Source organism: uncultured Porticoccus sp. (assembly GCF_913061305.1).
GTDB lineage: Bacteria > Pseudomonadota > Gammaproteobacteria > Pseudomonadales > Porticoccaceae > Porticoccus.
This window is the reverse complement of sequence record NZ_CAJXST010000002.1, coordinates 1-57671: the sequence shown is the minus strand read 5'-3', so window position 1 is coordinate 57671 and position 57671 is coordinate 1. Positions and strand designations below refer to the sequence as shown.

Sequence of the window (57671 nt, the reverse complement as noted above, 5' to 3'; positions counted from 1 at the left end):
TCAGGGTTTCAATCAGGGCATCGGAACCGGCCACAAAAGCACCGAATGTGCCAAACGCCTTGCCCAGGGTTCCCATCAGCACCGGCACATCGGTGACACCGAGCCCGTAGTGCTCTGCCAGACCACCGCCGTTTTTTCCCAGCACACCAAAACCGTGAGCATCATCCACCATCAGCCAGCCACCCTGTTCGGCACAGGCCCGGGCCAACGCTGGCAGCGGCGCCAGATCCCCATCCATGCTGAACACACCATCGGTAACCACCAGTTTTCGGCCCTGTTCTGCCTTGCCAAGTCGCCGGGTGAGGTCGCCGACATCGGCATGTTGATAGCGCTGACAGGGGGCATTGCTGGCCAATCCGCCATCCAGCAGGGACGCGTGGTTAAGGCGATCCTGGTAGACGTGATCGCCCTTGTCTACCAAAGCCCGGATAGCACCCAGATTGGCCATGTAACCGGTGGAAAACAACAGCGCCCGGGGCCGACCGGTAAACGCAGCCAGTTCTTCCTCCAGGGCATGATGCTCCTGGGAATGGCCATAGACCAGGTGCGAGGCACCACTGCCGACCCCGTAGGTTTCGACACCACGGCGCATACTGTCGATCACAGCCGGGTGACTGGCCAGCCCCAGATAATCATTGCTGCAAAAGGCCACGCAGGTTTTGCCGTCCACCTGCACAATACTGTTTTGAGCCGACTGCAACAGGTGTCGACGGCGATACAGGTTGTCAATCTGGCGCTGATCCAGTCGCGCCTGTAACACCTGGTCCATGGATGATGTCATCTGACCCTTCCCTCCGGGTAAGCGAATCCACTGCCCCGGCGATGATCTGTGATAAAAATACTGCGGATGTAGAGAGCGTCGGTTAATTCACGGCGTTATAGAACAGGTGGTCTGTCTCCACCTCGGCTATTGCCCGCTGCAAAGCCCGCTCTTCCTCGAGGCTGTCCCGCTCAACCCGGTGTGTTTCAGGCTGGATACCGAGACGGCTGAGCAGCTGCATGTCACTGTTGGCCTTGGGGTTGGGGGTGGTGAGCAATTTTTCGCAGTAGAAAATGGAATTGGCGCCCGCCATAAAGGCCAGCGCCTGCATCTGGTCATTCATTTCCTCGCGGCCGGCGGACAGCCGCACGTGGGATTTCGGCATCAGGATACGGGCTACCGCTATCGTGCGAAGAAAATCGAAGGGGTCCAGGTCCTCCTGGCTGTCCAGGGGAGTGCCCGCCACTTTCACCAGCATATTGATCGGCACCGACTCCGGATGGTGGGGAAGATTGGCCAACTGCATCAACAGTCCCGCCCGGTCTTTTTCCCCCTCACCCATACCGACGATGCCGCCCGCACAGACTTTCATGCCCGCCTGGCGCACATTATCCAGGGTGTTCAGACGATCCTCATAGGTGCGCGTGGTGATGATTTCGCCGTAATACTCCGGGGATGTGTCGAGATTGTGGTTGTAGTAATCCAGGCCTGCATCGGCCAGTAACCGGGCCTGCTCTGCCTCCAGCATACCCAGGGTCATGCAGGTTTCCAGGCCGAGCGCCTTGACCTGGCGAACCATCTCGGCCACCACGGGCATATCCTTGTCCTTTGGCGACCGCCAGGCAGCCCCCATGCAGAAACGGGTGGCACCGCTCGCTCGGGCGGCTTTTGCCTCCTCGATCACCTGCTCTACAGCCAGCAGCTTCTCCTTCTCGAGGCCCGTATCGTAGCGGGCACTTTGCGGACAATATTTACAGTCCTCCGGGCAGGCACCCGTTTTGATCGAGAGCAATGTGCTGAGTTGCACTTCGTTGGGATTGAAATGCTGCCGGTGCACCACCTGCGCCTGAAACATCAGGTCATTAAAGGGCTGATTGAACAGCGCCAAAACCTCCTCGCGGTTCCAGTCGTGGCGGATATCAGTGGTGTGGCTGGCGGGCATCGGCAATCTCTCATATAGTGCAGTGACAGCTCGCTATGATAGGTGAGCCAAGGCCACTGTCAACCATAAATGGATTTTAGGTTAACAAGTGATGTTTCCATCAGTAAAAGTTGCATTTGACCGTATTCGATGGGCCCGGCTGCTGCATCGGACCAGCTATGGACTGCTGCCGGGACAATGTCTGCTGTGCGGCATCGCCTCCGGGCGGAGTCGGGATCTGTGTACCGATTGTCAGGCGTCACTGCCGTTTAATCGGCCAGCCTGCTCCCGCTGCGCCCTGCCCCTGACCACTCAGGCCGTTTGCGGCCGATGTCTGGTCAAGCCACCCGCTTTTAATCACTGCATTGCCCCTTTACGTTATGCGTATCCGGTGGATCGGCTGGTTAACAGTTTCAAACACCGGGGCCACTTCAACTGCGGCACCTTGCTGGCCGAGTTTCTGGTGGCCGCGATTGAGGCGCCTCAAAACAACGCTGGGGCCTCGTTGCCGGACTTGCTTGTACCGGTACCGTTGCACTGGCGACGGCAATTTACACGGGGCTTCAACCAGGCGGGCTGGCTGTCCCACTATTTGAGCAGGCGACTTGCCATTCCGGTTAATCAACGGCTACTGAGTCGCCACCGACACACGCCACACCAGCAGGGGCAATCCCGCAAAGAGCGACTGACCAACATCAGGGGTGCCTTTCAGCTCAATGCACCGGTGAACGGAAAGCACATTGCCCTGGTGGATGATGTGATGACCACCGGCACCACCGTCGGGGAACTGAGTGATTTGCTGATGGACGCGGGGGCCGCCAGGGTCGATGTTTGGTGTCTGGCGCGAACGCCGCTGGAAAATTAATCGGCCGACCTTGATAATGGCCCCACTGTTAAACATCAAGATTTCCGCTTATGAGTACAAGCCTTTGGCAAAAAATTCAGCAGGAAGCCACGGTGGTTGCCGGAGAAGAACCGGTACTGGCCAGTTTTCTGCAAGTCACCCTTCTGAAACACGACTCAATGCTGGCAGCTCTGGGTTTCCTGCTGGCGGAAAAACTGGGTTGTAGCGCCATGTCAGCGCTCACCCTGCACGAGGTATTCGAGGAGGCTTTTGCAGCAGATCCGGATATTGAGGACTGCATCAATTGCGATATTCTCGCCATCTATCAGCGTGATTCGGCCTGCCAGAATCTCTTCTCCACGTTTCTCTACTACAAGGGGTTTCACGCCCTGCAGGCGTGGCGTGCCGCGCATTGGCTCTGGCAGCGGGACAGAAAATCCCTGGCGCTGATCCTGCAAAACCGGATATCGGTGACCTTTGGCGTGGACATTCACCCCGCCGCCAGCATCGGTCGCGGCATCATGTTTGACCATGCCACCGGTATCGTCATCGGCGAAACGGCCATCGTCGAAGACTGCGTGTCCATCCTGCAATCAGTGACCCTCGGCGGCACCGGCAAGGAGTCCGGTAACCGTCATCCCAAAGTGCGACGCGGCGTGATGATTGGTCCGGGCGCAAAAATTCTCGGCAACATCGAAATTGGTGCCGGCTCCAAAATAACCGCCGCCAGCGTGGTATTGAACGATGTTCCCGCCCACTCTGTGGTTGCAGGCGTTCCGGCAACCGTTGTGGGCACGATTGATACTGACTCCCCTGCCGAACTGATGGACCAGGGGCTTACCGGCTGCTGCGACTGAACCAGGAAACTATCCATGTCCAAACTGAAACACGAGACCGAACTCCTCAAGGAAGCACTGCGGGTAGGCATGATCTATGCGGAAAAACGTGGTGCCGCAAAATTTGAAACCAGCGACTCAGCCAACGAAAAAATCGAATACATTTATAAACTTCTGGTGCACGACAAACTGATTCAGCCACTGGCCAATGAACAGCATGATATCGTCCACATGAAGCATAAACTGGCACTGTGGATGGCGCGGCAATTACCTGCCGGACACCGGTTACTGCAATGACAGTTGTCTCCTCTGGTTCAGCTGTCCCCCGACGGGTATTTCTGAATATGATCCGTCAGGCAAAGTGAACTCGTAACCCTTGAGACAATCAAACGTCTCAACCGGAAGATTTGCATACGACAATACCGCTCTCTTCCACAGGATGTCGTTCAGGTAATTCCTGTGCCGACGACAAAATAACAAAATGACTATCTCTGGAGTGTCCGTGAAATATATCAGCTTATTAATAGGTATTATCTTTTCGATCTCGGCGTTGGCAGAAACCCTCGAAGAGGGTTATGAAGCTGTCCGCAGTGGCAAGCTGGATGAAGGCTATGCCATTCTCTCCGAACTGGCTGCCACAGGTGATGCCGATGCACAATATGGTGTTGCGATTCTCTACAAAGAGGGCTGGGGGACGGACAAAGACATCAAAACAGCCTTTGACTACTACCAAAAAGCCGCCCTCCAAAACCACCCGGGAGCACTGTTCGAAATGGGCTGGTTTTATCAGGCTGGTGAGAACGTGGCTCAGGACTATGCCGAGGCCATAAAATGGTACGAGAAAGCCGCCAACGAAGGTCATCCCGTCGCGATGTACGCATTGGGTGGCCTGTACTATAACGGTATGGGTACGACAAAGAGTGAAGACAAGGGCATGGTATGGTTCAAAAAATCAGCCGATAAGGGCTATCCACCGGCGATCGAATTCATCAGTGAACCCTTGCGCTAGATTACAACGATTCGCACAGTACCGGATACCGTAAAGGCCAGGCTGGCTCTTCCGGTACTGCCTGCCCCGCCCCGATCCAACCGAACCCTGCTACGCCGAGCTCGTAGTAGTGAGTTAGTGTTTATCGATCACACCCGCGCAAAAAAGGCCTCCGCCTCACCAGCGGCCACGGGGCGACCAAAGTAATACCCCTGTAACTGATTCACACCGAGATCCGACAACAGGTCTGCCTGCGCCCGGGTTTCCACCCCCTCAGCCACAATACTCATCTCCAGCGATTTGGCCAGGGCGATAATTGTTTTCACCACAGACATGGAGGAATCGTTTTTCTCAAGGTTGATCACAAAGCTGCGATCAATTTTCAACGTGGCAACCGGCAATAAATGCAGATAGGACAAGCTGGAATAACCGGTACCAAAATCATCGATCAACAGTTCACAACCCAGACTTATCAGCTTGTGCAGTTTTTCCAGCATGTTATCGGTATTTGCCAGTAGGATTCGCTCGGTCAACTCCAGTTTCAGTTGACCCCGCCTTACCCTGTGGGATTCGGATGACATCTCAATACAGGTGGCAAACCGCTCATCACCGAATGAATCGGAGGCGATATTCACGCTGACATAGTAGTCGCTGTCGGGCTGACGGGCATTCCATCGACCGATCTGTTCACAGGCCGTTTCGATGCACCACAGGCCAATGTCTGCAATCAGGCCCGCCTCCTCTGCCAGCGGGATAAATTCTGCCGGAGAAACCCATTCGCCGTTCTCGCGCCGCCAGCGGGCCAACGATTCGAAGCCACGTAGCTGATGGTCGCGAGCAGAATATATCGGTTGATAGAACAGCTGTAATTTATGTTCGGCAATGGCCTTTTTCAGCTCCGATTGCAACTGCCGGCCACGCTTCATGGTGGCATCCATCTGCTGATCAAAAATCACCCAGGACGCACCGCCCTGACGCTTGGCGCGAATCAGGGCAACATCCGCATCGTGCAACACCTCATCCGGAGCACTGTGGTGACTGGCGTTCAGAACCACCATCCCCATGCTGGCTTTCATGTCAATTTTCTTGCCGTTAAAAATGTAGGGTTGCGCAAGGGTATTGATAATTCTTTCGGCAATGACTTCAATGTGATTGATGCTTTCCAGCTCCTCAAAAAGCATCACGAATTCATCGCCGCCCAGCCGTGCCACCGTATCGGATTTGCGCGTCAATGTTCGAATACGTTCGGCGGCGCTCATCAATAACTGATCCCCCTGCGTGTGGCCATAGGTGTCATTAATCAATTTGAAATTATCCAGATCCAGCAATACCAGCATGGACAGCACATCGCTCTCCGCCCGCCCCAAAACCGTCAAATGGTCACCGAGACGCGCCAGAAACAATGCGCGACTGGCCAGATCCGTGAGCTGGTCACTGTGTACCAGCCGGTGCACTTTTTGTTCGGCGTCCTTCTGGGCGCTGATATCAAAGGCACTGACCAGCAAGGTGGGCTGATAGGCAATCTCGGCCCGTGTAAAACTGAAGTACAGCCAACGCTGGTCACCCTGGGCTGTTTCTATTTCGAACGACTCATGAGATGCATGGCCGGGAAGTGATTCAGTATTGGCGACGCTCCCTGCATACTCGGCAAATTGCCGACCAAATAGGTCGTGCACACTGATCAGGGGAAGGGCCTCTTTATTGAGCCCGATAATTTTTTCCAGCGCTGGATTTGCATACGTGATCCGGTCACCCACAATAGTGAAAATAGCGGTCTTGGTTGTATCCGCCAATTGCCTGAAACGGTCCTCACTCTGCTTTAACAGTGTGGCCATGGTGCCGATTCGACGGCTCAGTGTTACAGCGATGCCCAGCAGGATCAGTGGGAGCCCCGCGATAGCAACCATACCTGCCAGCTGCCCCACAGACAGAGCCGATGGCTGCGAGTTGGTCAAAATGGTATCGGGGGCAAAATAACCGGCCAACATAGCGACAAAATACATGGCACTCACCGCCAGACCCAGCAACAGACTCAGCCCCAGCTGGGTCGCCACTGGCGACAGCTTGTATCGACCAGCCAAGGTCTTACCCCAGGACAAGCCGCCCCAGGCCAGCAGGTACAAAGCGCTACCGGCGACGATCACCGGACCCGTCGAATAATACATTTTCACCGGACTGACAATGGCCTCCATGCCGAGATAATGTGAGGCGCCAACACCGGCAGCCAGCGCCAGGGCCGAGAGGTGCAGAAACCAGCCAGTGAGCAATTCGGCCGAAAACAAAACAATCAGTACGCCGCAGGCTGCCATCATCGGAGTCACGGATAGCAGGGTCTGCTTGAGATCATATTGAAGGGGAAAGGGCAACTGGAAAGCCAGCAGGCTACCAATGAAGTGCATCGCTCCTATACCGGCACCCATGGCAGCACCACCGGCCAGCAACCAAAGATAACGGGAGGGTTGCCTGATCACCTTAAATCGGTCGCTGACGGGTAAAACCAGCGAGGTAGCAAAAACAGGCAGCATAAAGGCCAACAGGGCAATGAACTGATGATATTCACCAGTCATAAATGTTTCGGCGTGAATATCAGGATTTACAATTTGCCAAAAACCCACCTTGATTCCTTATTATTATTTTTATGAATGCCCACGCTTATTCTGACATTTTTTCTGCTTGATGAGCAGACCCTGTTTGCGATGCAGGAAATCACGGAAGCAATACTCCGCCCGCCACGGCTGTTATCGAGACTCCGGCTAGTGGCGGGTCATAATTCTGTCCAGCAAACCCATGGCAAACGCAGAAACCACAAAGGTCATATGTAACACGACGTACCAGAGAATCTTGTCGTTCGCTATTTCCGGGGCATTCATGAAAACTTTCAGCAAGTGAATCGACGAAATGGCCACAATGGACGCCGCCACCTTGTTTTTCAGTGAGCTGGTATCGAGCTTACCCAGCCAGACCAGTTTGTCGGTGGACTCGTCCAGATCCAGCTGTGAGACAAAATTCTCATAGCCGGCAAACATCACCATGACAATCAGGCCGCCCACCAGGGCAATATCCACCAGCGAAAGCACCACCAGAATCAGGTCCATTTCCGACATGGTCAGAATCATGGGTAAGGTGTGCGCCACCTCGACAAAAAACTTTACACCCAGCGCCAGCAACGCAAAGCTCAGCCCGAAATAGATCGGGGCAAGCAACCAGCGGGCGGCATACATGGTGTTCTCAAATATCTTTTCCATTTCGACTTCCTGTGTAAAAACGACTTGCCGGCAGATCCACTGACGGATCGCTTGGCTCGGGCCCGCCGGAGTGGCAGGGCTCTCCTGTTTTCCTGCCATTAACGCCAATGACAGGCCAGAAAAAAGGGCCATTTTTCAATGGCCCTGTTGTACTGCGCTGGACAGTTTATCCTACAAAGCACGCTCGTGAACATTTAAAGCAGCCGTTGACCTGCTGAAAATGTTTTTTCGCCTCCCTCATCGCCGCCTGGCAGGAGGGGAGATTACCCAGGGATTTCTGATCCACAGAGTCTGGCAAATCAGGACACCAGGTGCCCAGGTTGTGGATAATATGATTCCCATTTTCCTGTGGTTTTTTAGTCACAATATATCTAGCCATAGAACCCTTCATCATTTTATTGTTAGTCAATAGTCACCGCATTAACATGTGGTTAATACAGCATTAGCCGTGGATGAAAAAGAAGCCAGAATCAGCCACGGATCGACTAAAACTATCGATTTTTTAGCAGCTTAGCAACAGAATAATCGTACCACTCGATGGCATTTTTATGGCCCGAAGTCAGTTTTTTTGACCGGGAAAAATTTGACCTGCCCATCGATTTTTGGACAGCCCAAACCGGGCTGTTCTCTGCAAAGCACATTCATGTCGAACCGTTAGTGCAGCCAATCTGTTGCACCGACTCGTCGACAAGCTTTGGGATCTTCACCGGCTTAAAATATACTGGCCGGCCTTTCACAAGAATGACGTACTGGCAAGAAGGAGCCCCCCATGCCCGGCTTACTCCCCGATACCGACCCCAGCGGTTTACTGGAATACTCTGTGGTCTTCACCGACCGTTCACTGAATCACATGTCCAAACGTTTTCAGGCAGTGATGAATGACATCTCCAGCACATTGAAGCAGGTTTACCACGCCGAGGCCGTTGTGGTCGTCCCCGGCGGTGGCACCTACGGGATGGAAGCGGTAGCCCGCCAGTTCGCCACGGACAGGAAATGCCTGGTGATCCGCAACGGCTGGTTCAGCTACCGCTGGAGCCAGATTCTGGAAATGGGGAGAATCAGCGACGACATCACCGTGATGAAAGCACGGGCAGTGGACGATGACCCCGAACAACCGGCTCTGGCGCCCGCCCCCATCGATGAAGTCACTGCCTGGATTCATGCAGAAAAACCGGCGATGGTTTTTGCACCCCATGTGGAAACCGCCGCTGGCATGCTCCTGCCGGATCAATATATTCGAGCGGTGGCAGATGCCGTTCACGCAGTGGGTGGCCTGTTTGTGCTCGACTGCATTGCATCGGGCACACTCTGGGTGGATATGCAGGCCTGTGGCGTCGACATTCTGATCAGTGCACCGCAAAAAGGCTGGAGCGCGTCGCCCTGCAGTGCGCTGGTCATGCTGGGCAAAGAGGCGCGACAGCGCATTGACCAAACCACCAGCAGCAGCTTTGCCTGCGACCTGCGCAAATGGCTACAAATTATGGAAGCCTATGAAAATGGTGGCCACGCCTACCACGCCACCATGCCCACCGATGCCCTGCTGCAATTCCGTGACACCATGCAGGAAACCGAAAACTATGGTTTTGACAGGGTGAAACAGGAGCAACTCGAGTTGGGACAGCAGGTTCGCAAACTTCTCACCGAACGGGGTTTCAAGAGTGTTGCCGCCGAGGGCTTTCAGGCACCCGGCGTCGTGGTCTGCTATACCGAGGACCCGGATATCCACAATGGCAGGAAATTTCTGGAGCAGGGCCTGCAAATTGCCGCGGGGGTGCCCCTGCAATGCGATGAACCGGCCGGCTTCAGAACCTTCAGAATTGGGCTATTCGGGCTCGATAAACTGCACAACATAGAGCGCACGGTCGCCCATCTTCGTAGTGCACTGGAAAACATGTCAGGATAACGACGGTTAACAGCTGCGACGGGCCACCCTTTATTCGACAAGTTCAGTAATATAACCCGCTGCGGTTGAACACACTCCGCAAGAAGTACTCATACAACAGAACCGTTATCGGATAACACAGCAGACATGGGCGGATCAGCATGAAAAATGGAAACATGGGTATCAGCCGGGTTGCTTTCTGGCTCGGCATCAGTGTCCTGGGCCTGCTGATATTATTACTCATGGTCCAGATTGACCGGCAGTGGACCCGCATGAACGATATCACCCGGCTGATGCAGGAGCAGGCTCAGGATATTCGCTCTACCCGGGGCGTTTTACGCAACCTGGAACAGACCGTCCGCACTGCGCGCTTCAATACGACCGAAGTGGATGACCGCTCGAGTGACACCGCTGACCGGACAGATGCCTTTGAGCGGGCAAGGCTGGCTACGCAACAGGCCAATTACGCCCAGGGGGACTGGCTGATGCTGGCATTCGGCAGCGGCCTCACCACCCTGACACCACTGGTCTCGGGCGACGCCTACTCCTCGGAAGTGCAGCAATATGTTCTCGAGTCCCTGCTGGTCCGGGATCCGGACACACTGGAGTGGAGTGGGCTACTGGCAGAGGACTGGCAGATATCCGATGACGGACTCACCATCAACTTTACCCTGCGCCGCGATATCAGCTTCTCCGACGGGATAGCCATGACCGCCAAGGATGTGCAGTTCACGTTTGAATTCATCATGAACGAAGCCATTGCCGCACCGCGAAGCCGCGCCTATCTGTCACGGATTGAGCGGGTCACCGCGCTGGACAATTACCACGTGGAGTTTGTCTTCAAGGAGCCCTACTTCAACAGCCTGCAGCTGGCGGGCAGTTTGACGATCATCCCGGAACATTTCTATAAACGCTTCCTGGATGAGCCCCGCACCTTTAATGAGAGCCGCGGACTGTTGCTGGGTTCAGGCCCATATCGACTCAAGGACCCGGAAAACTGGACCCCCGACCAGGGCCGGGTTGAACTGGAGCGCAACCCCCGCTACTGGGGCCCGGTGGATGGCTCTTTCGACCGGATTGTGTGGCGTATTATCGAAAATGACAGCGCCCGCCTCACCACCTTCCGCAACGGGGATATCGATGTTTACGGGGCTCGCCCACGGGAATATCAGCGCCTGCTTGACGACCCGGGTATCAGCGAACGCAGCAAACATTTTGAGTACATGAGCCCTACAGCCGGCTACAGCTTCATTGCCTGGAACCAGCAACACGGCGACAAAAACAGTCTCTTCAGCGATACCCGGGTACGTTTGGCCATGTCGCTGTTGACCGACGTGGAGCGCATGCTCGAGGAAATTTTTCTCGGCTACGGTCAACCGGCGGTGAGCCCGTTTATGCCGGGATCCTCCCAACACAATCCGGAAAACCAGCCCTTGCCCCGCGATATGGAAAAGGCCAAACGGTTACTTGCCGAGGCGGGCTTTGTCGATCGCAACGGCGACGGCATTCTGCAGGCAGAGGATGGCACGAACTTCGAATTCGAGCTGACCTTCTTCCAGGATAACGACGATACCCGGCGGATGGTGTTGTTCCTCCGGGACCTCTATGCCCGCGCGGGCATTCTGATGAAACCGAAACCCACCGAGTGGTCGGTGATGGTAGAGGACCTGCGGCAAAAGAATTTTGATGCCATCACCCTCGGCTGGACCTCCGGTATCGAAATCGACATCTACCAGATGTTCCATTCCAGCCAGTCCATGGAAAACGGCGACAATTTCATTAACTACCGCAACCCGGAGCTGGACGCCACGATTGATGCGGCGCGCGGCGAAGTCGATGAAGAAAAGCGCATGAAGCTATGGCATGAGGCAGAGCGCATTCTGGTGGAAGACCAGCCCTACACGTTCCTGTTCCGCCGCAACACCCTGGCCTTTGTGGATGATCGAATCAGCAATCTGGAAAAAACCGGGCTGGGACTGAACCTGATGAGTGTACCGGTGGAGATCTACGTGCCGGCCGATCGCCAGCGCAATCGCTGAACTGCCGATGCTGAATTATCTAGTACGTCGCACCTTGCTGATGATACCGACCCTGCTCGGTATCACGCTGGTGGTCTTTATTGTCATGGCAGCGGCCCCGGGCGGCATTACAGCCCAGTCGCTGGTGGACGGCATGGAACTGGAGCCAGAGAGTCGCCGGGCTTTGGAGGAGTACTACAACAAGCTCTATGGGCTGGATCAACCGGCACCGGTGCAATACCTGCGCTGGTTGAACAATATCTCGCCGATCGGTTTCGAGCGGGAACCGGATGGCACACTCGGCACTTTCTCCCTCTGGAAAGGCGCGGATCTGGGCATCAGCTTTCGCTACGGCCGCCCGGTGATGGATTTGCTGGCGGAGCGCCTGCCCATCACCCTGCTGCTTAATCTGATCTCCATCCCCCTCATTTATACAATTGCCATCAGCATCGGCGTACAGGCCGCACGACAGCGCGGCGGGCGTTTCGATGTGGCCTCGAATATTTTTCTGCTGGGGCTCTGGTCAGTGCCCAGCATGTTGGCCGGGGTACTGTTTATCGGTTTCTTTGCCTCCGAGCAATACTGGCGCTGGTTTCCCACCGGCGGCCTGATGCAGCGCGAGACCGTCGATCAAACCTTTCTGCCCCTGTTTGCCAATGGCAGCGATTTACTGATTGCGGTGGCTTGCGTTGTGACGGTCACCGTACTGCTGATTGCTGCGGCGACCTCCGCACCCAAAATTGCCCGCCAGTGCGGCGGATTCGTCATCGGAGCACTGCTCGGTTACGCGATGGCATGGGATCTCGGGGGCCAGTGGCTGGGCGGTTTGCATTTATTACTGGCGACTTCACTCGGGCTGCTGACCATCCTGCTGGCCGGCATGCAGCACCCGGGTTTCCGTATTGCCCTGGCGGGCGCAATCGGCCTGGGCGGGGGGCTGACATTGTCACGATATCTGGGCGTCGAAGCGATGCAGGGCGGCTACCTGCTGGACCGGCTCTGGCATCTGGTACTGCCGATCATTGCGCTGTCCTACGGCGGGCTGGCATTTCTTGCCAAACTGACACGCTCGTCGCTGCTGGAGAATCTAGCCGCTGACTATGCGCGCACAGCCCGGGCAAAAGGGGTCGACGAAGAAGCTGTGCTGTGGCGGCATGTATTTCGCAACTCCCTGCTGCCACTGATTACGGTCTCGGCCACCCTGCTGCCCAGCCTGTTGGCAGGTTCGGTGATTGTGGAAAGCATCTTCAGTATCGACGGGATGGGCAAACTGGCGGTGGAAGCCGTGCAAACCAGGGATCGGGAGCTGGTGTTATCCGTCACACTGATCTCCGGCCTGCTGACACTGTTTGGCTACCTGCTGGCAGATATTGCCTATGCCGTTGTCGATCCTAGGGTCAGTTATGACTGAGTTATCCGCTGACACTGACATGAAACAGCCCTCCCAGCCCTGGACAACGCAAGTGGCCGTTTCATTGCTGGGACGCACCAGCGCTCGCATTGGCCTCAGCTGGATTGGCCTGCTGGTGATCATTGCCACGTTCTCCCCTTTTCTGGCCAGCAGCCACCCGCTCTACCTGGTGGTGGACGGACAGGCCAGCAGCCCGTTGCTGCAACATATGACCCCACTCGACTGGGTCTGGCTGAGCGGCCTGCCCATGATTCTGGTGATTGCCCTGTTGCCCATCCCGTTGTGGAAAAAGTTTCTCTCGGTACTGATCGGGCTGGCACTCACCGCAATGATCGCCTATACCCTGGTATCGCCACCGGCCCTGGTGATCTATGAGCAATATCGTGAGCTGGAGGATACCGGCAAGGTTGAAACCATTATCCGCGCACCCATCCCCTACTCGGCGAAGGATTACCTGCGCGACTATGCAGACACCGGTATCGAATCGCCACTCCTGACATCAGAGCAACGCCTCCACTGGATGGGCACCGATGAAAACGGTGCCGATGTCGCCTCACGAATGATTCACGCCTCCCGCATCGCTCTTGGCATCGGGTTTATCGCCACCGGTATTGCCCTGGTGATCGGTACCATCATCGGCGGCCTGATGGGGTATTTTTCCGGCATCGTGGACATTATCGGGATGCGGCTGGTGGAAATCTTTGAAGCCATTCCGACCCTCTTTCTGCTGCTGTCTTTTGTGGCCTTTTTCGGTCGTTCCATCTATATGATGATGGTCATTATCGGTATCACGGCCTGGTCGGGTTATGCCCGCTATGTTCGCGCAGAATTCCTGAAACTGCGACAACAGGATTTTGTGCAGGCCGCCGTCGCCTGTGGTCTGCCATTGCGCTCCATACTGTTTCGCCACATGCTGCCAAACGGGCTGGCGCCGCTGCTGGTCGCCACCAGTTTCGGGGTCGCTTCCGCCATTCTGGCAGAGGCGACATTGAGCTTTCTCGGGCTGGGGCTGATTGATGACCCCTCCTGGGGACAGCTGCTTAATCAGGCGGTGCAGTCCTCTACCTTCAACTGGTGGCTGGCGGTTTTTCCCGGTGGAGCGATCTTTCTGACGGTGTTTTCCTACAACCTGCTCGGTGAGTCGCTGCGGGATGCGGTGGACCCCCAAACCAACCGGAGCAAGCGCGCGTGAAGTTGCTTGAGGTGGAATCACTGATCACGGAACTGGGCGAAACCGACAACTGGCTGCGGGCGGTGAATGGCATCAGTCTGACGGTGAACGCCGGTGAAACCTATTGCCTGGTGGGGGAATCCGGCAGTGGCAAATCCGTGACGGCACTCTCGATCATGGGGTTATTACCCGCTGACCGGTTCCGTCACCCCGATGGCCGGGTATGGCTGCATGAGCCGGGCGGCGAAGCCCTCGAATTACTCAGCGCCAATGGTGAACAACTGCGCAGTGTCCGCGGCCGACGCATCGGCATGATTTTTCAGGAGCCCATGACCTCACTGAACCCGGTGCTGACCATCGGCGAGCAACTTGACGAAGTCCTCCGGATACACCAGCCCGACCTGAATGCCGAAGCCAGACGTGAGCGGATTCTGACGGCACTGGAAGAAGTGTTGATATCCGACCCTGCCAACCGCATCCTCGAGTACCCCCATCGCCTGTCCGGTGGCCAGCGGCAAAGGGTGATGATTGCCATGGCACTGATCTGTGAACCAGCGCTGTTAATTGCCGATGAACCCACCACGGCCCTGGATGTCACAGTACAGGCAGAAATTCTCAAACTGATGCGCGAGTTACAGGCCCGCTATGGCATGGGTATGTTATTTATCACCCACGACTTCGGGGTGGTGGCCCAGATAGCCGACACGGTCGGGGTCATGCGACATGGCGAACTGGTCGAGAGCGGCAAAACCTTTGACGTGCTGAGCAATCCGCAACATGCCTATACCCGCAGCCTGATTGCCGCACTGCCGGAACGGCTGCCCCGTTCGCCCCGACCACCGGCCTCGGCACAGACCTTACTGTCGGTGGACAATCTCTCGGTTTACTTCCCGATACGCCAGGGCCTGATGCGGCGTGTCGTCGATCAATTTCATGCGGTTGATGAGGTCTCGCTGCAGGTCAATGCCGGGGAGGTCCTGGCACTGGTGGGCGAATCCGGTTGCGGGAAAACCACGCTGGGACGGGCGTTGCTCCGTTTGCAGGCAGCAACCACGGGTAGTATCCACCTGGAAGGGCAGGACATCACCCATCTGAGCCGTGCTGAAATGCGCCCCCTGCGACGTCGTATGCAAGTGGTCTTCCAGGACCCCGGCTCCAGCCTCAATCCCAGACTGCCGATTCATACGTCCCTGATAGAACCGATGCGGGTGCACGGCATTGGCGAAGATGACAATGCACGCACCCGACGGGCCGTCCGGTTTCTCGAACGCGTGGAGATGCCCGCCGACAGCCTGTGGCGCTACCCCCATGAGTTTTCCGGCGGGCAGCGGCAGCGGCTGGCGATCGCCAGAGCGCTGGTACTGGAGCCCCGATTTATCCTGTGTGATGAAATCACCTCGGCCCTGGATGTCTCCGTTCAGGCCGGCATACTCCGCCTGCTCCGGGAGCTGGTCGACGAGGACGGCATCGGTATGTTATTTATCACCCACAACATGGGCGTAGTGGATTATCTGGCAGACCGGATGGCGGTGATGCATAAAGCGCGTCTTGTCGAGACAGGGTGCACCGCAGCCGTTATGGCAGATCCACAAAATCTTCACACCAAAACCCTGCTGGAGGCTGTACCGAGATTGAATGAATCTTTCCTGCAGACACGATCTGGCCGGGCACCGACCGAACCGGAGACGTCATGTCAATGAACCACCCGTTGTCCAGACTGGTACCCCGCATCCTGCTGGCCAGCCTGCTGTATTGCCTGCCCTGCACGCTCGCTCTGGCGGAGAGCCAACTGGAGTTTGAGGAGGCCGAGACTGAAGCCGCCGATGATGAAAATGTCGAGGATATTGAATCGTCCAAACCCCTTCGAAAAAATATCGACAACACCAGAAAAATATCGCACCCGGATCAAGCCGAGGCCTCAGAAGATCCCGAGCCCTCTTCAAAAACAACGAAAATTGCCCCGCACATTGACCTGAAAGAGCTGGCCCCGCCACCAGGGGTTCAATCCTTTTCCCCTGAGACGGGAGCCAGCGAGACCACAGAGCCGGAACCAGAGCCAGAACCAAAACCAAAACCAAAAACCACAACGGAAACAACACCCGAAGCCCCCCACGACGAGGGTACAGCAACTGTTTCCGACGATCAGGCGGCCAGTGCAGAATCCGCCGATGAGCCCAATATCGATCCCACAGAAGAAGTGGCGGGAGCTATCACCCTGCTCGGCACGGAAATCATGCCCGGCACCTCGACCCGGCTCTCCTGGTCTTCGGGCATGCAGATTGCCGGACTGTCTCAATCCACACCCGTACTGGTGGTGAATGGCTCAAAACCCGGGCCAACCCTGTGTCTGACCGGGGCCATTCATGGTGATGAGCTGAACGGCATCGAAATTGTTCGCCGCACCCTCTACGATCTGGAGCCTGAAAAACTGGCCGGACAGGTGATCGGCGTGCCTATTGTCAACCTGCAGGGTTTCCAGCAGGGCAGTCGCTATCTGTCCGACAGGCGCGATCTCAATCGCCATTTTCCCGGCAATCCCACCGGCAATCTGGCGGACCGGATCGCTTATTCACTGTTCAACGAAATCATCAGCCACTGCACGATGTTGGTGGATATCCATACCGGCTCACTGAAGCGCACCAACCTGCCACAATTGCGTGCCGATATGAACATTGCTGAGGTCCGCACATTCGTCAAGGGGTTTGACCGCATGGCAGTGGTTCACAGCAGCGGGACGGGTGGCATGCTGCGCACCGCTGCACTGGATGCAGGCATCATTGCCGTGTCCATGGAGTCCGGAGAATCCCTGCGCATCCAGGAAAAGCAGATCAAAGCCGGGGTGAACAGCCTCAATAGTCTGATGGAAAAACAGAACATGATCTCGAGGCTGTTTGTCTGGGGCAAACCGGAACCAGTTTACTATGACTCCTACTGGATCAGAGCCGAACACGCCGGCATCTTGTTCAGCAAGAAAAAACTGGGTGACCGCGTCATCAAAGGGCAGGTGTTGGGCATCGTCACCGACCCGATCACCAATGCCAGCCACGCCATTCATGCGCGTGCTACTGGACGGATTATCGGTATGGCGGTGGATCAGGTGGTCATGGCCGGGTTTGCTGCGTATCACATCGGCGCGGAAACGGAGATACCCGACGAAGAGTAGGAGGACCCGAAACAACATCTCCGGGATTCCGCCTGAAGCGGGTTACCGGCAGTCCGACTCAACGGCCAGAACGATGCTGCAATGACGTGTGGCGATCGCGCCATTGCAACGTCGTGATCAGTAGGCACGGAAGAAAACTGAGAGTAATCAGGGTGGAAATCAGTATCCCCGCCAGCACCACAATCCCTACCCCGCGATAGAGTTCCGTGCCGGCACCCGGAATAAAGACCAGCGGTGCGAGTCCAAAAATTGTCGTGGCAGTCGACATCAGAATTGGCCGAAGGCGCGCCTCCACGGCGCCTCTCACCGCCGCCAGGATACTCTCTGCGCCCTGTCGCAGATTGTGCCGGGCATGGTCAACAATCAGTATCGGATTGTTGACCACCGTACCCAGCAGAATCACAAAACCCAGCATGGTAATCATATCGAAAGGTTGATGAAAAGAAGCAAAACCCAGGGTTCTCATCAACGAGCCGACACCATTGATGGCCACCAGTCCGACGATGCCACCGGCGATACCGAGCGGCACGGTGGCCAGAATCAGCAGGGGAAACCCCCAGTGAGAAAAAATGGCCACCAGCAGCAGGTAGATCAGCACCACCGACACCAGTAAATTGCTGCTCAGGGACTCTCGAGTGGCATCCAGTTGATCGGCGGCGCCGGAGATCGACATACTGACCCCCTTCTGAACCTCGCCGGACGCCTGCATCGCCGGCACCATCACATCCCTGACCCGTGCCACAGCGGTTTCCAATGCCACGTCCCTAGGCGGGATAATCAATAGCGTGACGGTACGGCGGCCATCCACCCGCCGCAGACTGTCACTGTCCACTGTCTGCACCAGTTCTGCCAGCGCCCCCAGGGGCAGCACCTCGCCACTGGGTGTCAGGACGGGCTGGGCTGCCAGTTGATCCAGTTTCTGGTCACGTACAGCATCGCTGAACAGGAAAATATCGACCTTGTCATCCTCCACAAAAAACTCATCGGTGAAGGCCCCATCGCTCAGCGCCGCGATGGTAAAACCAAAATTGTCGGCCGTAAAACCCACCTCTGCCATACGATTCCAGCGGGGACGGATTTCCACCAGCGGTTGATCGAGCGTCAGGGACGAGGGCTCCGAATCCAGTTGCGGGCGCTCAAACAGGTCGCCCGCCCGCTGAAATGCACTGGCGGCCGTTTGATAGAGGTTGTCCAGTTCGGGGCCGGAGATATCCAGATTCACCGCCCGGGTACCACCCTGATTACTGGAGATGATTGAACCTCGACCGGAAAATCCACGCATCCCGGGATAGCTGGTAAAAAGATCCGTCAGGGCATCCATCATTGGCTGAATATCAGCATCGCGGGTCGGCTCGCTGATGACTCTCAAGCCACCCGCTGACACTCTCAGGGAATAGTACTTGAGGGAGGGAATCTGTGCTTCACCCCGGTCGAACAGACGCGGATCGGCCTCCACTGACGCATCGAGAATGGTCTGGACCTCTTTACCGATGACCATGATTTCCTGAAGATTGTAGCCCGGCGGCGCAAACATCGAACTGAACGCCTTGGGCTCCTCACCTTCGGGCAAGTATTCGGCCGGGGGCATCAGCCACCAGGCGGCACCGACGGTCGAGAGCACGGTCACCATGAGACAGGTTCTGCGACGCAGGGGGCTGTCGGTTACCCAGCACACCGCCCGGAGAATCGCACTCCGTTCAGCCGCCTCACCGGTAAGTCCGTAACCGTTGCCAAAACCCAATCGGGCACAGGCGGCGGGAACCACAAATACTGCCAACAGCATGGAGGCGATAATCGCACTGGAGATGGCAATGGCAATATCCGAATAAATCTGTCCTGCCTCCTCCTGTACCAGCAGGACCGGTGCGAATACCAACACTGTCGTCATGCTGGATGCCAGCACCGCTGGCCAGACTTCTCGAACACCGGCAATGGCGGCCTCGATTCGGTCCAGTCCGCGGCGTCGGGCCTGTTCAATGCTTTCCAGAACAACAATGGTATTGTCCAGGGTCATGCCGATGGCAAAGGCAATCCCCGCCAGGGAGATCACATTGATGGTTCGGCCGAATACCAGCAATCCCAGAAAAGCGGCGATGGTGCAGACAGGAATGCCCATCAGTCCAATGAAAGTCGCCCGGGGGGAACGTAAAAACAGGTACATGACAAGGGTGGCCAGCAGCGCGCCAATCGCCAGATTCTGGACGACACCCCGCACCGAGGACTGAACGTAGCGCACATCGTCGCCAATCAAGGTTATTTCGAGGCCATTGGGTTCCAGCAGCTCGCGCTTCACCTCGGCAATGGCTGCCAGCATATCGTGCTTGATCTGGATAACATTGGAACCCGACTCCCGCCGCACCGCCATACTGATGCTGCGTTCGCCATCGACAAAGTTGAGATCGCGAATCTCAAAATGGTCCATCCTGACATCCGCCACGTCTTTCAGCAGAATATCGCTGCCGTTGCGGTGAGCCAGAATCATATTATCCAGGGTAGCCAGATCCCTGAACCGGCCCACCACCCGCATCAGGTAGCGGCGTTTGCCATCGTCGATATCCCCGGCGGAAATATCCCGGTTGCGGCTACGAATCGCATCCCGCACATCGACCAGGCTGAGCCCCCGCTGGGCCAGGCGGGCGGGATCCACATGGACCTGCACCTGCCGCTCTGCGGCGCCCCGAATCTCCACCTGTGAGACACCACTAACCCGTTCCAGACGGGGACGCACATCATCCTCGGCAAAATCACCGATCATATCGATGTCGAGATTCAGCGGATTGCCCGTGGTCGGATGCAGGCTGAAATACATGAAGGCATTTTCTGAAAACGAGGTGCTGACCAGTTGCGGCTGATCGACGTTTTCCGGGTAGCTGGGCACCTGGCTGAGGGCATTGGCCACCCGGATCAGGGCCTCGTTGACATCGACCCCGAAGGGGAATTCCAGCTCGATACTGGCCCGCCCGGTTTCGGCGACAGACTCCATGCGCTGCAGGTTGGGCAGCGAGCGCAGGTAGCGCTCCTGCTCGATCAGAATCTCTTTTTCAATATCCTGCGGTGTCGCGCCGGCCCAACCGGTGACAACGCTGATCGTGCGCACACTGAGGTCAGGAATCATCTGTACCGGAATACGAAATGCCGCGGCAATCCCCAGCACGCAAATAATCAGCACGATAACGGCGAGCAATTTGCCATTCTTCACGCCCGCATCAAGCATTCAGAAACGCTCCTTAAGGGTTGGGGGACTCGACGACACGAAGCACCTGCCCATCTCGCAGGACCTCGTTGCCCCTGACCACCACGTCATCGGTAGTTGCCAATCCGCCGGTAATGACCACGTTGTCCCGCGCTTCGCGACCCACTTCTACCAGCTGACGCCGGGCAATACCCTCTCTGGCGACAAACACACTGTAGCTGCCGTCCGGATGGCGCAGCAGTGCATCACGAGGCAGCAGCATATCCCGTGAACGCCCGTCTCCCAGTTCAAAAACGGCACTGGCAGATGTTCCAGGCAAGAGCTGCCCCGAACTCCCTTCGGGGCGAATTCGAACCAGAAATGTCCGTGCTGAAGAGTCGCTGACAGGCACCAGCGCGGTAACCGTGCCAGAAAAACATTTCACAGGATTGCTGTCGGGACAGACATTCACCGGTGTCTTATCACTGATTTCCGAAAAGCGTTCCTGGGGCATCCTGACATCCAGGCGCACCCGATCCAGGGAGACCAGCTCAAACACCGGGTCGCCCCGACTTATCCACTCCCCCCTATCAACATGCCGGGCCGCAATAACACCATCAAAGGGTGCCGGCAAAACATGCCTCTCAACCCTTTCTGCCACTGACCGCTGATCGGCTATCGCCGCTTCAAGTGATGCCTGGGCCAGGTTGAGACTTGCACGACGGGTATTTACTTCGTTTGCCGATACGTGGTTGTTCTCGCGCAGACGCAGCGCATCATCCAGTAGTCTTTGGGCCTCATCGAGTGCAGCCCGCTGCTCTGCGGTAGCCGCCCTGGCCCGCTGATACTCAAGGGTGATCAGCGCAGCATCCAGCTGCAATAGCGGATCACCTTTTTTGACATGACTGCCCACATCCACCTGGAGATCAGCTATCAGGCCGTCGACCCGGGTGGAGAGACTGGCCCGCTGCAGGGCATTGACAGAACCTGACAACTTTAATGTTTCGCCCAGTTCCGCCAGGTAGGGACGGGTTACGGAAACCGGCACGCTGTCGTCAGCGACAAGGACCTGGGTTGGACTGCCAACGAGCCATGAAACGGCCATCAGCATAACGAGCGGGGATTTCCCAAAGACCATCGGCAGTTACCAGAAGCTATGATGAGCGGGCTGAGAACCCGGTGAGAAAATTGTAGCGCGAATATTCAACATTACGTCGACGCCCGTCCTATGGATCAGCATACACGGAAACAGAAGCAGCGGCACCGGCAGACGCTCAAAACCGGATTGGTAGTCAATGCACACAAGTGAGCGGTAACCACTGATATGACTCATTTTCTGCCCGGGGATTCCAGCAGCAGATCGCCCTCCACCGGCATATATTCGGTAGCCGCATTGATCAAAGCGAGCGCGGTAAACGCGGGAACACCGTAGACCTCCACCGGAATGCCATAGTCACGGCGCACCCTGTCGACCAGCAGGGCAAAATCACCATCGCCGGAAACCAGCACCAGCAGGTCTGCATGCCTTGCGTACTCCATGGCGTCAAGGGTAATACCGACATCCCAGTCACCCTTGGCAGAACCGTCGGTCCGTTTGATAAAGGGTTTTAACTTCACCTCAAAACCAATGGCTCGGAGGATAGCCTGAAACTGCCGCTGCTTCGCATCACCGCGGTCAACGGCGTAGGCGATGGCTTTGACAACCTGCCGGTTTGCGGTGGCCCTTTCCCAGAAACGGTTGTAATCGAAATGCCGCGCGTAGGCATCTCTGGTGGTGTAGTAAATATTCTGTACATCCACCAGCAGTACGGTTTTTTTCAAGGAGTCACCTGATTTTTTGGGATCGGATTCAACGGGTCGGGACAGCGCCACGCCATTTACCGATGGCTAACCATCCGGGTTGTTTTTCCGTTTCATCAACTCCCCCAGATTACCGAAAGGGTTGTGCGTCGCAGCCGTCTTTTGCGTTTGCGGCAATACATCGCCGTAACCGGCATCCTCATAACGGGAATGCTCGTTGTCGTGGCAGTAGATACATAACAATTCCCAGTTACTGCCATCGGACGGGTTATTGTCGTGGTTGTGATCGCGGTGATGAACCGTCAGTTGTTGCAGGTTCTGCCGGTTGAATTCCCGGGCACAGCGCCCGCACACCCAGGGATACATTTTCAGTGCCTGCTCGCGGTAACCCTTCTCGCGCTGGTCCCGTGCCATCCGGGCGTCGGCCACGGCCTTGTCCAGCTTGTCCGATGACATGATTCTCTCCCACACCTTTACCCATCACCCGCTTGAGCAACCGGCAAAGCCAGTAACGTTGGGGCTGGTTATCCACACAGCTTGGCTAAAACACCATGATCCTGCCCAAAAAAGGCCGTATTGTCGAGGTTGGCCTGGCGGTGAGAGGCTGTCGCGTGTCCCTGTTCTCCTCTTCAATAGTTGGCTATTGCTACTATTATCTGCAACCACCCGCACAATATGATTGGATTCACTGTGTGTTTTCATTGGTAGTGGGTAAACCGTCAAAAAATCCCGCCATCAGAAGGGAGTAATCAGCTTATGAATCGGCTGCCTGCCCACTGCTTCTCAGAGGCAATGTTGTTGACGCATCGCGGATAATCCATCGCAGCTCCACCCACACTCGCAGGGACACCAACAACACGGAAACCACCAATAGCCCATTGATCAACCGTGCGGCCGGACCAACGGCATCAAGGCCAAACAGCGCAACGTGCAGGAACAATAGCACCAATATGGCCATCACCAGTAATACCTTCAAACCGGTCGCAAGATAGACCCTATCCCCGCTCACCACGGCAATAGCCACGCACAGAAACAGCCCTATCCAGAAAGTATAAAGTGGCTGCAAGGCCCAGCCGAACCAGCCGATAGCCGACAGGATCAACACCAGTGGTGTCCCCCATACAATGCCCACCCAGGCCCTTTCCAGTCGGGGGTATGGCATACCTCTCTGCCGCCGTCGCACCAGCCAGATACTGCCGCCAGCAGCAACACAGGTACAGAGTCCTGCGCCCAGCAACAGGTAGAGCAATTGCACTGACAACCCACCAAAATGGCCAAAATGCAGTCGAAACATCGATGCATATACCTGAACACCGGGCTCCCCATCGGACCACCCGGCGCTTTCCAACAGTCGGCCCTCGGCATCCAGTGCGTAAAACTCACTCCAGACCAGACGGCCCGGCACCAGAGCACCGACTTCTACCCGTTGGGCGGTTGTGCCCGGCTCGTGGACAATGATCATATTGGGCTGCATTTCGGGGCTGAGCGAGCGGACTGTCTCCAGGGCAGCCGACACATTGGCCAGTGGCGCGGCTTCACCAGTGGGTTTGGGGTCAGAGAGAAACAGCGATTCTGTGGCTGCATCGGTATTGCCCTCAAAGAACAGGGTCGCCACCACAAAACCGAGGACCTGTGACAAGCCGATCACGGCGCCGGTAATGGCGAGAGCTAATGCAAATGGGCTGCTCCATACCCCGAGGCGATTGTGCACATCTGCCAACCGCAACCGGGCTGATCCCGACCAGCGCAGGGAAAAGGCATCTTTTAGCAAATTGGGATGAGCCAAAATACCACCTATCACCAGAGCCACCAGTCCCACCCCGAGTATGCCAACCAGGGTTAACCCCCATACAGAGGGCAGGGACAGACGCAAATGCAGGTCGGTGAGAAAATGAGTCCATTCATGATTAACCGGCGCACCTAGCCGCCCGGCGGGATCGGCAAAAGCCCCACTTTCACCGGCATGCACCACAAAGCGGGGCATATCGGTGTAGGGCAAGGCAATAAACAGGTGGTCCGGCGGTTCCTCCGTCCGTTTCGCCTCCAGCGCCATTATGGCACTGGCTGCACGGCTGATGGCACCCGGCTGCCACTCGGTAAATTCGGGCACAGCGGGTTGTTCCCAGCGCTCAAACTCCGGATAAAACACCGCGACAGAACCACTGAACACCACAATATACAGCAGTGCCGATAATGCCAGACCCAACCCCGAGTGACCGTTTAGAGCGAGTTTCACAAATGCCGATCGGGCACCATTTCCCCTTGCCATAATCAACCACCCACCCTGTAAAGTAAGGCACAACCACCCAATATCAACACCGCGACACAGGCCAACAACGGTCGCCACAGTCGCGGGTCGGCACTGCTCCACACAATAGCCAGCGGCCACAGAATCACCAGGAATAGCGCAGCGCCCACCAGCCGATTGGCGTCACTCCATTGCGACTGGGCAAACCAGCCCATCACCAGCCCGATTGTCGCCAGTAGAAACAGGGGACCCGCCAGCAACCAACGCAACAACCGATGACCCCATGGTCTCTGTTCGCCCGGGCGGGCTCTGCCCGTGTGAATAACGGCCGGTCGCAGCGCCGCTCGCCAATTCGCCCCCCCGGCAATGAGAAGGAACGCCACCAGTGCCGACCAGAGAGGGGCCACCGCAAGGCCACGATCAAAGCCGAGCGCCTGCTGCCAGGGCCAAATGGAAACCACGATGATTCCCCAGGCAAGCCAGAGCCACACCGGACCATTTTTGCGACGCCAACAGAGGTACAGCAGAACCATCCCCGCTGTGGAAAGCAGTCCCGCCAGCAGCAGTGCCACCGGCGATATAGAGGCGACAAACCAGGAATTCACAAACTACCCCCGGACTCAGTAACGCCAGTTAATAGAGGCTGTGGCCGTAATCGGCGCACCGTAATAACTTTGTGCCCAATACAAGCTGGTGAAATATTTCTCATCGGTAACATTTTTGACGTTGAGGCTCAGCCTCAGGTTGTCGCTCAGGTCGTAGTTGGCAAACAAGTCCACCAGCTTGTAACTGTCCTGGATCACTTCGGCGCCACTGTCTATCCGCGATGTCTCATCCTGCCATTTGACACTCACCCCCACTTTTAGCGCGGGCAACCAGGGCAGGCGATAACTGCTGGCCAGTTTGAAAGTCTTGTCCGGGGTAAAGCGAATGACGTTCTCGTCAGTTTGCTGATTGGCGTCCATATCGAAGTTGGTATAGCCGGCCATGACATCCCAACCTCTGGTTATTTCGCCGACCAGTTCAACTTCGAAACCCTGGCTGGAAATACCATCCGAGCTTTCATAGTATTCATCGCCGGTCATCGGGTTGAATCCGGCGGATACAGCCAAATTTTCCTGTTCGATATCAAACGCTGCAACCGATAGCAGCAGGCGACCGGCAAGCAACTCGCTCTTCACACCCACTTCGTAACTGCGACCCTCCAGCGGATCAAGTCGACTGCCGTTGATATCCTCCTCGGTCTGCTGGGTAAAAATGTCGGTGTAACTGGCGTAGAGAGCCATATTGTCCAGAAGCTGGTAGACCACTCCGGCGTAAGGAGTGGTAACGCCGGAATATTTCGAATCCTGGGAGAGTCCATACGACTCGCCGGAGGTGTCCCAATCGCTGACCCGCGCACCCAGCAAGACTTTCAGCTTGTCGGTAATCGACAAGCGGGTGGCTCCGTAGATGGATCGCTGCCGGTCCTTGTAATCGCCGCCGCCGCGCACTATGTCGCGCAGGTTCATATCGATACCGGAGCCGTTCCAGGTGCGGAAATCCGGCATGGCGGGAAAGTCATCATCCATATAGGAAAAGTTGTCCACCACACTTTCGGACCAGCTATATCCCAGCACCAGGTCGTGTTCGCGGCCGGCCAACTGGTACTGGCCACTGACATAGACATCGAACAGGTCCATGGTGTTGTGTTCGGTGTAATCGCTGCCATAGCCATACAAGCCGAGCCCGGTCTCCCGGTCCGGTGTGCCAAAGGCATAAAAAAGGTCGGCATCTTCGTTGTGTTTGATGTAGGTGTAAGTACCTTTAACCTGCCAACCATTGCCCAGGTCGTGGACCACTTCAGCAAAGGCCTGCGCCTCTTTGGAAATCCAGCCAGCCCAATCCGTGGCAGTACTGGTGCTGCGGTCGACACTGACCTCCGAGCCATCGCTGTACAGCAGTGGCAGCGCACCCCACATGGGGCTGTCCGACTTGTTTCTCTGCCAGGTGTAGCCAAGCGTCAGCAGGGTGGCATCGGTAATTTCCACATCCACCACACCATAGACCAGAGATTTCTCGTGAGCATAACGGTCCAGATGAGACTCATTATCCTGCCAGGCAGTGACGAACCGGCCCCTCACTCGCTCGCCCAGGCGTCCGGAAATATCACTCTCAACACGGGTGTGGTCATAGGAACCGGCGCTCGCGGATGTCTGGATCTGCAAATCGTCAGTGGGGCGTTTTCGTACCATGTTAACCGTGGCGGAGGGATTGCCGGCACCGGTCATCAGACCATTGGGACCGCGCACCACTTCCACCCGCTCGAAGGCATAAGTGTCGATATCCCCACTGATATTGCCATCGGGTACCTGCAGCCCCATACCATCGTATTGGAAATTGGTAATATCAAAACCCCGTGCAGTGAAGTACGTGCGGTCAGTTTCCACCGACTCCACATTGATACCGGTAGTGAGCGACAACACGTCATTCATGTTATCCAGCTCAAAATCATCGATCTGGGCACGGGTGATCACTGACACCGATTGCGGGGTTTCGAAGGCGGACAGACCGAACTTGGTGGCGGTATTCATGGTGGGTACGCTGTAGTCGCTACTGGACTGCACCGCTCTCACCTCTACCAGCTCAATGGTGGGGGATTCTCCTTCGTCCTCCTGATTCTCCGTGACGCCCACTCCATAAGCACCATTGACGAAGGCGATGGCGGCGGCAAGCACACACGGCTGCCAGCACCTGTTCAGTGTGGTACGCATAATTCTCCCCAAATTGTTCTACCTTGATCGGCAGAAATATCAAAACGGGAATAATACTGGTAATGATAACGATTCGCAATCTCAAATAAATCAAATAAGGTTTTCAGTACCGACGAAACAGACGCCACTTCGTCATACCAAAGGATTCAGTGCTTGCCGTACAATGACTCAGCACACCGCTATACCGCCATAAAAACTTCCCTCGCCCGTTGGCGAGCACAGACACTGGCAGATATGACAACCAATGAGATAGAGGACACAGCCAGCCCATGACCCTGCCGAAACAGGTCAGTATTGTCGAAGTCGGCCCACGAGATGGCCTGCAGAATGAATCCCGACCAGTCAGCGCGGCCGTCAAGATTGAACTGATCCGGCGGCTCGCCGAAGCAGGGCTGGGCTACATTGAAGCGGGCAGCTTCGTCAATCCGCGCTGGGTTCCGCAGATGGCTGACAGTGCGCAGGTGTTTCAGGGGATTGCGCGTCAACCGGATACCATCTACGCAGCCCTGACCCCCAATCTGACCGGGTTCGAGCGCGCACTGGCGGCAGGGGTTAGCGAAGTGGCCATCTTTGCCGCCGCCTCGGAAACCTTCAGCCAGAAGAACATCAACTGCTCGATTGACGAGAGCCTGGAGCGCTTTGCCCCGGTGATGGTTGCTGCCAAGGCGGCCAATCTGCGGGTGCGCGGCTATATCTCCTGCATCGCAGGCTGCCCGTACGAAGGAAATGTGTCCGTGGAGCGGGTGACGCAGATTGCCGAAAGGCTGTTACAGATGGGTTGTTACGAGATTTCCCTCGGGGATACCACCGGTGTGGGCACTCCCGACAGTATCGGCCGGGTAATTGAAGGAGTCAGCGAGATTGTGCCGATCCCGCAATTGGCCGTTCATTGCCATGACACCTACGGTCAGGCACTGGTCAATATCTATACGGCATTGCAGCTGGGTGTGGCGGTGGTAGACAGCTCCGTGGCAGGACTGGGCGGTTGTCCCTACGCCAGAGGGGCATCGGGGAATGTGGCCACGGAAGACCTGGTCTATATGCTCAACGGACTCGGCATTGAACACGGGGTCGATCTGGATAAAATCATCGCCGCAGGAACCTATATCAGCCAACAACTGGGCCGGGAACCCGGTTCCAAAGTGGCCAGGGCCAAATTGTCCAGAAACTGATCTGACTATTTGCCTAGGGCCGAGAGTTTTTCCCGCAACGCCGCTATACCGGGTTTGTGTTTCAGCAACTCCTGTGCTGAAAGCCCCGCCAGTTCGTGGGGGAATACCAGCCATCGGTCCGTCTCGTGCAGGTAATAGTCCGGCACCCGGTCAGTGCGGTTATTGGCCGGTTTGAAATAGGGCGTCGCCAGGCGAATTTCTGGCGGATTATCGCCGCAGTCCTGCCGGATCTCCGCCACAATCTGTTGCAGGCTCAATCCGGTATCGTAAACATCATCCACAATCAGCAGTGAATCGGCTTTGCGGATATGGTCAATCACATAGCCCAGGCCATGCACCCGTACCGCCTTGGCCCGTTCGCCGGGCGCTGTGTAAAAAGACGTGCGGATGGCGATGTGATCCGTCTCCACACCAAAATAGGCCAACAGCTCCTGAACCGCGATCCCCACCGGGGCCCCACCCCGCCAGACGCCAATGATAAAGTGCGGGCGGAAACCACTTTCCAGCACCTGCAAGCCCAACCTGAAGGAATCGTCGAGCAGTTGCTGGGCGGCGATGTACTGTTTGGCTGACACACTATTTCCCCGGGCCATGAAACAACGCCTGATTATCCACTTTCACAGACCAGACACCAGTGGGATGATGAGTGCATGTCCAATCCATCCCTCTCTGGCCCGAGCATGAATATTGTTGATCCGGATCCCCGCACCCTGCTGACCGAGCTGTTTTATGTTGCGGTAGCAACCGCCCAACCGACTCGGGTATTGGCTAATTTTTTACCGGCGAACCGGACTCAGTCTGCGCTGGTGATCGGTGCGGGCAAGGCCGCCTGCTCGATGGCCAGTTGTCTTGAACAACACTGGTCCGGCCCGTTGCGCGGGCTGGTGGTGACGGCCTATGGTCACAGTAAACCACTCCAACGGATTGAGGTGATCGAAGCCGGTCACCCGGTACCGGATGCCATGGGTGAGCGGGCGGCCAAACGGATACTGGCACTGGTTGCGAATCTGGACGCAGATGACCTGGTCATCTGTCTGATCTCCGGTGGCGGATCATCCCTGCTGGCCCTGCCCACCACGGGAATCAGTTTGGCCGATAAGCAGGGCATCAATCGGGCATTGTTGAAATCCGGTGCAACAATCGATGAAATCAACCGCGTTCGCAAGCACCTTTCCGCCATCAAGGGCGGTCGCCTCCGCTTGGCCTGCACGCCAGCCCGATTGCTGACTCTGGCCGTATCCGACGTACCCGGAAACGATCCCGCCACCATCGCTTCCGGCCCCACCACAGCGGATCCATCCACCTCTTCAGAGGCACTGTCGATACTGCACAAATACCGAATTCCGATACCCGAAACAATTGCCGCATGGCTGAAAAATCCCGACTCGGAAACCCCGAAGCCCGGCGATTCAAGACTGTGCAACCACGACTATCGGATCATTGCCAGTGCCGGACAATCACTGGAATCTGCCGCCAGACAGGCACAACAGGCCGGGTTCAACACCCTGCTGCTGGGGGATAACATCACCGGTGAATCCCGTGATGTCGCCCGTGAGCATGCGGCGCTGGCGCTGACTATCGCGAAAGGAAACGGCCCGGTTTCACCGCCCTGCGTGATACTTTCCGGCGGTGAAACGGTCGTCACTGTTCGAGGCGATGGCAAGGGTGGTCGCAATGGCGAATACCTGTTGGCGCTGGCGAACGCACTGCGGGGCACCCCCGGCATTTACGCCCTGGCAGCGGATACCGATGGCATCGATGGGACCGGTGATAATGCCGGAGCCATCCTCAGCCCGGAAACCTGGCAGCGCGCCCGGGAAAGGGGCTGGGATATCCGCAAGGAACTGAAAAACAACAACTGTTATCCCCTGTTCAGGGATCTGGGAGACCTGCTGATCACCGGTCCCACCCGCACCAATGTCAATGATTTCCGGGCTATTCTGATAATGCCCTCAGAAACAACCCTTTGATCTGATGCAATGCGTTTTCCGCTCCAGTTGCGCTAGACTATGATCACATCAAATGATTGATCACACTGAATCGTTATCGCGGAGTGCACCCTTGAGCGACATGCGCAAACTGACCCACCTGGACGACCAGGGCAATGCCCACATGGTGGATGTGGCTGGCAAGGCCGTTACCCACCGCGAGGCCACGGCTGAAACACTGGTACGGATGCAATCGGAAACTCTGGCATTGATTGGCAGCGGAGGCCACAAAAAGGGCGATGTTCTGGCGGTGGCGCGTATCGCCGGCATTCAGGCCGCCAAGAAATGTGCCGATCTGATCCCCCTTTGCCACCCGCTGATGCTCACCTCCATCAAGGTGGAATTCGAACTGCTGCAGGACAGCAACCAACTGCGCATCACCGCCAGCTGTGGCCTGGACGGCAAAACCGGGGTAGAAATGGAGGCGCTCACCGCCGCCTCGGTGGCGGCGCTGACTGTCTACGATATGTGCAAGGCGGTGGACCGCGCTATGGTGATTGAATCCACCCGCCTGCTGGAAAAGGCGGGTGGAAAATCCGGCCATTGGAAAGCGAACCCATGAAAATTCTTTTTTTTGGCAATCTACGGGAGCAATTAGGGACTGGCGAGATCGAGGTGCCGGTGGCTCCCGGGACAAATAATATTGCTGAATTACTGGAAGACCTAAAACAGCGCGGACCAGAATGGCAGCAGGCACTCAGTGCAGGCTCATTGCTATACGCCGTCAACCAGACCATGGCCACCCGTGACACATTGCTGGAGGACAGCGACGAAGTGGCGCTGTTCCCCCCGGTGACCGGCGGATGATAACCATTGCGGTACAGGCCGCAGACTTTGATACCGGCCAGGAAATTCGTCAGTTACAGGCCGACAGAACTGACGTGGGCGGTATCGCAATATTTACCGGTCAGGTGCGCGACACCGGCGATAAACCGCTGGGCTTCATGCACCTGGAGCATTACCCCGGTATGACTGAGGCCTCCCTGCAACAGACGGCCGAACAGGCCGCACAACGCTGGGCATTGATCGATATCCGCATTGTGCACCGTATCGGCGACCTGTTGCCCGGTGATCAAATTGTTTTCGTCGGTGTCAGTAGTATCCATCGCGAAGCGGCTTTCAACGCCTGTGAATTTATTATGGATCACCTGAAAACCCACGCGCCGTTCTGGAAGAAAGAATACTATCGGGATGGCAGCACTCAATGGGTTGAAGCAAAACAGACTGACCAACAGCGCAATGCGCGCTGGGACCAGCACAACTGAATCAGAGGCCGTTTATGCAACCACTACCCCATCAGTACCAGGCAATGACCTACGGCACAGCCCAGGGCAACTTTGCCACCACACTGAAAAATGACTGCACACTCGAAGTCGCTGCGCCATTGGATTTTGATGGGCCCGGCAACACCTGGACCCCGGAAGAAATGCTGCTGGGTGCCGTGGCCAACTGCCTGGCGCTGACCTTCAGGTCCATCGCCCGTGCAGCCGGTCTGGACTGGCTGGAAATTCAATGCACCAGTGAAGGTGTTCTGGACAAGGTGGAAAAGACAGTACTGTTTACCCGGATCAGCACCCTCGCCCAATTGACGATTGCTGACGGGGAAGATCGGGAAAAAGCCGAGAAATTGTTGCACAAGGCAGAGCAAAACTGCTTTGTCAGCAACTCCCTGTCAAGCGAGAAGCAATTCACTGCGGACGTGCGGGTCAGTCAGGCCTGATTACAATTTCACCTTGTCGCCCATGTCCGGTACACAGGCATCCCAACCCAGCTCTTCGCCAATGCTGATACGAAACTGGTCGGCTGCCTCTTCATCACCGTGGGTGACAAAACAGCGTTTTGGCGCGGCGGGCATTTGCTGCAACCAATGCAACAACTCCAGCCGGTCGGCATGGGCAGAGAGAAAATCCAGACATTCCACCCGCGCTTTCACCTCATGGTAGCGATTGAAAATCTTGATCTTTTTCTCGCCCCCCACCAGGCGGGCACCCCGGGTACCCGGTGCCTGATAACCGGCAAACATTACAGTATTGCGATGGTCACCGAGCATTCGCTGCAGATGATGCAGCACCCTACCACCCGTTGCCATGCCGCTGGCCGAGAGAATAATGGCCGGCACATGCACCCGATTGATGGCAATCGAATCCTCCACCGTTCGGGCAAAGGTGACATCCCGTGACAGCTGCTGGCAGGAAGCCTTGTTCAGACGGTGATAGCGGTGGTGCCGAAGCATGACCTCCGTGGCACTGATCGCCATGGGGCTATCCAGAAAGACCGGTAAATAGGGAATTCTTCCCTGCTGCCGCAGCTCGGTAATCAGGTAAAGCATGGCCTGGGCACGCCCTACGGCAAAGGTCGGGATCAGTACGGAGCCACCCGCAGACACCGTGTCATTAATGATTTCAGATACCACGTCCCAGACATCGCGATTGTCATGGAGACGATTGCCATAGGTGGATTCAATCACCAGGTAATCACAGGATACTGGCAGTTCCGGTGCCCGCATTATCAGGTCATTGCTGCGGCCCACATCGCCGCTGAAAAGAATATGCCGACCGCCCGCATGCACATCCAGAAAGGCGGAGCCGAGAATATGGCCATTGGCATAAAAACTGGCCTCGATATCACCCATGGTCACCGTCGCAGTCGACTCGCCTGCACGCGCATCTGCCACGGAACTGAATCCCACCACTTCAAATTGCTCCATGGCCTTTTCCGCATCCTGTCGGGTATAGAGCGGCAGGGCTGGCTGATGCTTGCTGTATTGATGGCGATTGCGGTATTCCGCCTCCTCCTCCTGCAGATGAGCAGAATCGGCCAACAGAATCTTACAAAGGTCACGGGTTGCCTGGGTACAGTAAATCGGCCCATTAAAACCGTCTTTGACCAATCTCGGCAGGTAGCCACTGTGATCCAGATGGGCATGGGTAAGGAACACCGCTTCAATTGTACCGGGATCCACCGGAAAGGGTTTCCAGTTGCGCTCCCGCAGATGCTTGTAGCCCTGAAACAATCCACAGTCCACCAGCACCCGCCGATCATCTACCTCAATAAGATAACGCGAACCCGTTACGGTGTTGGCGGCACCCAAAAATGCCAGAGTCACCCGATTGCCCATAGTGCCCTTTCCTTATTTTCTGCCCCGACCCTTCGCCGGGACTGCTTTACTTTTGATTATAGAAGCCGCCTCCCCGGCTTCATAGAATTCAGATCAAGTCAGCGGGGAATGGCTGGAGAGGGGTGACTAGAAAAGCAGATCGGAAAACGATAGGTATGGTACGGCGTTGCCCTCATCAATGCTTTCCCCGAGACGGTGCACCACAAAGCCATTGCCCTGTGAAACACTGGAAAGCACGCCGCTGCTCTGGCTGCCCGCCAGTTGGGCACGCACCTTCCCCTGCGCATCCTGAACCAGCCGTGCGCGCAGGTATTCCTGACGTTTCGCCGCATGCGGTCGACTGAATCCGGCAATCACGGGAATTGGCGTGGGTAGGTAATCACTGGCCCCCTGGCTTTTCAACAAATAGGGACGCGCGGCAATGGCGAAGGTGACAAATACCGAGGCGGGATTGCCGGGCAGGCCGATAAAGGGGGTGCCCTGCACCTGACCGAACGCCAGCGGCTTGCCGGGTTTGATGGCCATGCGCCACAGATCCAGGCTGCCCAGCTTCTCGACACAGCCCTTGACGTGGTCCTCATCACCCACAGAGACTCCGCCGCTGCTGATGATACAGTCGGCCTCGGCAGCGGCCCTGCGCAACGCCTGCTCGGTAGCCTCTGGCGTATCCGCTACCCTGCCCAGATCGACATAATCGAAACCCAGTGCCTGCAACTGCCCCATCAGGGTAAAGCGGTTGGAGTTGTAAATATGTCCCGGCGGCAGCGGCTCGCCGGGTTCCACCAGTTCATCGCCGGTACACAACAAAGCGACCTTGAGGCGCCGGTATACTGGCACCTCGGCAATACCGACCGAAGCCAGCAGGCCGAGGTCCTGGGGTTTGAGGCGGCGGCCCCGGGCCAACACAGTGGCGCCGCAGTGAATATCCTGTCCGGTGGGGCGTATGTTGGTGCCGGACTTGATATCGGCGGCCAGGGTCACCCGGGCATCATCCCAACGACACTGCTCCTGCATCACCACAGTATCGGCACCGGGAGGCACTTCCGCGCCAGTGAAGATACGAGCGGCACTACCCGGTTGCAGCGGCTCTGGCACGGCACCCGCCGGAATGCGCTGACTGATCGGCAAGGTGGTTTCTTCGCCGGTATTGCAGTCGGCAAAGCGCAGGGCGAAACCGTCCATGGCACTGTTGTCCGCCGGCGGCACATCTACCGGCGATTCTTGGTCAGCAGCCAACACTCGACCAAGGGCCTGCATCAAAGATACGGTTTCGGTATCCGACAGTGGTTGTGCCGCGGCCAAAAGCTGCTCCAGCGCCTCTTCGACAGTCATTAATCCAGATCGGTCACAACAGTTCATGAGCGGCCCTCGCATTCAGCAACCCGCGCCACATGAGGAATGAAATTGCAGGGGCGGGTGCGGGCATCCAGTTGCTCTCCGAGGATCCTGTCCCAGGCGGTGCGGCAGGCATTGGTGGAACCGGGCATACAAAACACCAGCGTGCGGTTGGCCAGGCCCGCCACCGCACGGGACTGCACGGTAGAAGTGCCGATCTCGGTAAAGGAAATTTGCCGGAAAAGCTCGCCAAAGCCTTCCACCTGTTTGTCGAACAGTGGCAGCAGCGCCTCCGGAGTGGAATCCCGATCAGTGAAGCCAGTGCCGCCGGTCACGAGCACTACCTGGAGTTGGGGGTCGGCAATCCAACGGGACACCTCAGCACGCAAACGGTAGATATCGTCGGGGACTAGTACCCGGTCCGCCAGCACGTGGCCGGCTTCGGAAAGACGGTCCACCAGCAACTGGCCGGAGCTGTCCTGTTCCAGCGTGCGAGTGTCGGAAACCGTGAGGACGGCGATGTGCAGGGGGACAAATTCTTTGGCGGCGTGGGACATAAATTCTCTCTTGTCTTCAGTTCGGTTGATTCGGGTCAGATCCGCGTGGGCTGTGGAAACCATCAGCGGGAGGCGGACACCAGCAGCGAAATGATCAGCAACCCGAATAATACAAAGGAAAGCATTTTCCAGAATAGCAGCATATCCTTCTCCACCGGACGCTGCGGGTCTTCCTTGAGAAATTCCGGGTTGGGTTGTTTCAGGTCCCGAAGGAAACCCTGCAGGGTTTCGTAACGCTGTTCCGGTTCGATGGACACAGCCTTTTCCAGCGCCCGGTCAAACCAAAACGGAATCAGATCCCGGTGATGGTAACTCGGAATGTAGCGCAGCCGCAGGAAGTCTTCCCGGGAACGGCATTTTTCCATGCGGTGACCATAGGGCAAAAAGCCGGTAAACATTTCGTAGACAATCACGCCCAGGGAATAGATATCGCCACGGATGCCGGTGTTGATACGGAAGCGGTAGGCGGGGTCAGCATAGTCCAGGGTGCCCAGTGCCACTTCGCGGGTCATCGGCGTAAAGATTTCATGAATGCCGGGAACATACACCGAGCCAAAATCAACAATGCGAATCTCCATGTCCGGCGTCACCATAATGTTGCCGGGCTTCAGATCCTGGTGCACGGTTTCCTTCTCGTGCAGCGCCTCCAGGCCGGCAGCGATTTGCTCCACCAGCGCGATCAGGTCCCTCGGACGGCGCTCCTGATGCTGTTCCAGCCATTGGTCCAAGGGCAAGCCCGGCACCAGTTCCATCAGGTAGTAGAGAAATTTTCTCTCCCCTTTCGGGGCGATCACCTTGACCACATTGGGATGGTCGACCCGCAGACCGATCCATTCCTCCATAATAAAGCGCTCAATATAGGCAGGGCTGTCACAGTAATTCTGCGACGGGGTTTTCATCACCAGCTCCGCACCAGTGTCCAGGTCCCGCACCTGGTAGAGCTGAGTTCGCTCGCTGGCATACATTTCTGCCAACACTTCGTAGCCATCAATCTTCAGTCCGGGGGACAGATCAGGCGGGAACGGCAGCCGGGTCAACCGCTCGTTAAGGTCCTCGATATTCTCCAGCGCCAGGTGATCGACACGCAGCAGCACACAACTGAGGTTGTCATTACTGCCGGCGGCCCGCGCAGCAGCAACAATGGTACGACAGGCGCGCTGGTAATCTTCCGGATGGCGCTCGATCAGTCCTCGCAACGCTTCAATGGAAAGGAAGTCGTGTACCCCATCGCTGGTGAGCAGAAAAATGTCACCCTGCTTAAGGGTGACAATGCTGGCATCCACATTGAGGCTGGTATCCATACCCATGGCGCGGATCAGGTAATTCTGTTCGGTGGAAATACCCGCCGTGTGATCCCGGGTCAACTGGGTTAATTGTCCGTCCTCTGCCGCCAGGCGGTGGATACGGCTGTCGCCGATATGAAACAGGTAGCCCAGGTGGGACTTGATCACCAGCACACTCAGGGTGGTGACATAACCCCGCGCCTCATTGTGGATTTCGTGCCCCAGGCTATAAAGTTGACGATTCAGCGGGGTGAGAATTTTCTGAATAGCATGTTTGACACTCCAGGTCTCCGGGGTCGTATAGTAATCGTTTAGCACCGAGCGAATGCACAGCTCCGCCGCCTCCCTGCCCGCCTCGGCAGTGCTGACGCCGTCTGCCAGCGCCACAACGATGCCTTTGGTATTGAGCAGGTGATCGTCGGGAATACGATAGCCCACGGCATCCTCATTGACCGGTTTGACGCCTGCATCGGAGCAACACCCCACAGTGGCCCGGAAAACATTTCCTGTTTCAATGCCCCCTTGACTCACGTATGCACCTTCTCCGTCACGTTGGTTGCCATGTCAGCTTACGTCGATCAGCTCCACTGTTCCATCAGGTAATACTTCGGCCATCTTGCCGGAAGGCTCCTTCAGGAAAATCACACCTACAAACAACAGAACAGCGGAAGCGGCAATCAGCAGAAAAAAAGTTTGATAGTCGACAAACGACAGAATGGTCAGATAGGTCACACCACCAACGTTGCCATAGGCTCCAGCCATACCAGCGATCTGGCCGGTCATGCGCCGCTGTACCAGCGGCACCATGGCAAACACGGCACCCTCCCCCGCCTGGACAAAGAACGAACAGCACATGGTGGCGAGAACCGCCAGAAAAATCCACCAGGTGCCATTGATATGGCTAAGCAGGAAATAGCCTGCGGCGAGCCCGGAAATCAGAATCATCAGGGTCTTCCGACGTCCGAACCTGTCACTCAGCCAGCCGCCACCGGGACGTGCCACCAGATTCATGAAAGCGAATCCTGAGGCCAGTAGCCCAGCCTTGACTGGGTCGAGTCCCTCAAAGGTTTCCAGGAAGAACAATGGCAGCATCGAGACCACCGCCAGCTCGGAACCGAAGGTAACAAAATAGGACCCGTCGAGAATCGCCACCTGCCTGAATTGGTAACGTTGCATTTCCGGGACACCCTGTTTCAGGTGTTCGTGGTTCACTTTCCAGATCTGGTACACCTGGAATAGATAGAGCAGCACCAGACCGATGTAGATACCACCGGCCCCTCCCGAGGAGAGCAGTCCCAGGTTGGACGGAGACAATTTCCAGGTCAGTACCGCCAGAGCGATGTACATCGGGATATTCATCGCCAGGTAAAACCAGAAATCTCCCCAGCTGGAGACTTCCAGGCCACCGGATTTTTTCGGTTTGAAATAGGTGGAACCCTTTGGCGTATTGCGAGCTTTCAGGTAGTAAAACACACCATAGAAGGAAGCGACGACACCCGTAAGACCCAGGGCATAGCGCCAACCGTCATCACCCCCAAACATCAGGGCAATGGTAGGCAGCGCCATGGCGCCGGCCGCAGAACCGAAGTTACCCCAGCCACCGTATATACCCTCCGCCAAGCCCACCTGTCTGGCCGGAAACCACTCACCGACCATACGAATGCCAATCACGAATCCTGCACCGACAAAGCCGAGCAGAAAACGGAATAACGCCAACTGTTCATAACTGGTGGCCGTGGCAAACAACAGGCAGATACCGCCGGAAAGTATCAGCAAACCGCTGAAAATATGTCGTGGCCCAAACTTGTCTACCAGAATACCAATCAGTATCCGGGCGGGAATGGTCATGGCCACATTGAGAATCATCAGTGCCTTGACCTGCTCTCCGGTGAGGTCAAAAGCCTCCTTGATTACCGCCAGCATTGGGGCATGGCTGAACCAGACGACAAAACTGAGAAAAAAGGCGAACCACGTAATATGCAGCATCCTGATTTTCGGATCTTTGAGGTCCAGTAAATTGATTGTTGCCTGGGACATGGTGTTTTTCCTCGCGGGAACTGTATCTGACTGTAAAACGACAACCGGGACTGATGAGCCGAATCTACCTAGAGGTTGCGGTATGACAGTTGATCCAGGTCATCGGGCGAAGCTTGTAAAAAAGACCTGCTCGCCTGCTAATACCACCAAGGAGGTAATTAAAAAATCATAAATAATTCATGAATTTCAGATAGATAGCCAAATACCATGGCCGGCAACCCAAAACCTGCCTTAACCCGTCTATTTAGTGGTACCCCCTAAGAGAAGAACCTCTTCGGGGACACGCTTGACGTACATCAATTGCAAGCTGAGGCAGGCACCGCAGAATTTGTTATGCCATTTTTAGGTCAACCAAGGAGTTGCACCATGAAAACCATACTTGCGGCAATCGACCTGGATTCAAATGCAGAGAGTGTGCTCGATGCGGCCATCGATCTGGCTATGCAGTACCGTGCCGTGTTGATTCTGGCAACCGTGGAAACTGAATTACCGGGTATGGAAGGTGCCACTGATGAAGAGCTGAAGAAAGAAATACAGCTGTCCTACGATGAGGCGTTGACACGGCTGAAGAACATGGCCGATGACCTGTCTGCCCGGGGTATCAACTGCCGTGCAGTCATGCTGGAAGGGAAGCCCGTCGATCAATTGATACAGGCTGCGGACCGTCTACAGGCAGACCTGATCGTCATCGGCAACCACGGTCACAGCCCTTTCTACGATACCCTGATCGGCGGAACAGCCCCCGGCGTGATTCACCGGGCCCGGCAGAAGGTCTTACTGGTGCCGGTGACAAATTAGTGCCTGTTAACACCAAGCTTTCACCCCTACTCCAGGGATTTTACGTCCGGTCCATTTCAGTCGGACGTTTTTTTATTACCCAGAGGATCGACCATGGAACTCGTCTGTCCAGCGGGCAGCCTGCCCGCACTCAAGGCCGCCGTGGACAATGGTGCAGATGCTGTCTACATCGGTTTTCGGGACGCCACTAACGCCCGTCATTTCGCCGGCCTCAACTTTAATGACAGCAAGGCAGACCAGGCCCTGGAACACGCCCGCAGGCACAATGTCCGGTTATTCGTGGCCATCAATACCTATCCACAACCGCACAACTGGAGCGCCTGGCAGACAGCGGTAGATCGCGCCGCGCACCTGGGGGTTGACGCACTGATCGTCGCCGACCTGGGTGTACTCGACTACGCCCGGGAACGACATCCGCAACTCGCCCTGCATCTATCGGTTCAGGGATCGGCCACCAACGCTGCCGCACTATCCTTTTACCAACGCCGGTTCGACATTCGCCGTGCCGTGCTGCCGCGAGTGCTTTCCCTGTCCCAGGTGCGGCAACTGGCGGCTGTCAGTCCGGTGGATCTGGAGGTATTCGGTTTTGGCAGTCTGTGCATCATGGCCGAGGGCCGCTGCCATCTGTCATCCTATGTCACCGCCGAATCCCCCAACACCTGTGGCGCCTGCTCACCTGCTTCAGCGGTGCGCTGGCAAGAGACAGCCAGTGGCCGGGAGTCACGCCTCAACGGGGTGTTGATTGACCGCTTCAAGGCCGGCGAAAACGCTGGTTACCCCACCCTCTGCAAAGGCCGTTTCAAGGTGGAAGAGCAGACCTATCATGCCCTGGAGGAACCCACCAGCCTGAACACCCTGGCGTTGATTCCCCAGCTGGCGGAGATCGGCATCAAGGCCATCAAGATCGAAGGACGCCAACGCAGTCCCGCCTATGTGGCGCAGGTGGTAAGCGTGTGGCGGGAAGCACTGGATCATTATCACAATGCCGGCGAATGCTTCACCCCTCGCAGGGAGTGGTTCGATACTCTTTCCAGGGTTTCCGAGGGCAGTCAAACCACCTTTGGCGCCTACTCACGTCCCTGGCAATAAACACCCACAACAACGGGGAGTAACCGATGCAATTGTCCCTGGGACCAATTTTCTATTACTGGCCGCGACAACAGGTGGAAGACTTTTATCACCAAGCACTGGCTTCCCCCGCTGATATCGTCTATCTGGGGGAAACTGTTTGCCCAAAGCGGCGCGAGGTTCACCCATCGGAGTGGCTGGAAATGGCAGCACCACTGGCCGAGGCGGGTAAACAGGTAGTGCTCTCTACCCTGGCACTGATCGAGTCACGTGCCGACCTGGCAACCTTGCGCAAGCTCTGCGATCAGAGTGGCTGCCTGATGGAGGCCAACGACATGGCAGCGGTGGAACTGCTTTCGGAGCGAAATCTGCCATTTGTCGCCGGTCCGTCCATCAATATCTACAACAGCGCCAGCCTGCGTGTCCTGCAACAGGCGGGCATGATGCGCTGGGTGATGCCGGTAGAGCTGAGCCGCCACACGTTGCAAGGTATCCTCGAAGAAGTTCAGCAGCTCGGTTTTGCCCAACAGGTACAAACGGAAATATTCAGCTATGGGCATTTGCCACTGGCCTACTCCGCTCGCTGTTTTACCGCCCGCAACCGCAACCTGCCAAAGGATGACTGCCAGCTGAGTTGCCTGGATTATCCAGACGGTATTCCCGTGCACACGCGTGAAAATACGTCGCTATTTACCCTGAATGGCATTCAGACACTCTCTGGTGATATTCACAATTTGCTGGCGGAATACCATGACATGGCAGCTATTGGTGTTGATATTCTTCGCATCAGTCCAAACAGCAGCAACACATTCCAGGTGCTGGCGCAATTTGACCGGATACGTCGAGGAGAAACGCTCAGCAATCAACTCATTGCCAGTGACCAGGAAGCAGCCACATTTTGCAATGGCTACTGGTATGGCAAGCCGGGCATGGACTTCACGTAATGGTGTTTTTCGCTCGACCAGAGCCGGTTGACTCTGCACCAGAACATATCACTCTCCTGCAGGATTCGGCATGCCAACTGTTCGCAAAATACTCTGACATGAAAAGGCGTAACCATGACTGACAAACTCCGATCCGATTGGGATCCGCAATCCGAAGCGGTTCTTCGCGACCAACGCGCCGCTTACGACAACATGCGTGAACAATGCCCTGTCGCTTACAACGAGGCTATGCAGTGGTCACTATTCCGGCATCGGGACCTTACCCGGGTACTTCACGATCACGACACCTTCAGCAGCGTGGTGTCCCGGCACCTGTCCATCCCGAATGGTATGGATCCCCCGGAACATACAGTCTACCGGCATATCATCGAGCCCTACTTTGCGCCGGCCCGAATGGAAGCCTTCGAGCCTTCCTGCCGGGAAGTCATCACAGAACTAATTAACGATATACCGGCCCATGGTGGCGTAGAACTGATGGCCGATATCGCCCAGCCCTTTGCAGTACGGGTTCAATGTGCATTTCTCGGCTGGCCACCTGGCCTGCACGATCCGCTAGTTCAGTGGGCCAGAAAGAATACCGAAGCCACCCGCGCTGGAGACCGGACAGCGATGGCGGATATTGCACGCAAACTTGAAACCCTCGTCGTCGACATGCTTGAAGTTCGTCGCCAGGCTGGCGCAAAACCTGGCGATGACATCACCGCCGACCTGATGCACGAAGAGGTCTGGGGGCGCCCGTTAGACCACGAAGAGATGACGAGCATTTTACGGAATTGGACCGTCGGAGAAATTGGTACCATTTCTGCAGCAATCGGCATACTGGTCCACTATCTGGCGAAACACATTGAGGTACAGACACGGTTGCGCGAACAACCATCCCGGTTGCCCGAGGCCATTGATGAGATTCTGCGGATCCACGGCCCCCTGGTGGCCAACCGGCGCATCACGACCTGCCCGGTGGAAATTGGCGGCCGAAAGATTGGTGCCGGAGAGCGAATCTCACTGAACTGGATTTCCGCCAACCGGGATGGCGATGTCTTCGATAGCCCGGACAGCTTCCGCCTGGATCGCGACCCGACCGAAAATCTGCTTTATGGTGCGGGCATCCATGTCTGCCCCGGTGCACCGCTGGCTCGAATGGAGTTGCTGGCAGTCATGGAGGCACTGTTCGAACACACCGAGTGGATCGAGCCTGTAGCGGGCAAACCAGCAATCAATGCTGTCTATCCCGCAAGCGGCTTTTCCTCATTGCCATTGCGATTCAGAACAGCCTAATGATTTACAATCACCATATTAATGGGCAGTCATTTACTGATCGTAGTAGTGGTATAAACACTTCAACAATAGTGATGGATCAATCTGATGAGCAATCAGCAACCGAATAATCCCCTACATGGCGTGACCTTGCAGCAAATTGTCACGGCGCTGGTGGAGCACTACGATTGGGATGGCCTGGCCCGGCGAATTGATATCAAGTGTTTTAAAAATGCCCCGTCCATCAAGTCATCGCTGACTTTCCTGCGTAAAACCCCGTGGGCCAGGGAAAAAGTCGAGGGTTTGTATCTCTCGACCTTTGACAGGCACGCCCCCCGGAGAATCGTTTAAATACCATTGGCCATGGCCCCCGCACCCGACAACAACCGTCTTATCGGCAGGGGCAAGACATCGCGTTCTATGCTGTCCAGAAGGTTTTTCACTCCCAGTCCCAGTTCAGTATCACCCTCCAGGCAAAGCTCGCGACGGAAAAACAGCGTATCGGGGTCTTCGCGACCAGAGGCGAGTAACGCAAACGCTCTGGCTCGACCAAGAATAGTGACATCGGCTGTGTCGTTCGGCGGCAAAACCAACAAACGGGGATGGCAGCCAACGATGTGCCAACCGACACCCATATCGGTCACCCGGATTTCCAGAGTTCGTCCCTCAAGGAATGCCAGCTCACCTTCAGCAGAGGCCTCCGCCAGCAATTGCTGAAGCACATTTTCCAGCAACCATTGCTGTATTCGAAAAGGCACCCGGCGACAGAACGGGAAAACCAGGGTTTCGGCACGTGCCATCCAGAGCGCGCGACGAGTAGAAGATGTTCCCATAGGAAAAACTCCGTTCAGAAGAACTTAGCGCCTGTTCACATTAATTTTTGTGGTGTTCCACCGCCCATACGGCGGCTTCCACCCGGGAGCGCAGCCCCATTTTTTTCAGCAGATGTTTGACATGGACCTTGACCGTCGCCTCAGCAATATCGAGTTCGCGACCAATCAACTTGTTACTCAGCCCTGCAGAAACCATCCGCAGGATTTCCTTTTCGCGACGAGTCAGGGCATCGTAGCCTGAATCCTGTTCCTGGCGGGCGTTATCACGGAAAGCTTTGGCCAGTACCTCGGTGAGCTCGTGTGACAGTACCATCTTGCCGATACAGGCATCGCGGATTCTTTCCACCAGCTCTCCCGGCTCCATGTCCTTCAGCAGATAGCCATCGGCTCCGGCCTTGAACGCCGCCAGCATATCTTTGCTTTCATCGGAAACCGTGAATACCACAATACGGCAACACACGCCCGCCTCGCGCATTTCCCTGAGGGTGTCTATCCCATCCATACCCTTCATGCTTAAATCGAGCAGCACAAGGTCTACGTCCTGTCCCTGTCGCTTGACCAATTCAACCGCATCGCGACCATTACTGGCTTCGCCGACCACCTCCATATCATCCTCCAGCGCCAACAGCTGGCGTACGCCCTTGCGCAGCAACGGGTGGTCATCCACCAGGATCAACTTGCTTTTAGACTCGTTCATGGTCGCCTCTTCAAAAGGAACATCATTGTCACAATAGGGTCAGTTTAGAACGCCACTCCTTAAAATAAATTGATCTGGCGCAGGTGAATAGTTGATCATTTTACTCAGGAAAAAACCTCTGGCATAAAACTGAGAACCACTTCGGTACCCCCCTCCTCCCTGGGGTGTATATCCAGGGTACCCTGTAACAGTTCCGCCCTTTCCCGCATGGTAGAAAGCCCGTAGTGGTGCTCCTTGACCGGGTCAGAGGCAATCCCCACACCATCGTCCAGTACCCGGAATACTGCGCGGTCATCGGCACCACGCTCACAGCGCAATTCGATACAACTAGCCCCGGCGTGTTTGAAAGCATTGGTGATGGCCTCGCGGATAATCTGCAAAACATGGATATCCTCATTGGGGGTCAACGGACAGTGTCCCAGGTGGAATTCCAGCTTCACCTCGGTCTGCTCACTCTGGCGATCAAATTCATCCACCGTGGCTTTCAATGCCTGATAAAGGCTCGGGGCATCCAGTTTCAGCCGGAAGGTCGTCAATAGTTCCCGCAAATGCCGATAGGCGGCATTCAATCCCTGCTGCAGATCCTCCAAGCCCTCGCGCAGTTGCTCTTCCGGGGCCTCCCGATCAAACAGTCGCACCAGCAGCGCAACTTGCATCTTCATGTAGGACAGGGACTGAGCCAGAGAGTCATGCAATTCCCTGGCGATAATGGAGCGCTCCTCGAACAGCATCACCCGCCGACTCAACCCTTCCCGGTAATGCAGCGCCATGGCAGCCGCCAGATGCTCTACCACGGCCTCGATCAGCCGTTGCTGCCAGGCTTCCAGCACCATGTTTTGCCCGGTATTCACATAGAGAAAACCGAAACTGTCACTGGAATCCTCGATGGCAAAGGATATTTCACCGGTGTTTTGCTGACTGCTGCCGGGGCGCATAAAACAGTCCAGGCAGTCGCCGATCAGGCACTTGTGTTGCTCTCCGGCGGGCAAAATCAGGTCATATTTGTCGGTATTGGCTTCATTGGCCAGGCACAGCGACAACTGGGGAATGCCCGTCAACAACTTAAGGTCAGTGATGATGTCGGTCAATTTTTCGCGGCTGGCAACTCCCTCGGACAAACGCTGGGCAGTGTTGTAGAGGAAATCCAGCATCTGGTTGGAGCGCTGCAGCTGGGCGGTTTTTTCATCCACCATGTCCTCCAGTTTTCGGTAGTGCCTCGCCAGATTGGCGGACATATCGTTGAAGGTACTGCAGAGCAGGCCAATCTCATTGACCGCCTCATAATAGGTGCGGTAGGAGAAATCGCCGACACTGGTGTGCTCGGCGGCCCGCACCAGATCCTGCAGAGGTCGAACCAGGTTCTGGTCGGTGCGCATGACGATGAACACCAATGCCAGAAATGACAGGAAAATGCTGAGCCCTTCATAAATGCCCAATAGCTCAATTTTCTCCTCGGTGTTTTGCTGGATGCTCAGCACCAACCTGTCAATATCGCCCACGTGTTCCTCGACATGCCCCAGGTATTCCCGACTGGCCGCCGCCAGACTCCCCTGTTCAGCAGAACCCAGAGACAACAATAACGGGGCCATATGCTGTTCCCAGTTAGTGACCACCCGCTGGTAGGCGCGCTTCAGACTGACGTCACTGTGCTCGCCCGCCACCCGGGCAATGCTCGATTGATACAGCTTTTCAGAAAAAGTACGGTGCTCGTCCGCCAGGGTGTCAATCAAATCTTTCGGATCCGCCTCTCCCGCCACGGCCTGCTGCAGGTGTACCGCAATGCGGTAGGTCTGCATCCGCATCGAACCGGCAATATTGATCGCCTCGGCATCGTGCTGGGTATTCAGGGTCACCAGCAGAGAGACCAGCATACTGGACAGGGCAAGCAGGCCGATCACCAGCATCGGGATCAATACCTGAATCGCAATCGATTGGGAAAAACGCAATTTTCTGCCGGTCAGCATCATTGCCATGGTTATTACCACCAAATATCCACTTTCGGAGCAGTCATCTCCACCCATCCCGACAACCAAAAACAACCTTATGTTATTTAAGGTTTTTTAAAAAAATCAGCCTACCACTTAGGTAGTACTTTCAAAAACCCCATCAAATTCAAGCGGTTCGGTGATTGATACAGGTCATGTTCGGGACCACTCACTGTTACTACATTCAAACCACATTCGGGAGAAAATGAAAAGCCCATGACCACAGCCCAGTCACAAAACTGGCCACATAAATGGTACAGCCTCGGTATCTGCACGACCGCTTTTGCCGCCCATTTTGCCGCCTGGACCCTGTTTGCGATTCTCGGCATGCAGATCAAAACTGACCTGGGTCTGAGCGAAACCGCCTTCGGACTGCTGGTGGCGGCACCGATTCTTACCGGTGCTCTGGCCCGGCTGATCAGCGGCGTGCTGGCGGAGCATTTTGGCGGTCGGCTGATATTTTTCGTGCAATCGCTGATTGTAGCGCTGGCGCTGTTCACCCTCCCCTACGCCAGGACCTTTGGGCAGTTTCTCTGTGTCGGCCTGGTACTGGGTATCGCCGGAGGCACCTTTGCCACTGGTATCAGCCTGGTTTCCGGTTGGTTCCCGCGTTCACAGCAAGGCACCGCCATGGGTATCTTCGGTGCCGGCAATGCCGGGGCCGCTATCACCAACCTGGTGGCCCCGGTGATTATCCTCACCTATGGTTGGCAGGCAGTACCCAACATCTACGGCACTGTGCTGCTGGCAATCGCGGTACTGTTCTGGTTCTTTAGCTGGTCGCCCTCGGACAAAAGCCATCGGACCAGGCCCCGGCAATCCTGGGCAGAGGATATGAAACCGCTGAGGGATCTGCGGGTGTGGCGCTTTGGCCTCTATTACTATTTTGTGTTCGGCGGTTTCCTGGCCCTGACCCTGTGGCTGCCCCAGTACTATGTGGGCGAATACGGGCTCGACCTGAAAACAGCCTCTTTTGTCACCCTGCTGTTCACCCTGCCGGCAGCCATTGTACGCGCCCTGGGGGGCTGGGTTGCCGACAACTTTGGCGCCCGCCGCATCAACTGGTCAGTGTTCTGGGTGTGCCTGGTGTGCCTGTTTTTCCTCTCCTACCCGCCCACCACCATGACCATCCACGGCATCGAGCGGAATCTGTTTCTCAACATCCACATCAACCTGTGGGTGTTCGTGCTACTGACCTTCGTGATGGGGCTGGCGATGGGCTTCGGCAAGGCCAGCATCTACCGGATTATCTACGACTATTACCCGGATAACGTCGGCGTGGTAGGCGGCGCGGTGGCCGCCATCGGCGCTCTCGGCGGCTTCTCGCTGCCCATCCTGTTCGGTTTGGCGGCCGACCTCACCGGCATTCGCAGTTCCTGCTTCATGTTGCTCTACGGGGTGCTAGCGGGCTGCATGGTGCTGATGTTTTACGCCATCAAACTGGATCAATTTCGGCACCGGCTGGATCAGGCAAAAGCCGACGATTTTTTAACGTTATAAGACTGTACTCACGAGGAGAGCCATCATGGCCGATCTACAAAAATGGGATGTCGAAGATACCCGGTTCTGGGAATCAGAAGGCAAAAAGATTGCCACTCGAAATCTCTGGATATCCATTCCCAGCCTGCTGTGCGGATTTGCCGTGTGGCTCTACTGGGGCATTATCACGGTACAGATGCTGAACCTGGGTTTTCCGTTCGCCCAATCCGAGCTGTTCACCCTCACCGCCATTGCCGGCCTGACCGGCGCCACCCTGCGAATACCCAGCAGCTTTTTTATCCGGCTGTGCGGCGGGCGCAACACCATTTTCTTCACCACTGCGCTATTGATGATCCCCGCCGTCGGTACCGGTATCGCCCTGCAGGATAAAAACACCCCACTGTGGGTATTCCAGGCGCTGGCACTGCTGTCCGGCTTCGGTGGCGGCAACTTTGCCTCATCCATGTCCAACATCAGCTTCTTCTTTCCCAAAAAACAACAGGGGCTGGCATTGGGACTGAACGCCGGCCTCGGCAATTTCGGGGTCACCACCATGCAGATCCTGATCCCCCTGGTGATGACGTTTGGTCTGTTCGGCGGTGATTCCATGATTCTGGAAAACACCTCCGGCACCCTGATCGGCAAGATACCCGCAGGCAGTGAAACCTGGATTCACAACGCCGGTTACATCTGGCTGGTGCTGCTGATTCCACTGGCCTTCGCCGGCTGGTTCGGCATGAACAACATCCGATCCCAGGAGGTGTCGCCCGACCTCCCGAACACGGTGGTCAGTTTTGGCATGATCACAGGTATGCTGCTGATCGGTTTCGTCACCGCCGCGGTGGGCCTGTGGCTGTTGTTACCGGAATCCGCCAACGGTTCCGGCTTTGGTGTACCAAAAGAAATCGTCATGGTGCTGGTGATCGGCTCCACGGTGTTCTGGCTGAAAATGCTGCCCGGCGCCATTGGCACCAGCCTGACCCGCCAGTACAAGATCTTCAACAACCCGCACACCTGGGTGATGAGTGTTATCTACACCATGACCTTCGGCTCGTTTATCGGCTTTGCCGCCTCCTTCCCGCTGGCCATCAAGGTGATCTTCGGCTACCAGCACCTGATGGTGGACGGCGTGATGACCCACGACACCATCAACGCCAACGGCCCCAGCGCCCTGATGTATGCCTGGATGGGACCCTTTATCGGTGCGCTGATCCGCCCGGTGGGCGGCTGGATTGCCGACAAGCTGGGCGGCGCCATGGTCACCCAAATCTGCTCCGTAGTGATGGTGGCCAGCGCCCTCGGCGTGGCCTACTACATGAAAGCCGCCTACAACTCCGCGACCCCTGAGGAGTTCTTCCTACCCTTCTTCCTGCTGTTCCTGGTGCTGTTCGCCGCCACCGGTATCGGCAACGGCTCCACCTTCCGCACCATCGCCATGGTCTTCCCAAAAGAGCAGGCCGGCCCGGTACTGGGCTGGACTTCCGCGGTGGCCGCGTACGGCGCGTTCTACATCCCCAAGGTTATTGGAGAGCAGATCACCGCCACCACCCCGGAAGTGGCACTGATCGGTTTCGCCGCCTTCTATGCAGTGTGTATCGGTATTAACTGGTGGTTTTACCTGCGCAAAAACCGCAGCGACACAGAAATTCACTGCCCGAAATGTGGTGAGAATTTCACCCTCCACAAGGATGACGAATTTTACAACCCGTAACTGAAGCCACTACCCGAGTCGGCAGCTTACTGCCACCGATCAAGAGAGAGTAACGCTATGAGTCATTTCATCGACAGCTTGCAGTTCTTCAAGAAAACCGTCACGGGAGAGTTTGCCGACGGTCACGGCGAGACCCGCAACCAGAATCGTGAATGGGAAAACAGCTACCGCCAGCGCTGGCAGCACGACAAGATTGTGCGCTCCACCCACGGCGTCAACTGCACCGGTTCCTGCAGCTGGAAAATCTACGTCAAAAACGGTCTGATCACCTGGGAAACCCAGCAGACCGATTACCCGCGTACCCGCCCTGACCTGCCCAACCACGAACCCCGCGGCTGCCCACGGGGGGCAAGTTATTCCTGGTATATCTACAGCGCCAACCGCCTCAAGTACCCCAAGGTGCGCAAGCCGCTGTTGAAACTGTGGCGCGACGCCCGCAAGCGGTTCGAGAACCCGGTGGATGCCTGGGCCTTTATCGTCGAGGACCCGCTACGGGCCAAGAGCTACAAGAGCACACGTGGACTGGGCGGTTACATTCGATCTTCCTGGGATGAAGTCAATGAAATCATCGCCGCCGCCAATGTGTATACCGCCAAACAGTACGGTCCCGATCGCATCATCGGTTTCTCCCCGATTCCCGCCATGTCGATGGTCTCCTATGCCGCCGGCTCCCGCTACCTGTCGCTGATCGGTGGCGTGTGCCTGAGCTTCTACGACTGGTACTGCGACCTGCCACCGGCCTCGCCGATGACCTGGGGCGAGCAGACCGATGTACCGGAGTCCGCCGACTGGTACAACTCCAACTACATCATCGCCTGGGGTTCCAACGTGCCCCAGACCCGGACCCCCGATGCTCACTTCCTGACCGAAGTGCGTTACAAAGGTGCAAAAACCGTCGCCATCACCCCCGACTACGCCGAAGTGGCGAAGCTGACCGATATCTGGCTGAGCCCTAAACAGGGTACCGATGCGGCCCTCGGTATGGCCTTTGGTCACGTGATTCTCAAAGAGTTTCACCTGGAGAAACCCAGTGAGTACTTCACCGAGTACGTGCGCCGCTACTCCGACATGCCGATGCTGGTGCTGCTGGAGGAGAAAGACGGCCACTACTGCCCCACCCGCTTCCTGCGAGCTTCCGATCTGGACGGCAAACTCGGCCAGGACAACAACCCTGAGTGGAAAACCATCGCACTGGATGAACCCAGTGGCGAACTGGTATCACCGCTGGGCTCCGTCGGCTACCGCTGGGGCGAACAGGGCAAATGGAATATCGAGCCACGAGAGGGGGAGAATGGCAATGATGTCAAACTGCAGCTCTCGCTGATTGGTGACAACACCGTGGCTGTGGCCTTCCCGCATTTTGCCGCAGATGAACGCAACGAGCACTGGAACTACTGCGAGCACGACGATGTTCTGCCTCGACTGGTGCCGGTGCGGGAGATTCAACTGGGCGACGGTTCCACCGTCAGAGTCGCCACCGTCTACGACCTGACCATGGCCAACTACGGCATCGACCGCGGCCTCGGCGGTGACAATGTTGCCGCCAGTTACGACGACGACATCCCCTTCACCCCCGCCTGGCAGGAGAAAATCACCGGCGTGCCCCGGGACCGCGTTATCCAGGTGGCCAGGGAGTTCGCCGACAACGCCAACAAAACCAGCGGCAAATCCATGATCATCGTCGGTGCCGGCATGAACCACTGGTATCACATGGATATGAGCTATCGCGCGCTGATCAATATGCTCATCATGTGCGGCTGTGTTGGCCAGAGCGGTGGTGGCTGGGCACATTACGTGGGCCAGGAAAAACTGCGCCCACAGACCGGTTGGCTGCCATTGGCCTTTGGTCTGGACTGGAGCCGTCCGCCGCGCCAGATGAACGGCACCAGCTTCTTCTACAATCACAGCTCCCAATGGCGCCACGAGAAAGTCAGTGTCCACGAGGTGCTGTCACCACTGGCAGACAAATCCCAGTGGCCAGAGCACATGCTCGACTACAACATCAAGGCCGAACGCATGGGCTGGCTCCCCTCGGCGCCGCAGCTCAACCGCAACCCGCTACAGGTTGCCCGTGAAGCGGCTAAAGCCGGCATGGATCCGAAGGATTATGTCGTCCAGCAACTGAAATCCGGGCATTTGAAATTTGCTTCTGAACAACCGGACAACCCCGCCAACTTTCCACGCAATATGTTTATCTGGCGATCCAACCTGCTCGGCTCATCCGGCAAGGGCCACGAGTACATGCTCAAGTACCTGCTCGGCACCAACAACGGTGTTATGAACGAGGATAACTTCGCCCGCGGCAGTGACCTGATTCCCAAGGAAATCGACTTTGAGGAACAAGGTCCCGAGGGCAAACTGGACCTGGTGGTCACCCTGGACTTCCGCATGTCCTCCACCGCTCTGTACTCGGATATCGTGTTGCCTACCGCCACCTGGTACGAAAAGGACGACCTCAACACCTCGGACATGCACCCCTTTATCCACCCGCTGTCAAAAGCCGCCGATCCAGCCTGGGAAGCGCGCTCTGACTGGGACATCTACAAGGGCATCGCCAAAAAGTTCTCCGAGATCGCCGCCCTGAACGGCAACCTCGGCGTGGAGACCGATATCGTCACCGTGCCCACCCTCCACGATACTCCCGGAGAGTTGTCGCAACCCTTCGAGGTACAGGACTGGAAGAAGGGCGAGTGCGAGTTGATTCCCGGCAAAACCGCACCGAACATCGTGGCGGTGGAGCGGGACTACCCCAATACATACAAAAAGTTTACCTCCCTGGGACCGCTGCTGGAAAAATTCGGTAACGGTGGCAAGGGCATCGGCTGGAACACCGATGAAGAAGTGGAACTGCTGCGCAAACTGAATTACACCGTTACCGAAGAGGGTATCAGTCACGGACAACCGCGCATCGATACCGCCATCGACGCCGCCGAAATGGTGCTCAGTCTGGCGCCGGAGACCAACGGCAATGTGGCGGTTAAAGCTTGGGATGCGCTCGGTAAACTCACGGGGCGCGACCACAAGCACCTGGCGGAACCGAAGCACGATGAAAAAATCCGCTTCCGCGACATCCAGGCACAGCCGCGCAAGATCATCTCCTCCCCCACCTGGTCAGGGCTGGAGGATGAACATGTCAGCTATAACGCCGGTTACACCAATGTCCATGAGCTGATTCCCTGGCGCACCATCACTGGTCGTCAGCAGTTCTACCAGGATCACCTGTGGATGCAGGCATTCGGCGAACAAATGGTGTCCTACCGGCCGCCGATCTGTACCAAGTCCATCGACCTGGTGAAGGGCAAACAACCCAACGGCCATACCGAGATTGTTCTGAACTGGATCACACCCCACCAGAAATGGGGTATCCACAGCACCTACTCCGACAACCTGCTGATGCTGACCCTGTCCCGGGGCGGGCCGATTATCTGGATGAGCGAAGTGGATGCACAAAAGGCCGGCATTGAGGACAACGACTGGGTGGAAGTATTCAACGTCAACGGCGCCATCGCCTGCCGGGTAGTGGTCAGCCAGCGGGTCAACGAGGGCATGGTAATGATGTACCACGCCCAGGAGCGCATCGTGAATACCCCCGGCTCGGAAATGACCGGGACCCGCGGTGGCCACCACAACTCGGTGACCCGGATAGTCATGAAGCCGACGCATATGATCGGTGGCTACGCACAACAGTCCTATGGCTTCAACTACTACGGCACCGTCGGCTGCAACCGCGACGAGTTCGTGGTGGTGCGCAAAATGAACAAGGTGGATTGGCTGGAGGGGTCGGATACCGACGACCTGCCGCAACCACTTCCCCAGGACGTTTAAGGAGGCATCACAATGAAAATACGCTCACAAGTTGGCATGGTGCTGAACCTGGACAAGTGCATCGGCTGCCACACCTGTTCCATCACCTGTAAAAATGTCTGGACCTCCCGCGAGGGCATGGAATACGCATGGTTCAACAACGTCGAGACCAAACCCGGCATCGGCTACCCCAAGGAGTGGGAGAACCAGGACAAGTGGAACGGCGGTTGGGTGCGCAACCGCGACGGCTCCATCAACCCAAAAATCGGCGGCAAGTTCCGGGTGCTGGCGAACATCTTCGCCAACCCCGACCTGCCGGAAATCGACGACTACTACGAGCCGTTCGATTTCGACTACCAGCATTTGCACACCGCCCCGCTGGGCAAGCACCAGCCCACCGCGCGGCCCCGTTCGCTGATATCCGGCAAGCGCATGGAGAAAATCGAGTGGGGCCCAAACTGGGAAGAAATTCTCGGCACCGAGTTCAAAAAGCGCAGTGTCGACCGCAATTTCGACAACATCCAGAAAGAGATCTACGGCGAGTTCGAGAACACCTTCATGATGTACCTGCCTCGGCTGTGCGAGCATTGCCTGAATCCCACCTGTGCAGCAGCCTGTCCCTCCGGTGCCATTTATAAGCGCGAGGAAGACGGTATTGTTCTGATCGACCAGGAGAAGTGCCGCGGCTGGCGCATGTGTGTGTCCGGCTGTCCCTACAAGAAGATCTACTTCAACTGGAAATCCGGCAAGTCAGAGAAATGCATCTTCTGCTACCCGCGTATTGAAGCGGGCCAGCCCACGATCTGTTCGGAAACCTGCGTGGGCCGCATCCGCTACCTGGGCGTACTGCTCTATGACGCCGACCGCATCCACGAAGTGGCCAGCACCGAGTCCGAGCAGGACCTGTACAAAAAACAGCTGGAAATCTTCCTCGACCCCCACGACCCGGCTGTGATTGCACAGGCTAGAAAAGATGGTGTGCCGGATTCCGTGATCGAAGCGGCCCAACAGTCGCCGGTCTACAAACTGGCCGTCGACTGGCAGCTGGCCCTGCCGCTGCACCCGGAATACCGCACCCTGCCGATGGTCTGGTACGTGCCGCCGCTGTCGCCGATCCAGTCTGCAGTGGATGCCGGACACGTTGGTATGAACGGCATCATTCCCGATGTGGATTCCCTGCGCATTCCGGTCAAGTACCTGGCCAACCTGCTCACTGCCGGTGACGAGGCACCGGTGCTGCTGGCGCTGAAACGCCTCCTGGCAATGCGTGCCTACAAGCGCGCCCAGATTGTTGAGGGCTTTGACGACCAGCAGATTCTCGAGGAGGTGGGGCTCACCACCCTGCAGGTGGAGGACATGTACCGCTACCTGGCCATCGCCAACTACGAGGACCGCTACGTGATTCCCACCGCCCACCGGGAGGAAGCCATGTCCGAGGCCTTCGCCGAGCGCGGCGGCTGCGGCTTTTCCTTCGGCAACGGCTGCTCCACCGGTGAGTCGGATATCAACCTGTTCGGCACCAAAAAAACCACCCGGCGGGATGTGATCCAGACCGTCCAGATGTGGGAGGAGTAGAACATGGATATTCTCAAAATCATCTCCCGACTGATGGATTATCCCAGCGCCAAACTGCAACCGCTTGTGGCTGAACTGGAATCTGTGATTACGGCCTCGCGGGAGATTTCTCCTGACATGCGCCAGCGGCTCACGGCCCTGCTGCATCAGATTTATGACGGCGACCTGATGGATGCCCAGGAATGCTATACCGGTTTGTTTGACCGGGGTCGCGCCCTGTCACTGCTGCTGTTCGAACACGTGCACGGTGAATCCCGTGACCGCGGCCAGGCCATGGTGGATCTGCTGGCTGTTTACCGCAGCCAGGGCTTCCACATTGACGTGCGGGAATTGCCGGATTTCATTCCCCTCTATCTGGAATTCCTGGCCCACCGCCCGGATATGGAGGCCCGCGAGGGACTGGCGGATGTGGCCCATATCCTCGGCCTGCTGAGCGCACGTCTCAAGGAGCGCGGTTCACCCTACGACACACTCTTTGACAGCTTGCTGATGATCAGCGGCGTTCCAATAGACGTCGAGGAACTGCGCGCCAAAACTGCCAGTGAACAGCGAGACGACACCCCCGAGGCACTGGACAAAATCTGGGAGGAAGAAGCGGTCACCTTTGGTGCTGGGGGCGGGGATAGCTGCCCCTCCAATACGCCGCAACCCCCACAACGATCCCCTAACGACAGCGTAGCCATTCGCTGGGCAAACTGAGGAAACTATCATGGATATCAACACGATTCTTTTTGGGGTCTACCCCTATCTGGCACTGCTGGTCTGCGTGGTCGGTTGCTGGGCCCGTTACGACCGCGAACAGTACTCCTGGAAAGCGGGCTCCAGCCAAATCCTGCGGACCAGGGGCATGCGGCTGGCCAGCAATGCCTTTCATGTCGGCATCCTGTTTGTGCTGGCCGGTCACCTGGTGGGACTGCTGACACCGGAGTTCATCTACCACCATGTGATTTCCACACCGAACAAACAACTGCTGGCCATGGTGTCAGGCGGGCTGTTTGGTGCGCTCTGCTTCGTCGGCCTGACCATGCTGATCGTACGCCGTTTCACCGACCCTCGAGTGCGGGCGAGCAGCAGCTTCTCCGACCTGCTGGTGCTGGTATTACTGTATATCCAGCTAATCCTGGGGCTCAGCACCATCTATGCGTCGAGCCAGCATATGGACGGTTCGGTAATGGTCATGCTGGCCAACTGGGCGCAGTCCATCGTCATCCTGCAACCCATGGAGGCGGCGGCCTCGATTGCGCCGGTGTCGCTGGTGTACAAACTGCACGTTTTCCTGGGCATGACCCTGTTTCTGATCTTCCCCTTCACCCGCCTGGTGCACATCATCAGCGGCCTGGCGGCCCCGGTGAAATACCTGCTCAGGAACTACCAAATCGTGCGCAGGAAGAGAGCCTGATCACAGCGTTACCCCGGTGACTGGCACAAGCCACCGGGGTAAACCGTTTCCCTACCCAACATTGTCAGGAGACAAATATGAGCTGCCCTTCCCACGCTACAGCCCCCCACACGACCACAGACATACCGGAAGTCCGGGTTAACGGCACCCTGATTGCAGCCGATGATATCGCCCGGGAAGTTCAGTACCACCCGGCCCAATCACCTGAAGAAGGTCTCCGCAAGGCAGCGGAGGCATTGGTGATCCGCACCCTGTTACTGCAAAAAGCCACAGCAGAACTGCTGCGGCCCGCCAGTGCAGAGGTCACCGAGGAAGCGCTGATCAGCGCCCTGCTGGAACAGCAGGCGCCAGCAGTGACGCCGAGCGAGGAAGAATGTCGCCGCTATTTCGACAGCCACCGGGAAAAATTTCACAGCCCCGACCTGCTGGAAGTGAGCCATATTCTATTGGCCGCCGATCCGGCGGATGATCAGGCCTACCAGCAGACACGGCAAACAGCCGAGGCACTGTTGGCTCAACTGCAGCAGGATGGCGGTCAGTTTGCCGCACTGGCGCAACAGTTTTCCGCCTGTCCTTCCAAAGAAACCGGCGGCAATCTCGGCCAGATCTCACGCGGCCAGACCACCCCGGAATTTGAGCGCCAGGTGTTTGCCCTCGAGGAGGGACTGGCCCCCGAACCCATAGAGAGTCGCTACGGAATTCACATCGTGGTGGTGGCGAGAAAAATTACCGGTAGACCCTTACCCTATGAACAAATCAGGGAACAGGTAGCGGCCTATCTGGGAGAAATCCGCCAGCGCCTGGCCATCAGCCGTTACCTGCACCGGCTAATTGATGAAGCGGATATCGAGGGAATTGAATTGGGCGAAGCCTTGATTCAATGATCAAACAGTAAAACTGGAATTAGTATTAACGGGGCAAGGTCTGACTTTGCCCGTCAGTTAAACCAACCAACGGTTATTGCCCCCTTGAATCACATACCAAGGTATGCCAGCTGAAGGGTATCGCCGTGATCAAACTGTCGTCACATCCTTAAACACAATCGCCGGGGGGTGACACTGACACTCCCCGGTCGACAGCCCTCTCTGGGCGTACCTTGCCATGAAAAAGGATATAACGTTTAATCCAGCGAGGGTACGATTCAACCGTGCGGCGACTATAGCGTCTGACTAGCATGTACTCTTTAATGGAACCAAGGAACG

Annotated in this window: 49 protein-coding genes (1 of these 49 running past the window's edge); 28 read left to right on the top strand and 21 right to left on the bottom strand. The window is 56.6% G+C overall.

Going from position 1 to position 57671, the window contains the following annotated elements; genetic code table 11:
• Together bioF and bioB are read right to left on the bottom strand one after the other, a co-directional pair.
• Positions 1-781 carry the 5' portion of an 8-amino-7-oxononanoate synthase gene (bioF, locus tag QZ516_RS02335; protein WP_365332667.1) on the bottom strand. It extends 407 nt beyond the left edge of the window, so 781 of the gene's 1188 nt are visible here — the first part of the coding sequence; the start codon lies at positions 779-781; its stop codon lies off the left edge, out of view.
• Positions 782-863: 82 nt separating this feature from the next.
• On the bottom strand, positions 864-1922 hold the full coding sequence (bioB, locus tag QZ516_RS02330; protein ID WP_297185674.1) for a biotin synthase BioB: 1059 nt from the start codon (positions 1920-1922) through the stop codon (positions 864-866).
• 91 nt (positions 1923-2013) lie between these two features.
• Between bioB and QZ516_RS02325 the strand changes: the two genes are divergently transcribed.
• The 4 genes from QZ516_RS02325 (at position 2014) to QZ516_RS02310 (ending at position 4590) form a co-directional block, all read left to right on the top strand.
• On the top strand, positions 2014-2766 hold the full coding sequence (locus QZ516_RS02325; RefSeq protein ID WP_297185671.1) for a ComF family protein: 753 nt from the start codon (positions 2014-2016) through the stop codon (positions 2764-2766).
• Positions 2767-2816: 50 nt separating this feature from the next.
• Entirely contained in the window at positions 2817-3602 is a 786-nt protein-coding gene (cysE, locus tag QZ516_RS02320) for a serine O-acetyltransferase (protein ID WP_297185668.1), read from the top strand.
• 15 nt (positions 3603-3617) lie between these two features.
• Positions 3618-3878, top strand: coding sequence for a DUF5062 family protein (locus QZ516_RS02315; protein WP_297185665.1), 261 nt, complete (start codon positions 3618-3620; stop codon positions 3876-3878).
• Between the two features lie 205 nt (positions 3879-4083).
• Positions 4084-4590: a tetratricopeptide repeat protein gene (locus QZ516_RS02310; RefSeq protein ID WP_297185663.1), complete on the top strand. Its 507-nt coding sequence runs from the start codon at positions 4084-4086 to the stop codon at positions 4588-4590.
• Between the two features lie 128 nt (positions 4591-4718).
• Here the strand turns inward: QZ516_RS02310 and QZ516_RS02305 are convergent, their stop codons facing one another.
• Positions 4719-7136 (bottom strand): EAL domain-containing protein, encoded by a 2418-nt coding sequence (locus QZ516_RS02305; RefSeq protein WP_297185660.1) that lies wholly within the window; start codon positions 7134-7136, stop codon positions 4719-4721.
• A gap of 186 nt (positions 7137-7322) precedes the next feature.
• Positions 7323-7814, bottom strand: coding sequence for a TIGR00645 family protein (locus tag QZ516_RS02300; protein WP_297185657.1), 492 nt, complete (start codon positions 7812-7814; stop codon positions 7323-7325).
• A 769-nt stretch (positions 7815-8583) separates the two neighbouring features.
• Between QZ516_RS02300 and QZ516_RS02295 the strand changes: the two genes are divergently transcribed.
• From QZ516_RS02295 to QZ516_RS02270, 6 genes are all read left to right on the top strand, one after another.
• Positions 8584-9717, top strand: a complete 1134-nt coding sequence (locus tag QZ516_RS02295; RefSeq protein ID WP_297185654.1) for an aminotransferase class V-fold PLP-dependent enzyme — start codon at positions 8584-8586, stop codon at positions 9715-9717.
• 140 nt (positions 9718-9857) lie between these two features.
• Positions 9858-11735 carry a peptide-binding protein gene (locus QZ516_RS02290; protein WP_297185652.1) on the top strand — a complete coding sequence of 626 codons (1878 nt, stop codon included), beginning with the start codon at positions 9858-9860 and terminating at the stop codon, positions 11733-11735.
• A 7-nt stretch (positions 11736-11742) separates the two neighbouring features.
• The gene (locus QZ516_RS02285) at positions 11743-13125 is read left to right on the top strand and encodes an ABC transporter permease (protein ID WP_297185649.1); all 1383 of its coding nucleotides are present in this window, start codon (positions 11743-11745) and stop codon (positions 13123-13125) included.
• Positions 13118-14317: an ABC transporter permease gene (locus QZ516_RS02280; RefSeq protein WP_297185646.1), complete on the top strand. Its 1200-nt coding sequence runs from the start codon at positions 13118-13120 to the stop codon at positions 14315-14317. Before QZ516_RS02285 ends, QZ516_RS02280 begins: the two co-directional genes overlap by 8 nt.
• Complete coding sequence (locus tag QZ516_RS02275; RefSeq protein WP_297185643.1) at positions 14314-15996, top strand: dipeptide ABC transporter ATP-binding protein; 1683 nt, start codon at positions 14314-14316, stop codon at positions 15994-15996. Before QZ516_RS02280 ends, QZ516_RS02275 begins: the two co-directional genes overlap by 4 nt.
• Positions 15987-17459 carry a succinylglutamate desuccinylase/aspartoacylase family protein gene (locus QZ516_RS02270; RefSeq protein WP_297185640.1) on the top strand — a complete coding sequence of 491 codons (1473 nt, stop codon included), beginning with the start codon at positions 15987-15989 and terminating at the stop codon, positions 17457-17459. Before QZ516_RS02275 ends, QZ516_RS02270 begins: the two co-directional genes overlap by 10 nt.
• A gap of 58 nt (positions 17460-17517) precedes the next feature.
• Here QZ516_RS02270 and QZ516_RS02265 read toward each other — a convergent pair whose 3' ends face one another.
• The 7 genes from QZ516_RS02265 to QZ516_RS02235 all read right to left on the bottom strand — a co-directional run bounded on the left by QZ516_RS02265 (position 17518) and on the right by QZ516_RS02235 (position 27432).
• Positions 17518-20673 (bottom strand): efflux RND transporter permease subunit, encoded by a 3156-nt coding sequence (locus QZ516_RS02265; RefSeq protein WP_297185638.1) that lies wholly within the window; start codon positions 20671-20673, stop codon positions 17518-17520.
• A 13-nt stretch (positions 20674-20686) separates the two neighbouring features.
• Positions 20687-21736 carry an efflux RND transporter periplasmic adaptor subunit gene (locus QZ516_RS02260; RefSeq protein WP_297185635.1) on the bottom strand — a complete coding sequence of 350 codons (1050 nt, stop codon included), beginning with the start codon at positions 21734-21736 and terminating at the stop codon, positions 20687-20689.
• A gap of 224 nt (positions 21737-21960) precedes the next feature.
• Positions 21961-22452, bottom strand: coding sequence for an NYN domain-containing protein (locus QZ516_RS02255; RefSeq protein WP_297185632.1), 492 nt, complete (start codon positions 22450-22452; stop codon positions 21961-21963).
• 66 nt (positions 22453-22518) lie between these two features.
• Positions 22519-22887: a YajD family HNH nuclease gene (locus tag QZ516_RS02250; RefSeq protein WP_365332655.1), complete on the bottom strand. Its 369-nt coding sequence runs from the start codon at positions 22885-22887 to the stop codon at positions 22519-22521.
• A 298-nt stretch (positions 22888-23185) separates the two neighbouring features.
• On the bottom strand, positions 23186-24700 hold the full coding sequence (locus tag QZ516_RS02245) for a PepSY-associated TM helix domain-containing protein (RefSeq protein ID WP_297185629.1): 1515 nt from the start codon (positions 24698-24700) through the stop codon (positions 23186-23188).
• A 2-nt stretch (positions 24701-24702) separates the two neighbouring features.
• Positions 24703-25284: a hypothetical protein gene (locus QZ516_RS02240; protein ID WP_297185626.1), complete on the bottom strand. Its 582-nt coding sequence runs from the start codon at positions 25282-25284 to the stop codon at positions 24703-24705.
• A 15-nt stretch (positions 25285-25299) separates the two neighbouring features.
• Positions 25300-27432, bottom strand: a complete 2133-nt coding sequence (locus QZ516_RS02235; protein WP_297185624.1) for a TonB-dependent siderophore receptor — start codon at positions 27430-27432, stop codon at positions 25300-25302.
• A 269-nt stretch (positions 27433-27701) separates the two neighbouring features.
• Here QZ516_RS02235 and QZ516_RS02230 point away from each other — a divergent pair, with 269 nt between their 5' ends.
• Complete coding sequence (locus tag QZ516_RS02230; protein WP_297185621.1) at positions 27702-28604, top strand: hydroxymethylglutaryl-CoA lyase; 903 nt, start codon at positions 27702-27704, stop codon at positions 28602-28604.
• Positions 28605-28609: 5 nt separating this feature from the next.
• Here the strand turns inward: QZ516_RS02230 and QZ516_RS02225 are convergent, their stop codons facing one another.
• Positions 28610-29179, bottom strand: a complete 570-nt coding sequence (locus QZ516_RS02225; protein WP_297185619.1) for a phosphoribosyltransferase family protein — start codon at positions 29177-29179, stop codon at positions 28610-28612.
• A gap of 105 nt (positions 29180-29284) precedes the next feature.
• On the opposite strand from QZ516_RS02225, the gene QZ516_RS02220 reads away from it, so the two are divergent.
• The 5 genes from QZ516_RS02220 (at position 29285) to QZ516_RS02200 (ending at position 32312) form a co-directional block, all read left to right on the top strand.
• Positions 29285-30574 carry a glycerate kinase gene (locus QZ516_RS02220; protein ID WP_297185616.1) on the top strand — a complete coding sequence of 430 codons (1290 nt, stop codon included), beginning with the start codon at positions 29285-29287 and terminating at the stop codon, positions 30572-30574.
• Between the two features lie 100 nt (positions 30575-30674).
• Positions 30675-31154 carry a cyclic pyranopterin monophosphate synthase MoaC gene (gene moaC, locus QZ516_RS02215; RefSeq protein ID WP_297186419.1) on the top strand — a complete coding sequence of 160 codons (480 nt, stop codon included), beginning with the start codon at positions 30675-30677 and terminating at the stop codon, positions 31152-31154.
• On the top strand, positions 31151-31399 hold the full coding sequence (gene moaD, locus QZ516_RS02210) for a molybdopterin converting factor subunit 1 (RefSeq protein WP_297185614.1): 249 nt from the start codon (positions 31151-31153) through the stop codon (positions 31397-31399). Before moaC ends, moaD begins: the two co-directional genes overlap by 4 nt.
• Positions 31396-31857, top strand: coding sequence for a molybdenum cofactor biosynthesis protein MoaE (locus QZ516_RS02205; RefSeq protein ID WP_297185611.1), 462 nt, complete (start codon positions 31396-31398; stop codon positions 31855-31857). Before moaD ends, QZ516_RS02205 begins: the two co-directional genes overlap by 4 nt.
• Before the next feature lie 14 nt (positions 31858-31871).
• A complete protein-coding gene (locus tag QZ516_RS02200) occupies positions 31872-32312 on the top strand; it encodes an OsmC family protein (protein ID WP_297185608.1) in 441 nt (146 codons plus the stop codon).
• Here the strand turns inward: QZ516_RS02200 and QZ516_RS02195 are convergent, their stop codons facing one another.
• The 5 genes from QZ516_RS02195 to QZ516_RS02175 form a co-directional block, all read right to left on the bottom strand.
• Positions 32313-33710 (bottom strand): MBL fold metallo-hydrolase, encoded by a 1398-nt coding sequence (locus QZ516_RS02195; protein ID WP_297185605.1) that lies wholly within the window; start codon positions 33708-33710, stop codon positions 32313-32315.
• Between the two features lie 126 nt (positions 33711-33836).
• Positions 33837-35042 carry a gephyrin-like molybdotransferase Glp gene (gene glp / locus QZ516_RS02190; protein WP_297185602.1) on the bottom strand — a complete coding sequence of 402 codons (1206 nt, stop codon included), beginning with the start codon at positions 35040-35042 and terminating at the stop codon, positions 33837-33839.
• A 23-nt stretch (positions 35043-35065) separates the two neighbouring features.
• Positions 35066-35602 (bottom strand): molybdenum cofactor biosynthesis protein B, encoded by a 537-nt coding sequence (moaB, locus tag QZ516_RS02185; RefSeq protein ID WP_297186416.1) that lies wholly within the window; start codon positions 35600-35602, stop codon positions 35066-35068.
• Positions 35603-35664: 62 nt separating this feature from the next.
• The gene (locus tag QZ516_RS02180; RefSeq protein WP_297185599.1) at positions 35665-37416 is read right to left on the bottom strand and encodes a bifunctional protein-serine/threonine kinase/phosphatase; all 1752 of its coding nucleotides are present in this window, start codon (positions 37414-37416) and stop codon (positions 35665-35667) included.
• Between the two features lie 33 nt (positions 37417-37449).
• Positions 37450-38922, bottom strand: a complete 1473-nt coding sequence (locus QZ516_RS02175) for a NarK family nitrate/nitrite MFS transporter (RefSeq protein ID WP_297185597.1) — start codon at positions 38920-38922, stop codon at positions 37450-37452.
• Positions 38923-39288: 366 nt separating this feature from the next.
• Here QZ516_RS02175 and QZ516_RS02170 point away from each other — a divergent pair, with 366 nt between their 5' ends.
• The 5 genes from QZ516_RS02170 (at position 39289) to QZ516_RS02150 (ending at position 43337) form a co-directional block, all read left to right on the top strand.
• Entirely contained in the window at positions 39289-39720 is a 432-nt protein-coding gene (locus QZ516_RS02170; protein WP_272980788.1) for a universal stress protein, read from the top strand.
• Positions 39721-39813: 93 nt separating this feature from the next.
• On the top strand, positions 39814-40809 hold the full coding sequence (locus tag QZ516_RS02165) for a peptidase U32 family protein (protein WP_297185592.1): 996 nt from the start codon (positions 39814-39816) through the stop codon (positions 40807-40809).
• 26 nt (positions 40810-40835) lie between these two features.
• Positions 40836-41732: a U32 family peptidase gene (locus QZ516_RS02160; protein ID WP_297185589.1), complete on the top strand. Its 897-nt coding sequence runs from the start codon at positions 40836-40838 to the stop codon at positions 41730-41732.
• Positions 41733-41846: 114 nt separating this feature from the next.
• Positions 41847-43007 (top strand): cytochrome P450, encoded by a 1161-nt coding sequence (locus tag QZ516_RS02155; protein ID WP_297185587.1) that lies wholly within the window; start codon positions 41847-41849, stop codon positions 43005-43007.
• Between the two features lie 87 nt (positions 43008-43094).
• Positions 43095-43337, top strand: coding sequence for a VF530 family protein (locus QZ516_RS02150; RefSeq protein WP_297185584.1), 243 nt, complete (start codon positions 43095-43097; stop codon positions 43335-43337).
• On the opposite strand, the gene QZ516_RS02145 is transcribed toward QZ516_RS02150, so the two are convergent.
• The 3 genes from QZ516_RS02145 to QZ516_RS02135 all read right to left on the bottom strand — a co-directional run bounded on the left by QZ516_RS02145 (position 43334) and on the right by QZ516_RS02135 (position 46489).
• Entirely contained in the window at positions 43334-43819 is a 486-nt protein-coding gene (locus QZ516_RS02145) for an SCP2 sterol-binding domain-containing protein (protein WP_297185581.1), read from the bottom strand. The two genes, QZ516_RS02150 and QZ516_RS02145, sit on opposite strands and share 4 nt — an antisense overlap.
• Before the next feature lie 40 nt (positions 43820-43859).
• Positions 43860-44516 carry a two-component system response regulator NarL gene (gene narL, locus QZ516_RS02140; protein ID WP_272980794.1) on the bottom strand — a complete coding sequence of 219 codons (657 nt, stop codon included), beginning with the start codon at positions 44514-44516 and terminating at the stop codon, positions 43860-43862.
• A 104-nt stretch (positions 44517-44620) separates the two neighbouring features.
• Complete coding sequence (locus tag QZ516_RS02135) at positions 44621-46489, bottom strand: histidine kinase (protein WP_297185577.1); 1869 nt, start codon at positions 46487-46489, stop codon at positions 44621-44623.
• Between the two features lie 228 nt (positions 46490-46717).
• Between QZ516_RS02135 and QZ516_RS02130 the strand changes: the two genes are divergently transcribed.
• From QZ516_RS02130 to QZ516_RS02100, 7 genes are all read left to right on the top strand, one after another.
• Positions 46718-48001, top strand: coding sequence for a nitrate/nitrite transporter (locus tag QZ516_RS02130; protein ID WP_297185574.1), 1284 nt, complete (start codon positions 46718-46720; stop codon positions 47999-48001).
• 25 nt (positions 48002-48026) lie between these two features.
• On the top strand, positions 48027-49691 hold the full coding sequence (locus QZ516_RS02125; protein ID WP_297185572.1) for an MFS transporter: 1665 nt from the start codon (positions 48027-48029) through the stop codon (positions 49689-49691).
• 57 nt (positions 49692-49748) lie between these two features.
• Positions 49749-53516, top strand: coding sequence for a nitrate reductase subunit alpha (locus tag QZ516_RS02120; RefSeq protein WP_297185569.1), 3768 nt, complete (start codon positions 49749-49751; stop codon positions 53514-53516).
• A 12-nt stretch (positions 53517-53528) separates the two neighbouring features.
• Positions 53529-55070 (top strand): nitrate reductase subunit beta, encoded by a 1542-nt coding sequence (gene narH / locus QZ516_RS02115; RefSeq protein ID WP_297185567.1) that lies wholly within the window; start codon positions 53529-53531, stop codon positions 55068-55070.
• A gap of 3 nt (positions 55071-55073) precedes the next feature.
• The gene (narJ, locus tag QZ516_RS02110) at positions 55074-55769 is read left to right on the top strand and encodes a nitrate reductase molybdenum cofactor assembly chaperone (protein ID WP_297185564.1); all 696 of its coding nucleotides are present in this window, start codon (positions 55074-55076) and stop codon (positions 55767-55769) included.
• A gap of 10 nt (positions 55770-55779) precedes the next feature.
• On the top strand, positions 55780-56469 hold the full coding sequence (gene narI, locus QZ516_RS02105; RefSeq protein WP_297185563.1) for a respiratory nitrate reductase subunit gamma: 690 nt from the start codon (positions 55780-55782) through the stop codon (positions 56467-56469).
• 77 nt (positions 56470-56546) lie between these two features.
• Entirely contained in the window at positions 56547-57353 is an 807-nt protein-coding gene (locus QZ516_RS02100) for a peptidylprolyl isomerase (protein ID WP_297185561.1), read from the top strand.
• A 148-nt stretch (positions 57354-57501) separates the two neighbouring features.
• Here QZ516_RS02100 and QZ516_RS02095 read toward each other — a convergent pair whose 3' ends face one another.
• On the bottom strand, positions 57502-57657 hold the full coding sequence (locus QZ516_RS02095) for a phage integrase N-terminal SAM-like domain-containing protein (protein WP_297186413.1): 156 nt from the start codon (positions 57655-57657) through the stop codon (positions 57502-57504).
• Positions 57658-57671 lie beyond the last annotated feature (14 nt).

Bases quoted from the DNA above. Each gene is read 5' to 3' on its own strand.
- QZ516_RS02295 (WP_297185654.1), top strand. From the start codon at position 8,584: ATGCCCGGCTTACTCCCCGATACCGACCCCAGCGGTTTACTGGAATAC.
- narJ (WP_297185564.1), top strand. From the start codon at position 55,074: ATGGATATTCTCAAAATCATCTCCCGACTGATGGATTATCCCAGCGCC.
- QZ516_RS02270 (WP_297185640.1), top strand. From the start codon at position 15,987: ATGTCAATGAACCACCCGTTGTCCAGACTGGTACCCCGCATCCTGCTG.
- QZ516_RS02165 (WP_297185592.1), top strand. From the start codon at position 39,814: ATGGAACTCGTCTGTCCAGCGGGCAGCCTGCCCGCACTCAAGGCCGCC.
- QZ516_RS02160 (WP_297185589.1), top strand. From the start codon at position 40,836: ATGCAATTGTCCCTGGGACCAATTTTCTATTACTGGCCGCGACAACAG.
- QZ516_RS02150 (WP_297185584.1), top strand. From the start codon at position 43,095: ATGAGCAATCAGCAACCGAATAATCCCCTACATGGCGTGACCTTGCAG.
- QZ516_RS02315 (WP_297185665.1), top strand. From the start codon at position 3,618: ATGTCCAAACTGAAACACGAGACCGAACTCCTCAAGGAAGCACTGCGG.
- QZ516_RS02100 (WP_297185561.1), top strand. From the start codon at position 56,547: ATGAGCTGCCCTTCCCACGCTACAGCCCCCCACACGACCACAGACATA.
- QZ516_RS02155 (WP_297185587.1), top strand. From the start codon at position 41,847: ATGACTGACAAACTCCGATCCGATTGGGATCCGCAATCCGAAGCGGTT.
- QZ516_RS02250 (WP_365332655.1), bottom strand. From the start codon at position 22,887: ATGTCATCGGACAAGCTGGACAAGGCCGTGGCCGACGCCCGGATGGCA.
- moaC (WP_297186419.1), top strand. From the start codon at position 30,675: ATGCGCAAACTGACCCACCTGGACGACCAGGGCAATGCCCACATGGTG.
- narL (WP_272980794.1), bottom strand. From the start codon at position 44,516: ATGAACGAGTCTAAAAGCAAGTTGATCCTGGTGGATGACCACCCGTTG.
- QZ516_RS02195 (WP_297185605.1), bottom strand. From the start codon at position 33,710: ATGGGCAATCGGGTGACTCTGGCATTTTTGGGTGCCGCCAACACCGTA.
- QZ516_RS02305 (WP_297185660.1), bottom strand. From the start codon at position 7,136: ATGACTGGTGAATATCATCAGTTCATTGCCCTGTTGGCCTTTATGCTG.
- QZ516_RS02200 (WP_297185608.1), top strand. From the start codon at position 31,872: ATGCAACCACTACCCCATCAGTACCAGGCAATGACCTACGGCACAGCC.
- QZ516_RS02290 (WP_297185652.1), top strand. From the start codon at position 9,858: ATGAAAAATGGAAACATGGGTATCAGCCGGGTTGCTTTCTGGCTCGGC.
- QZ516_RS02280 (WP_297185646.1), top strand. From the start codon at position 13,118: ATGACTGAGTTATCCGCTGACACTGACATGAAACAGCCCTCCCAGCCC.
- QZ516_RS02130 (WP_297185574.1), top strand. From the start codon at position 46,718: ATGACCACAGCCCAGTCACAAAACTGGCCACATAAATGGTACAGCCTC.
- QZ516_RS02260 (WP_297185635.1), bottom strand. From the start codon at position 21,736: ATGGCCGTTTCATGGCTCGTTGGCAGTCCAACCCAGGTCCTTGTCGCT.
- QZ516_RS02300 (WP_297185657.1), bottom strand. From the start codon at position 7,814: ATGGAAAAGATATTTGAGAACACCATGTATGCCGCCCGCTGGTTGCTT.
- QZ516_RS02125 (WP_297185572.1), top strand. From the start codon at position 48,027: ATGGCCGATCTACAAAAATGGGATGTCGAAGATACCCGGTTCTGGGAA.
- moaD (WP_297185614.1), top strand. From the start codon at position 31,151: ATGAAAATTCTTTTTTTTGGCAATCTACGGGAGCAATTAGGGACTGGC.
- QZ516_RS02135 (WP_297185577.1), bottom strand. From the start codon at position 46,489: ATGGCAATGATGCTGACCGGCAGAAAATTGCGTTTTTCCCAATCGATT.
- QZ516_RS02230 (WP_297185621.1), top strand. From the start codon at position 27,702: ATGACCCTGCCGAAACAGGTCAGTATTGTCGAAGTCGGCCCACGAGAT.
- QZ516_RS02145 (WP_297185581.1), bottom strand. From the start codon at position 43,819: ATGGGAACATCTTCTACTCGTCGCGCGCTCTGGATGGCACGTGCCGAA.
- moaB (WP_297186416.1), bottom strand. From the start codon at position 35,602: ATGTCCCACGCCGCCAAAGAATTTGTCCCCCTGCACATCGCCGTCCTC.
- narI (WP_297185563.1), top strand. From the start codon at position 55,780: ATGGATATCAACACGATTCTTTTTGGGGTCTACCCCTATCTGGCACTG.
- QZ516_RS02220 (WP_297185616.1), top strand. From the start codon at position 29,285: ATGAATATTGTTGATCCGGATCCCCGCACCCTGCTGACCGAGCTGTTT.
- QZ516_RS02235 (WP_297185624.1), bottom strand. From the start codon at position 27,432: ATGCGTACCACACTGAACAGGTGCTGGCAGCCGTGTGTGCTTGCCGCC.
- QZ516_RS02265 (WP_297185638.1), bottom strand. From the start codon at position 20,673: ATGCTTGATGCGGGCGTGAAGAATGGCAAATTGCTCGCCGTTATCGTG.
- QZ516_RS02205 (WP_297185611.1), top strand. From the start codon at position 31,396: ATGATAACCATTGCGGTACAGGCCGCAGACTTTGATACCGGCCAGGAA.
- cysE (WP_297185668.1), top strand. From the start codon at position 2,817: ATGAGTACAAGCCTTTGGCAAAAAATTCAGCAGGAAGCCACGGTGGTT.
- QZ516_RS02175 (WP_297185597.1), bottom strand. From the start codon at position 38,922: ATGTCCCAGGCAACAATCAATTTACTGGACCTCAAAGATCCGAAAATC.
- QZ516_RS02170 (WP_272980788.1), top strand. From the start codon at position 39,289: ATGAAAACCATACTTGCGGCAATCGACCTGGATTCAAATGCAGAGAGT.
- QZ516_RS02245 (WP_297185629.1), bottom strand. From the start codon at position 24,700: ATGGCAAGGGGAAATGGTGCCCGATCGGCATTTGTGAAACTCGCTCTA.
- QZ516_RS02325 (WP_297185671.1), top strand. From the start codon at position 2,014: ATGTTTCCATCAGTAAAAGTTGCATTTGACCGTATTCGATGGGCCCGG.
- bioB (WP_297185674.1), bottom strand. From the start codon at position 1,922: ATGCCCGCCAGCCACACCACTGATATCCGCCACGACTGGAACCGCGAG.
- QZ516_RS02120 (WP_297185569.1), top strand. From the start codon at position 49,749: ATGAGTCATTTCATCGACAGCTTGCAGTTCTTCAAGAAAACCGTCACG.
- QZ516_RS02285 (WP_297185649.1), top strand. From the start codon at position 11,743: ATGCTGAATTATCTAGTACGTCGCACCTTGCTGATGATACCGACCCTG.
- narH (WP_297185567.1), top strand. From the start codon at position 53,529: ATGAAAATACGCTCACAAGTTGGCATGGTGCTGAACCTGGACAAGTGC.
- glp (WP_297185602.1), bottom strand. From the start codon at position 35,042: ATGACTGTCGAAGAGGCGCTGGAGCAGCTTTTGGCCGCGGCACAACCA.